Raw genomic sequence first — 57,671 nt, forward strand, 5'->3', positions numbered from 1 at the left:
TCCTTCCTGCCCGTCACCAACGAACTCTACCTCGCCTCCCGCGGCGTGTCATCACCCCAACTCTCAAGCATGAAGGAGCTCGACTTCAACAATACGCCCGCCTTCGACCTCTCCCATCAGGATTTGAAATCCACGATCGCGTATTTGGAAAGCTGTTACAAAAGCGGAACCGTCGCCATCTTCCTAAATCACGGCGTCGGTGGCGACTATCTCGTAACCGATCCGCAACTACACCAAGAGCTCCTCGACTACCTCGCCGCCAACCAAGACCGATTCTGGGTCGACACCTTCAAGGCCGTGATGACCCACACCCGACAGGAATTCGAACGCCTCGACTGGTCCGTTCAATAATCCATGTCGGTTGCTCGCAACATACCACCCAACGCTCTCCAGGTCGCCGCACCTCAAATGAGTCGCGGACCTAGGTACACGACTAATCTACAGCGTGAAATTGCTAGCGTACTATAGAATGCTTTACTGAAGCCTGGGACGGCGATCGCAAGAGAAACACTCTCTAAAAGCTCAACAATCAAAGGGCATACTCTTCATTGTATTACCCGTCAGGTCGATCGATTTCATATAGCTCATTGAGCTGTTAAGCTTCCAGTCTGAAAGTCAACTCTTCGGAGCAACTTCTCTGCACGCGAAGGCCCACGGATTCCCCAGTGGGCCTTCTTCTATATTGTAGATCCAACCAACGTACAGTACCGAACCCAGTTCTTATCGCCTAGTTGAAAGTGCTCAGCGAAATTAATACAGCTACACCTCCAAGACATTCAACCCTCGGACGAGACGCAAAGAGTTTTGCTTAACTGTCCTTACCCGCCGGCTACGATTATGACTCCAACACCTCCCGTAGTGCTTGAAGCCCTGCTTCCATCTTTTCCTCGCTGAATGAGGAAAAGCCGAATATCAACCCGTCCCGCTCCACTGAGTCCGGTCCATAGCTGGAAATCGACATGAACACATAGCCACGCTTGCGACCTTCTTCCGCGAGCCTTAGCGGGTCGACCGGCTGCTTGTAATAACCCACGAAGTGCATCCCTCCGTCGGTTACCCCCACCTCGATCCAGTCGCCTAACAGGTCTTCCACACGCTCCGCTAGCCAGCGAGACCTTCTCTCGTAGAGCTTCCTCATTTTTCTGAGGTGACGCTGAAAATGGCCTTCCCGAATAAATGCCGCTAACGTTGCCTGCAGCGAAACGGGCGGATTCATGGCTGCCGTTTTCCAAAGAGCTAAAAAATCTGGATACACCGACCTTGGCACAACGAGATAACCGATTCGGAGATCCGGAAACATCGAGCGAGTAAACGTACCCAAGTACAGGATACGATCTTGATTCGACAAACTCTGCATTGCGGGTAGCGGTTTTCCACGGAAGCGAAACTCGCTGTCATAGTCATCTTCTAGGATCCAAGCTCCGGACTTCCTTGCCCACTCAAGCAGTGCGGCCTGTCGCCCTACCGGCATTGCAACACCGAGTGGGAATTGCCGGGCTGGCGTCACAACGACGACCCGCGGCACCGTTTTCATCCGATCCAATACATCAACCAACATGCCTTGTTCATCCAACGGGACTGATCTTATCTTGGCTCCGTTCATGCGAAACGAATTCGTGATTCCGCGGTAACTCGGATTCTCCACCGCTACGGTATCGCCTAGATTCACTAATGCTCTAGCTACTAGCTCGATCCCAGGTTGGCTACCGCTCAATATCAAAACCTGTCCCGCCTCGCATCGCACGCCTCGTTGCGTGCTCAAGTGCCCCGCGATCGCTTCCCTTAATTCCCGGAAACCGCCTTCGCCATGGCCGTAGGTATTCAGCGAATACGGCGAACCTCGCAATTGTTTCGCGTAAAGCTTCAACCAGAGCTCGGCCGGAAAGTCGTCCAAGGCCGCACAACCAGACAAAAAAGGCGGCTGTTCAATGTAGCTTGAGGCGCTGCCCCTATGGGGACGTGGCCTTTCGATGGGCCTTGATTGCTTTCCGTCCAACCCCGCTCGAAAGAAGCCATCCGGCAGCTCTTTAGCCACAAAAGTTCCCGATCCCTTTTTCGTCTCCAGGTATCCCTCAGCAATCAATTGCTCGTAGCCTTGCGTGACGGTGATGCGAGCAACCCCGTACTTCAGGGCGAGCTCCCTGCTCGATGGCACCCGCTGCCCCGACTTCAACTGCCCTGATCGCACCGCGTCGCGAAACGCCTCATAAACCCGCTGGTAGGCAGGTAGCTGGCCTCTCTTCAATCGAGGCAATGCAGTGGACTTATCTCTTTTCATAAAAGTGGCACTATTAACATGTCCACTTTGCAGCTATCATCCAGCCCGAAAATCACGATTCCTCCTTAACAACTCAAATCTCCCCATGTCCTGTCCCTTTGCCAAAACCGACCGCACCCAGCCCAACCGCTCTCCCAAGCGAGTCTCGTTCGAGCGCGAACCGGTCTTCGCGGTCATCGACGAAGCGCCGATCTGCCACGTTGGATTTACCCTGCCAAATGGTCAGCCGTTTGTCATTCCGACCATTCACGCTCGCGTCGACCATCTCCTCTACTTTCATGGATCGACTCAAAGCCGTCTTTTGATGGCGATCGCTTCCGGCAATCCCATTTGCTGCACCTTCACGTTTCTCGATGGCATCGTAGCCGCCCGCTCCGCCATGCACCACTCTATGAACTATCGCTCGGTCGTCGCTTTCGGTACGGGGTACTTGCTCGAAGACGAAGCGGAACGGCAGGAAGCATTTCGACTGACCGTGGAAAAATTGATCCCTGGCCGCTGGGAAAACTGTCGCCAACCAAACGAGGCCGAAGCGAAAGCCACAGCTATCGCCGCCCTGCGTATCGAGGAGGCCACGCTCAAGGTCCGTTCAGGCCCGCCGAGTGATATTGCCTCAGACATGGATAGCGCTCACTGGGCCGGTGTCCTCCCCATGCAAACCGTCTACGGTGCCCCTATTCCGGACCCTCAGCTCCCCAACGGACTAAGCGTTCCGCCACATATTCAGGCGCTGGTTTAGAGTATCGCAGTCTCGCTGCGATCATAGAACCACAAGGCCGAGGTAACGAACTTCAATCTACTTGGACAGACACTTCTGCGAGAATCGGCTTTTCCTTCGGCAGCGGTTCACTCTCGGTAACGGTTGCCAAAAAGTGCTCTGGCTTCATTTCCTGAATCGCGTTCAAGGCGATTTGGTAGCGGATCTTAGCGTCAAGCAAGTCGGCAAAATTAGCCGCGGCGCCGGAGCCTCCCTGGATCAGCTGCTCGCGCTGCTGGTAAATGGTCTCCTCCATCAAGGAGGCGTAGCGAGCCAAGGCCGCTACCAGTTTTTCCGACGGTTGAAACTCGGCGAACGGCTTCGCCTCTACGGACTCGATATCGACCGAGTCCAAGTACGCGATGATCGCTCCAGCGTGCTTATCGCTGAGCAATAGCTTAAAGGTATCGCCGGCCTGAGCGAGCGAAGTGAGGGAGAGCAACAACAAGATTGCGGCAATTTTCGGCATACTCTCAACATAGCATCGCCGGTGCCAAGTCTTGCCAGAATTCCAAGCTCAGCAGAAACTGATAGTTACTTTACAGGCGGGCTCTGCATCCTGAGGTTTCTCCAAAAATGAATCTCCGAATAACGCCAGCGCCGCGCTTTGCTGGCAGACTTGCTGCGACACTCTATTTTCCCCGAAAACCCATGCGACTCCTAATCATCTCCCTCACCCTAATTGCCGCCTCAACGGCCCTCGCCGATCAAAAGCCGAACATCATCTACATCTTGGCCGATGACCTCGGCTACGGAGATTTGGGCGCCTATGGGCAGACCCATTTCCAGACGCCAAATATCGATTCGCTTGCCCAGCAAGGGATGCAGTTCACTCAACACTACTCGGGCAGCACCGTTTGCGCGCCGTCGCGTTGTTCCCTGTTAACCGGTAAACACGTGGGACACACTGCCGTTCGCGGCAATTCCGAAGTACAGCCTGAAGGTCAGCTTCCCATGCCTGCCGACACCTACACGCTTGCCCATCTCCTGCAGGGGGCGGGCTACACCACCGGCGTATTCGGAAAGTGGGGACTTGGAGCTCCGGGCTCAGAGAGCGAACCGCTAAAGATGGGCTTCGATCGCTTCTACGGCTATAACTGCCAGCGGCAAGCCCACCACTACTATCCCTACTTTCTCTGGAATGACGACGAGCGCGAGATCCTCTGGGACAACTTTGGCACTGAGACGGCAACCTACGCGCCGGACCTGATTCAGGAGCGAACCCTCGATTTCATCGAAGCCAACAAGGACCGGCCTTTCTTCTGTTACTACGCGCTTGTGCAACCTCATGCAGAAATGTTCGCACCAGAAAGTTACATGGAGAAGTACCGCGGCAAGTTCCTGCCGGAAAGCTCCTTCGAGGGCGTCGATGACGGTCCACGATTTCGCAAGGGTCCCTACGGTTCCCAGCCAGAGGCTCACGCCGCCTTCGCCGCCATGGTCAACCACATGGACGACGACATCGGTGAACTGCTCGCTAAGCTCGACGAGCTAGGGATTGCGGACAACACCCTCATTATCTTCACATCCGACAATGGCCCCCATAGCGAAGCGGGCCACGATCCCGATTTCTTCGGCTCAAACGGCGGCTTACGCGGCTACAAGCGCGATCTCTACGAGGGCGGCATCCGGGTACCTATGTTGGTCAAGTGGCCAGGCAAAATCGCGGCAACTTCCACCTCCGACCATCTCTCCGCTTTTTGGGACGTCCTTCCCACGGTCGCAGACATCGTTGGACTACCCGTACCGGAAAACACCGACGGCATTTCCTTCCTGCCCAATCTTCTCGGCGAACAGAACCAAGCAGAACATTCCTACCTCTATTGGGAGTTCCACGAGAAAAAGGGTCGCGTCGCCATTCGCAAAGGGGATTGGAAAGCCGTTCGCTACGACGTTTCGGTCGACCCCGATTCGCCGCTCGAGCTCTACGACCTATCCAAAGACCCGACCGAATCTCGCAACCTCGCCGCCGATCACCCCCAGTTGGTTCGCGAGCTCGATCGCTTGATTCGGGACGCCCGCACCGAGTCGCCGATCGACAAATACAATTTTGCGAAGTAGAGGCCGAAGCGTCGGCGTTGCAATTGGAGCCCCGACGGCAGCGGGACAATTGCACGTTGCACCCCCTGCCGGCTCCTAGAGGCGGAGTGACTCTCTGGCACGAGCCATGCATCCCTCAAATCGCCGCGTCGGATAACTGGCACAATCGCCTCTTGTACTCCGCGGGTGTTACCAGAGAGACCCCGAATAGGAATCGCCAGCATGTAACCGTTTTCCAGACGCGTCTCGACAATAGCCTGAGAATCAGAACCGCAAAAAAGGGATTTAGACATGAGCAAACAAGCCACCATAGTCCGCATGGTCACGCCTGACCACCTCTGTCCTTGGGGCGTCAAAGCGAAAGACCTCCTCAAAAGAAACGGCTACGAAATCGATGATCGCCAGCTCGACTCGATGGAAGCCAACAAGAGGTACAAAAGAGATAACGGGTTCGACGAGACGCCGCAGATATTTGTTAACGGCGAGCGCCTCGGCACCTACGACGATCTCCGCGAAGGCCTCGGCAAGAAGCCAGACCCAAAAGAGGGCAAAACCTACCAGCCCGTGCTTGCCGTCTTCGCCATCACCTTTCTCATGGCCCTCTCCGCAACCTGGGCCAGCGTCGGCGTTTTTGCTCCGATTCGCATCGCCGAACTCTTCATCGCCTTCAGCATGTGCGTGCTGGGCATCCTGAAACTACAGGACCTACTTTCCTACGCCACCGGCTTTGTCCAATATGACTTGTTAGCTCGCCACTACGTGCCCTACGCCTATGTCTACGCCTTTATCGAGGCGATCGGCGGTGTCTTTATGATTGCCGGGTGGCTCACCCTTCTCGTGGCGCCCATTGTCTTATTGGCCAGCACCCTTGGAGCCGTCTCGATCATAAAAGCTGTCTACATCGAGAAACGAGACCTCAACTGCGCTTGCGTGGGCGGCGGCAGCAGCGTGCCGCTAGGATTCATTTCCCTAAGCGAGAACCTAATCATGATAGCCATGGCCACTTGGATGCTTGTGAAGACGCTCTAGAGAGCGCTCGGGAACAGGGGGACGCTGCGGTAGTCGAATAGGCACAAAAAACGTTGCCAGCCCTTGCTCCCGGCATATCCCTCGAAGCCCTATTATGAGCGCTTCAGAAATCGCATCCGCCACCCTCCAGTCACACGTCGCAGGTAACCCTTACCCAGGTCGCGGCCTCGTCATCGGCAAGTCCGCTTCGGGAGATGCTTGGCAGCAGGTCTACTGGATTATGGGCCGCAGTCCTAACAGCAGGAACCGCCAGTTCTCGCTGAACGGCACCACGCTCAGCACCGAGCCCTTTGATCCTTCCAAGGTCGAAGACCCGAGCCTAATCATCTACGAGGCAATGCTCGAGCTCCCAAATCAATTTCTCGTTTCAAATGGCGACCAGACTCGCACCCTTTGCGACGGACTCGCTGCAGGCAAGACAGCCAAGCAGGCCCTATCTATTCGCGATCGCGAGCCGGACGCTCCGAACTACACGCCACGCATCACTGGCCAGCTCGACCTCACAGGCGATACCCCGGAAATCGGCCTATCTATCCTTAAGGCCAACAAGATCGACCCATCGTATTCGGATCGCCACTACTATTACCCGCAAGAACCTGCCAATGGACTCGGCTACGGTCTCACCACCTACATGGGTGACGGAAACCCGCTGCCCACCTTCAATGTCGACCCGCTTCTGCTGCCAATCGCAGCCACTCCGGAAGAAACCCTCGACCTCTATTGGAACGCGCTCGACGAGGAAAACCGCATCTCCCTAGCCGTTAAAGAAGTGTCCTTCGATGGATCCTCTTCGCGCGTCGTCCTCCGTAACAAATACGCGTAGGAGCGATCGAGCCAAAGGCGACAACCCTAACTTGCTCACGAAGCAGAGACATCGATCTCCAAGCTCTAGCCTTCGCCGCTAGCGTTTTTTTGTTTCCAGGCCCCCGTACCCTCTCCCATCCGCCCGAAATCGAACGAGTAGCCCGAGAGAAAAAATCCCGCTGCGAGCGCTGGAAATCCCTCTCGGAGTGGTCTCTCTCAAAAATTCTGGCTAAGATCTCAGCTTTTCAAGGCCGCTTAGCTTCGAATCACGGCTCTGCCCGCTGCCTTTCCCTACACCTTATGCCAATTACCAATCATCCAAGCAAGCACCCTGGCTCCGCTTTTGACCGACTTCTGCCGCGAGCAAAAGTCCTCTCTCGTACGGACAACCGACGCTAGCCACCGACTAGCCGACACCCGCCCGCCTCTCTTGCTTCGATGCCTACTGACAGCCTAGAGCACCCAGCTCCGCCTCGCCCCAAAGGAAAGTCCAAGACTCGAAAAGCATTTTGGACCAAGCAATTCTATGTGTGGCACTGGGTTAGCAGCGCCATCTGCCTTGTCGCCATGGTCCTTTTCGCCGTAACGGGCATCACCCTCAACCATGCGGGACAAATCACGGCAAGCCCCGTGGTAGTCGAAACGACAGGCACCCTTCCTCAAACCTTGCTTGAGCAAATTCACTACCAAGAGGGCGAGACACTCGATCAGAAGGCAGCGCTGCCGCGCGAGCTGCGCCTCTGGATAGACCAAGAGTTGGACGTTGCCGTTGGCGGTCGTGCCTACGAATGGTCAGACGTCGATATCTACCTCGACCTGCCACGTCCGGGCGGGGACGCGTGGATGAGCATCGACCGCGAAACCGGAGAGATCGTCTACGAAAAAACGACCCGTGGCCTCATCGCCTACCTCAACGACCTGCATAAAGGCCGCAATACCGGTGCCACATGGGTCCTCTACATGGACATCTTCTCCGTCGCCTGCGTGATCTTCTGTCTCACCGGACTCGCCTTGCTTTGGGTGCACGCTAGGAGACGCCCCAGCACCTGGCCAATCGTCGCCGCTGGCTTCCTCATTCCCTTTATCGTCATCGTCATCTTTGTCCACTGAACGAAGACCCACAGCCTTGAATTCACTCATGAACGACCGAACGCTTAAGATTCTCGCCACCTTGTCCTTGCCGAGCATAACCGGACTCCACGCGGGACAATTGACCTCCTCCATCGAGATCCCTCGCCTCGACGTCGCCGAATACCACCGACCCTACGTCGCCGCTTGGATCGAATCGGAGGAGCGCCAACTCGTCGCCAACCTTGCTGTTTGGTACGACACCGAAATGGCGGACCGCGAAGGCGAGACTTGGCTCAAAGACCTTCGCCAATGGTGGCGCAAGGGCGGGCGCTCCTTGGAGCTGCCAGTCGACGGAGTCACCGGTCCTACCAAACCCGTCGGCAAGCACGAGATGGCGATCGACCTCGACCAAACTGCAATGGCTGAGCTTCCCGCTGGAGAATACTATTTCGTCGTAGAAGCCTCCCGCGAAGTCGGCGGCCGAGAGCTCCTGCGCATTCCCTTCCAGTGGACGGAAAACCCATCTGCCCAAGGAGAAGTCAGCGGCGAACGGGAGCTCGGCAAGGTTACCTTACACATATCCGAATAACCCAATCCCCAGACTTTGAATACATCAGCCCGCGAACCGCATTCACCTTCGCTCAATCAACCAATTATGAAAACACTCAAGAAAATCGCCGTAGCCACCACCCTCGCCGCAATCGCCACCAGCGCGCTTGCCCATCGCCAGTGGATCCTGCCCTCGACCTCTATCCTCTCTGGTGAAGATCAATGGATCTCCGTCGAAGCGGCCATTTCGAACAACCTCTACTTTCCCAACCACCACGCAATCGCCCTCGACAACATCACCGTGCTGGGACCATCGGGCCAAGAGCTCGAAAAGCAGAGCACCGCCCAAGGCAAGATACGCAGTACCTTCGAGCTACAGCTTGAAGCAAGCGGCAGCTACCGCATCTTCAGCGGACGTGCGGGTATGTTCGCCTCTTGGGAAGAAGACGGCGAGCGCAAGCGCAAGCGGGGCTCGGCCGAAGAATTTGCTGCAATGGATCTCGCTTCCATGGACAAGCTCCAGCTCCGCGAAAACGCCAGTCGCGTTGAAACCATCGTCACCAGCGGAGCGCCAAGCGAAATCGCCGTCTCCGGCACCGGCCTCGAATTCGAATTCATCACTCACCCGAACGATCTGTTCACTGGCGAACCCGCTTCTTTCCGCGTTCTCCTAAACGGCGAACCCACCGCTGGCGTCGAAGTCACCTTCGTTCAAGGAAACGACCGCTTCCGCAACGAAGCAGGAGACCAGACTCTCGTGAGTGACGAGAACGGACTTGTCGAAATCGAATGGCCACAAGCGGGTCGCTATTGGATCAACGCGAGCTCGAGCATCGCCGGCGGCGATTTCCATGGAGTCCCCCTCGAGCGCAGCGCCAGCTACACCCTCACCGTAGAAGTCCTGCCCGAGTAGGCTTGCTCCTTTCTCGCAAACGCAACCCCTTACAATCGCCTTCCCTAAAATCCAGGGAGGGCGATCTCGCTTTCCAAGGCTAGCCATCAAACTCACCTGAACTCCGCTTTGAGTACCATCCCGCCAGAACCCTTCGTATTCATCCCGGCAGACATCAGCTCTGCTCGCGGGGGAGCCTTTCGCAGCGATTGGCAGCTGCACTCCCTTTCCGGCAAGACGATGGGGACCCATTGGTCCGCCAAGTTTTCCTCGTCTCAGCAGCTCGATCCTCACGACATCGAAAGGACGATTATCCAATCTTTAGATACCGTCATATCCCAAATGAGTCCATGGGAGACTGACTCCGATCTTCGACGTTACGAAGGTGCCCCCACTGACTCCTGGCTGGTATTTCACGCCGAAGCCTTTCGCGTCCTCGAGCAAGCCCTCTCCATTGCCCAAGAGACCAGCGGAGCCTACGATCCTACCTTCGCCCAAGCCATCGACCTGCTTGGATTTGGCCCGTCATCGTTTTCTGAATACTCCTACTCCTCTCCAGAGGTGCAAGACGCTTTCACCCGAGCAGGGTTCCAGCGAGTTGAACTTTCCCCCGAAACGCGCTCCGTCTACCAACCTGGCGGTTTGACTATTGACCTGTGCTCAATCGCCAAAGGCTTCGCTGTCGACCTTGCCTGCCAAAGGCTCCGCGAACTCGGGTTGGAAAATTACCTCTTCGAGATCGGAGGCGAAGCGAAAGGATTTGGCTGCAAGCCGGACGGTACTCCTTGGCTCTACGAAATCGAGCTAGCGCACCATGCGAAAGACAATCTGCCGAGGGCCCAAGTCGCGCTCTGCGGTCTCTCCGTCGCGACTTCCGCCAACTATCTTCTCTACGTGCAATGCAATGGGCAAAGGGTCGCTCACATCGTCTCCCCGGTCCACCAAGACGAGGCGGACAAGACACTGAGCGTATCCGTTTTTCATGACAATTGTATGAAGGCCGATGCCTACGCCACCGCCCTTTTCCTGCAGGGTACTAATGCAGGGCTCGCTTTCGCTGAAAAAAGAAACCTCGCCGCCTTTTTCCAAACAGCGAGCGGTTTCCAGCTCAGCTCCCAAGCTCGCGAGCTGCTCGCCTAAGCGAGCAACCCACTCGAATAACGAAAAAAGGCCAGCCTTCTCAGGCTGGCCTTTCGCAAAACGAGGGCAACTAGGTTGCTGACTAAAAACAACCGCGCATTGCTAGAAGCTGTACGTCGCGGTCAACCAGAGTCGGCGTGGCTCTTGGTTGTTTGCGTAGAGATTGGTATAGCTGATATCGCCGGTATTCGTGTTGCTCACGTAAGGACGATAGTCTACGAAGTTCTTGTCGAAGAGGTTGTAGATGGTGGCGTTCAGAGTCAGCGACTCGTTAATATTCCAGTTTCCGCCGAGGTGAAACAAGCTGTAGGCACGGTAGTCACCCCAAGTCTCCTTTGCAGTCGAGGTGGACCTGCGGTCGGGCGAGCGGTAACGTTCGCTGCGATATTCTCCGCTCAGCCAGAAGGAGTAGTTTTCTCCAGCGAGCCACTTCAGGCGACCGTTGAGCATGTGCTCGGGAGTTGAATACAGAGGCAGTCCCGCACTCTCGCCGCTCTTCTGCTCGCTCTCTGTGTAGGTGTAGTTGGCATTCAACGACCAGTTCCTATTGAAGTCGAAGCGTGTGGTCGCTTCGATGCCTCGGGTCTCAGCCTTGTCCACATTGATCGACTGGGAGAACTCGTCCACCAATGGCCAGTAGCCATAATCTACGGAACCGGGACGGTTTGGATCAGAGGCCCATGACGCATTCAGCAAGCCAGGGCCACGAGCGATCTTGTCGTCAAAGGAGTTGTGGAAGAGCGTCACGCCGGCCCGAAAGCCCTCGAGATTGTCGTACATAGCGACTACCTCAGTTGTCACGCTTGTTTCAGGTTTGAGATCTGGAGAGCCAATCATCGGGATCGTACCTTGGCCGCCAAAACCGATGATGCCGTCCGCGATCTGGTCGAGGCGTGGGACCTTAAAACCTTTGCTTACGCCGCCCTTAAAAGACCACTGCGGATTAGCGTTCCAAACGGCGTAGGCACGAGGACTGGCGTGCTGGCCGAACTGGCTATGCTCGTCGAGCCGGCCTCCCAGAGTCAGCCGCAGCGATTCGGTAAGCGTCCACTCGTCCTCCAGGAAAAGCGCCCACTGCGTCTGCTGGTATGGCTCGGGAGCGACTCCGTCCACCATTTCAGCGTCCCACCACTGGCCGCCGACCACTAGCGAATGCGATTCCCAGCTGTTTACCAAAGCCTTCACATCGAACACGATATTCTCGTTCGTCAAATCGCGAGGACTGCCAGTCTCCTTGCCAGGTGTACCCGCAGGAGTGATACGGCCAATCGTCTCGGTTTCATTCTTCATCAAACTCGACTCCAACTGTACGGCGCCAAGCCTCCAGGTATGGGCTACTGTGTATTGGTTGCGGTTAAACTTCAGCTCCTCCGCATAGCCACGCACGCCCAAGGTGCCGAGCTGGGCTTGAGAATTGTCATAGGTTTGCCAATAATAGTCCGCGTCAAACCAAAGGTCATGGTCGCGGCTTCCTAGCAGATTCAAGCGAGCTCCTGCCGAATAGATATCAGCAGCTACTGGACTAGGGCCGCGCTTGCTGACTTCGAGCTCTTCACCCTCTTCGTCAAGATAGCTCAACTCGGATGCCTGACGGTTGAAGAGACTGCCTCGCAATGTTAATCCAAGCTTCTCCTGCACCAACGGTCCGGTCGCGTAAAAGTTGCTCTCGGTCGCATCTCCGAAATCCGTATCCCCTTGCAGGGTGCCTCCAGCCGTCACGCTTCCGCTCCAAGCACTTTCGCCTCGGCGGGTGATAATGTTGACGACGCCACCCATCGCGTCCGAACCATATAGAGTCGACATCGGACCTCGGATAACCTCGATCCGATCGATCGCCGCCGCGGGCGGCAGAAAGCTGCTGGAGGTATCTCCGAACCCATTGGGAGTGATGTTTCCCGCTGTGTTCTGTCGGCGACCGTCTACCAGCACCAATGTATAATCGCTTGGCATCCCCCGCATGCTGATGCTGAGACCGCCAGTCTTCCCCGCGGAATCACCCACGTCGATCCCATCGATCATCGACAAAGCATCGGCAAGGCTGTTAATCCGCGTCGCGCCCAAGTCGGCAGAGGTCAGCACCGAGATGCTGGCCGGAGCTTGCGCGATGCTTTGCTCGAATCCGGCCGCCGTTACGACAACAGCATCCAACTCGATGGCGTCGTCTCCAAGCCCAGGTTCGTCATTTTGAGTCCAGCCGGTAGATGCGGCCCCCAAAGCGACCGCCCCAAGTACGAGACTGCGGGAAGCAAGCCGGCGATTCGCTTTGTAGTTAAGATAAGTCAGGATCTTCATTTCGGGGCGGAGCATGCCAGAAAATGCATTCTCCCCTCCACCCCGAGAGGGACGATCTCAGCCCTCAACGGGATAAAGGCGCCCGATCGGAAACTTTGTCCATAAACAGCTAGCGGAGCTTTTCATCCTCGCCCCGTCACTCACGCATCCCTCAAGATCCGCTACGCTAGGGTCGGTGCTACTCGGTGAACGAACGCTAGCAAAGCGGAACCCACATTCAACACGATCGCCCGACTTCACGGATCTCGTCCGCTCGCAAGCAATCGGGCCAACAGGCAGGGTACAGCCAAATTCAAGGTTATTTCGCGAAGCAACGAGTCCGAACCCAATGATCCATCCAAAAAGTCTCCAGTGGCTTGGCCTGCCGCATTGTTGATCAAAACATGGTACTTGCCGAATCTCAGTTCTTCCCAATCCATGTCGCTCAGCTGGTCGCTATCGGATAGGTCGCAAGCGAACGTATCCACATTCCTACAACTGAGTTCCAAGCGCCTCAGTCGCTCGCTAGCTCGGGTAATCACCAACAACTCGTTGTTTCCGACCAAAAGTTCCACTAAGGCACGGCCTATACCGCATGTGCCTCCGGCACAGGATAATCCGCTTCCCTTTTAGCTCCACAATTCTTCCCGCCTTCCCATTCTTTGTACTGGTTCCATTGCGAAACACTAACCGATCCTGAAAACCTCGACCTTAGCCGATGTTAAGAAATCGATCCTGAAGATCACACCATGCGACTTCCCGAATTCTTCGCCCAGCGCGCGACTCCCGTTTCACTCGCCAAAGGCCAGGCCCTGTTTCGCCAAGGCACGCTCGTAGAGGATCTTTTCTCAATAAGCCAAGGTTCTTTCAAAGCCTACTACCTGAGCGAAAACGGAACCGGGCGGATCAAGTCCTTCCTCGCTGGAGGTGAAGTCATCGGCAGCTTGCAATCCGCGCATCGAAATATTCCCAGCCCGTTCAGCGTGGTGCCCCTCGAATCATCCGAACTTCTCCGCCTCGATTTTCAGACCCTTAACAAGTTTGCATCCGACGACCTAGAACTCTCCACCGACCTCATCGGGGCCCAGGTCGACCTCGCCGTGAAAAAGGAGCAACCCGAATACGAGTTCCTCTGCCTAATCCCCGAGCAGCGCTACCATGCCCTGCATCGACGAGCACCCGCTTGGCTTTCACGCATCACCCAATCCGACATCGCCCTATACCTCGGCGTCGCTCCCGAATCCCTTTCCCGAATCCGTCGGCGTCTCGCCGCGAGGTAAGAACGTCCCTATATAGAAGCCTCCACTTTACTTATTCTAATGAACCGCCAAAAGAACTTATCATCTCTGCGTTCCCGAAACGAGCCCTTCGATATACTGATTGTCGGCGGAGGAGCGACTGGTCTAGGCACCGCGGTCGACGCCGTGACTCGGGGCCATAGCGTCGCCCTCGTCGAACAATCCGACTTTGCCAAAGGGACCTCCTCGCGCTCTACCAAACTCGTGCACGGCGGCGTGCGCTACCTTCGCCAAGGAAATGTTTCCCTCGTACTGGAGGCCCTGCGCGAACGTGGATTCCTCTACCGTAACGCCCCCCACTTGGTTCGGGACCAAGCCTTCGTCATTCCCAACTACCACTGGTGGGAAGGCCCTTTCTATGGAGTCGGCATGAAGGTTTACGATGCGCTCGCTGGAAAACTAGGCCTGGCCCCCTCGCGTTCCTTGAGCCTCGAGCAAACGATCGAGCGGATCCCCACGATCGAGACCGATGGCCTCACCGGAGGCGTCGTCTACCACGACGGACAATTCGACGACTCCCGTCTCGCCATCAACCTCGCCCAAACCGCAGTCAAGCACGGGGCCTTCGTAACCAACTATACGAAGTGTATCCAGCTCCTTAAGACGAAGGACAAACAGGTCTGCGGCATCGTAGGGGAAGATCAGGAAACCGGTGAACAGTTTGAGATACTAGCAAATTGCGTCGTTAACGCGACCGGAGTATTCGCTGACCAACTACGGTCCCAGGACGATCCGCAATCTCCGCCCATGATCTCCGCCTCCCAGGGTGTACACATCGTTCTGCCAAAGTCTTTTCTTCCCAATGACGCGGCCATCATGGTGCCCAAGACGGCTGACGGCCGCGTCCTCTTCGCGGTACCTTGGCACGACCGAGTCGTAGTCGGCACTACCGATTCTCCGCGGCCAGATGTATCCTTGGAGCCAAGAGCGCTGCAGTCCGAACGGGACTTCGTCATGGAGCACGCTGCTAAGTACCTTGCTCAAGATCCTCAGCCAAAGGACGTGCTCTCAATCTACGCCGGCCTGCGCCCGCTCGTGAAGTCGGGAGAAGCCTCAGATACCGCAGCCCTCTCTCGCGACCACACCATCGTGGTCTCCGATTCAGGTCTCCTGACGGTTACCGGCGGCAAGTGGACCACCTACCGGAAGATGGCGGAGGACGTAGTCGACCACGTCGAAATCCTCTCTGGCATCGAAGGAGATCCTTGCTCAACCAAAAACTTGCCCATCGCTGGCTCGACTATCGACTCAAGTCCTGAGCCCAATCTAGGTTCCTACGGCTCTGAGTCCTCGAAGATCCTAGCTCTCCTCGGAGAGCAACCTCAGCTAGCTGCTCCGCTCCATCCCAATTTGCCTTACCAGGAAGCCGAAGTGCTCTATCACGCCCGCAGCGAGATGGCCCGCAGCGTCGAAGATGTCCTCGCCCGTCGCACCCGAGCTCTGCTTCTCGACGCTCAAGCCGCGATCGAATCTGCTCCTCGAGTTGCTCAACTTCTCGCCGAGGAGCTTGGACGCGAAGCGAGTTGGGCCGAGAATCAGGTTCGAGAGTTCACCGAACTGGCTAAGGGCTACCTCTTCCTAGACTCTTCCAGCACTACTCCCACCTAACTGCATTACCCAAATCCTCACCGTTTAAGCAGAGACGAATCATCTGCGAACGGAACTCACCGATGATCGCCCGGTGAAAAATGCTACGTCGCGGCAACATAAGTTATCCTAGAACCCTAGGAAATCTAAACTTCTACCCGAACTTCTTCGAAACCAGAATCATGCCCATGCTTGACACGGAATTTATCGTTAAACTTAACAATAACTATGCGCAACCCCTTCTGCAAATTTCCCTTTCTCGCTGCCTTGTCTCTGATCGCAGGCACCACAACGTTGTCCCACGCATCACCCCAAACCCTTGCCGATAATTGGTCCTTCCACCTCGGAGACCTCTTGTCTCCCGACCAATCCCTTTCGGTCGACGACTTCAACGGAACACCCGTCCGGATTCCCCACGATTGGGCGGCCGCGGGCCCCTTCGACCCGGACGCCCACGGAGGCACTGGAAAGCTCCCTTGGCAGGGAATCGGTTGGTATCGACGGACGCTCGAGATCCCGGCTTCCGCAAAAGGTCACCGAATCTACCTCGATTTCGACGGGGCTATGGCCTTCCCGGTCATTTATCTTAACGGAGAAGAAATCGGGTCATGGGATTACGGATACACGCCCTTCCGCATAGACCTCACGGATCACGCGAAACCGGGTGAAGACAACATCCTCGCCGTACGACTCGACACGCGCAAATGGTCGTCTCGGTGGTACCCCGGAGCTGGCCTTTATCGAAAAGTCACCCTCTCCTTTGAGAACCCGATCCACATTGCCCAATGGGGCCTAGGAATTCGCACCGATGGAGACGAACGTCTCGGGCTTCCTGCAGAAAATGCCACGTTATCTGTCGCCCTAGAGAACCATACGCCTTCCGGTGCTTCCGTTGTCCTCGATGCCACGATTCTGGACCCGCATGGGGAAATTGTCGCCACCGCTTCGCTCCAAACGGATGCCCTCTCGCAAGTTACCACCCATCGGAAACTGACGCTTCACGTTAAAAATCCCAGACTTTGGGACATCAACTCACCGGAGCGCTACACGGCCCAAGTCCAAGTCCTTGACGGGGATGGAGGACTACTCGACGAGAAGACCGAAAAATTTGGCTTTCGCACCTTCGCATTCACCGCAAACGATGGCTTCCATCTCAATGGTCGCCGTGTACAGCTCAAAGGCGTCAATCTCCACTCTGACTTGGGACCGCTCGGCATGGCCTTTAACCGCTACGCACAAAAGCGACAGTTGCAGATAATGATGGAGATGGGGATCAATGCCATCCGCACCGCCCACAACCCACCGGCTGAGGAACTGCTAGAGCTTTGCGACGAACTCGGACTCGTCGTTTGGGACGAAGTCTTCGACAAGTGGGCATGGACCGCCGGGCGCGACGATCTGACCCCGCCGCTGATGCCATTCGCTCATCGTCACATTCGCAACACCCTCATGCGTGACCGCAACCATCCCTCGGTAGTCGTATGGTCCATAGGGAACGAAGTTAACGGCGGCGAAGAAGGTGAAGGCGTCACACCGGAACGAACTGCCATGCTAGCCGGATTCGCTCGCAATATCGACGACAGCCGCCCCATCGCTATGGCTTGCCACATTCCGAGCCTGACCAATGGCGAAAACTTCGCCAGTATCGACCTAGCAGGTTGGAACTATGCCCGCCGCTATGAACGCTATCGCGCCGTATGGCCGGAGAAGCCCATCATCTATTCAGAATCCGCTTCGGCCCTCAGCACCCGCGGATACTACGATCCCGACCTCGCCACCCGTACCGCTGACTATGGTGAAGGCTACGAGATCTCTTCCTATGACTTGAACGCCGCCTTTTGGTCGGACCTTGCAGATCAGGAATTTGAATACATGAAAACCGATTCGTTTGTAGCGGGTGAATTCGTATGGACCGGGTTCGACTACATCGGTGAGCCAACTCCGCACGACGCAGATTCACGCTCATCGTATTTCGGCATCGTCGATCTCTGCGGATTCCTCAAAGACCGCTATTTCCTCTATCGAAGCCACTGGCGAGAGGATCTGGATACGGTACACATCCTGCCCCATTGGAATTGGGAAGGAAGTGAAGGCAAAAACGTTCCGGTCTTTGTCTATACAAACGGTGACTCCGCCGAGCTCTTCCTTAACGGAAAATCACTCGGTAAACGCAGAAAAGGAGAACGTCCGGACCGATCTGAAAACTTGGCACTCGCTGCCATGGTTACAGCGAGTTCAGGCGAGCACGCTGCGAGGGCTATCGATGCCGATATTCACACCGCTTGGTTGGCCGATACTGCAGATAACCAAGTCACTTGGACTATCGATCTAGGGAACCTCACTCCTGTCCAGCAGCTCCAACTGGATACAAATGGAAAAGAGCACCTCTTCGCCTACGCCATCGAATCCTCTGCCGATGGAGAGATTTGGTCAACGGTCGTGGAAAAGCCAACCCAAGCTCTCGAACCCTGGCAAGGAACCAACCGCATCCTGCATGCCGTAGATACCAAAGCTCGTTTCCTTCGCCTGAGCTTCACGGAAGCAACTGGAGATGCGACTCCGGGACTGAGGGACTTCCGAGTCTTCGCAGAACCAACCACCAACGACTACTACGATGTCACATACGATTATCGCCTGCGTTGGGATGACGTCTCCTATCAGCCGGGAACGCTCAAAGCCGTCGCCTACAAAGATAGCGAAAGAATCGGAGAAGCTATCGTCGAAACGACAGGCAAGCCTGTGGCTCTCCGCCTCGTAGCGGAACGCAGCGAGGTGGACGCAGACGGTGTGGATCTAATCTACGTGACTGCAGAAGCTATCGACTCCAAAGGACGTGCGTGCCCACTAGCCGACGACGAAATCACGTTCAGCGTTTCCGGGGCGGGAACCTTCGAAGCTACCGGCAACGGCGACCAACGCTCGTTTGTGGCATTCAGCTCCTCGATTCGAAAGCTGTTTTACGGAAAGGCTCAGCTCATCGCACGGCCGACCAAAGGTAGTGGCGGAACCATTACAATCAAAGCAACTGCGAAAGGCTTAAAATCGGCGACTGCGGAAGTGACCAGCAGATAAGCAAAAGTTCAACTGAGAGGAGACCGTTGCTGGTCCCCTCGAAAGATCGTTTCAGCGTTCTACTACAGACTTGCGAACGACGAGCTCGGTTGGAAAAACGATCGAGTTCGTTTTCCCAACTGAATCATCCTCATTTCCTTCGATGCGTTTCAGCAGAAGCGAAACCGCCTCGACCCCCATTTCGCGCAGAGGCTGACGCACCGTGGTCAAGGGAGGTACCGTAACCCGGGCAACCAGCGTATCGTCGAAGCCCGCAACTGAAACGTCCTCCGGCACGCGGATACCTTCTGAGAGTAGAGCCTCTACGCAGCCCAGAGCCATCTGATCGTTGGCGCAAAAAATAGCTTCAGGCAACGCGTCACGCGGATTCTCCTGTAACCACTTTTTCATCACATTCCGAGCGTGTTCGTCGCTGTAAGCCATCGACTTGAGCAGCGTTTCATCCAACTCAATTCCCGCGTCGGCAAGAGCTCGCTTGTATCCAGAAATGCGACGCTCTGCGCCTAAGAGTCCTTTAGGTCCTGCAAGATGCATAATCCGACGATGCCCTTTCGCCACCATCAGGCTCACCATGTCGTAGGCACCCTTTTCTTCGTCAGACTCTAAATTTACCACGCCTTCGATTCCCACGTTGGAGTGTAGGGATACGCAGGGCATGTCAGCGCTCATGCCGTTGGTGAACTCTTCCTCTAGAATGGGAGCGATCAGGATCATGCCGTCAATCCTCCCGTCGAAAGCTCGCTCCAATTGCTCCCTAGCTTCCGACCAAGTTCTCAAGGTGAAGACCGTCACGTTTTGGTTGTGTTGGGCAGCTCCTGCGATAATTCCGTTGAAAACCTCCAAAAAGTAGTGGTTCAACTCGAGACCGTCCAATACGATCAGGGTACCGATCGTATTCATACGACGGTTCACTAGAGCTCGGGCCGCTATGTTTGGACGATACCTCAGCTCAGCAGCAGCCTTGCGAATGCGCTCCTGGGTCTCTTCGGAGATGCGGACGGAGGAGTTCGAACCGTTTAAGACGGCAGATACTGCCATCGCTGAAACGCCAGCTTTTAGGCCGACATCTGCAAGCGTGGGGGCGCGCTTGCCCTTGCGTTTAGAGGGTTGAGGCATGGATGACTCAAAGAACAAGCATCCTATTCGCTCTTGCAACTTGTTTCTATAAGAGGACTTGGAATTGTATCCTGAGAAAAAAGGCAAACAACCTGCGAGTCGCCCGCTCTCTCAGGCTCGCGGATGGGCTTGATCGAAAGCTTCCTTCAGCCTCCCGATGTTCACATGCGTATAGATCTGTGTCGTGGAGAGCTTAGCATGACCAAGCAGCTCCTGCACGAGCCGAAGATCTGCTCCGTTGTCCAACAGATGCGTCGCGTACGAGTGGCGAATCTTATGCGGAGTCAGATCCATCGGAAGATCCGCTAAGGCCAAATACTTTTTCAGTAACAGCTGGATCCCGCGAGGAGCCCATTTCTTTCGTCGGTTGCTGAGGACCACTGGGTCGCTGAAGGCGGTGCCTACTGCGAACTCTCGTCTCCACTTGTCCAATACAGCCATGGCCACTCGTCCTAGCGGGCAAATCCGCGACTTCCCGCCTTTTCCCACAATACGAGCTACTCCCTCGTCGAAGCTCACTTGCCCGTAGGTCAGATCGCAAAGCTCGCTCACGCGGAAGCCAGCTCCGTAAAGCAGCTCCAGCACAAGCCGGTCGCGCCAAGCCTGAAAAGGAGTGATGGCCTCGTTCTCCAGTAAACGTATGGGACCGTCGATCAGCAGCTTGACCTGCTTCTGCGTCATAAATGCCGGAAGCTTTTTGGGAAGTTTCGGGAGAACGATTCCGACCAACGGGTTCGCCTCGATCTTTCCTAGCCGTATCCAGTATTTGAAGAAAGTGCGCAGGCCTGAGATATAGTTGTGGATGGTGCGCCGCGAGACTCGGCGCTGCTGCTCGATCACGAAATCACGAGCATCCCGCAGGTTCACGTTTTTTAGGCTACCCTCCCAAGTCGTTTCCGCATCTAGGTAATGGAAAAAAGCCTCCAACGCAGTTTGATAGTTCCGAGCAGTGTAAGCGGAAAGGCGGCGTTCTCCCGTGAGATGCCTCAAAAAGGGATCCATCCAAATCTCACGCCATCGCTCGTCTTTGCTCATTCTTTAACCCCCTAAAGTGGGAGCGCACCTGTCACGCGATTTCCGAACTACCTCCAGCCGACTCGGTCAAATCGTCGCTCTCCGCCATCACCCGGCGAGCAAACTTGCGTACGGCGCTCTCCGGATCGATTCCCTTCAAGCGACATGCCGCCGCGATCTCGAAAAGGATATGCCCAGCCGCTTCTTCGTCCAACTCCTCAGCCATGGCTTCGATCGCTCCCATGTCTACCGCATCGCCTACCGGCAAAGCCCTCTTCTTGATTTGCTTGAAAACGTCATACGCAAAAAGCAACGCCGGCAGTGCTGGCGGCAGGTCCTTGAACCGAGAGGTGCTGACTGGCTTGTCCGCCTTTTCGGTCGCCTTGATTTCGTCCCACTGCTTAAGGACTGCATCCGAGTCGTTTAGGTCCACATCGCCAAAAACGTGAGGATGGCGACGGATGAGCTTTTCATTAATCTCAACGGCTACCGCTTCGAAGTCAAAATGCCCCGACTCTTTCGCCAGCTGGGCGTGAAAGACGACCTGCAATAAGACATCGCCCAACTCCTCTCGCATGTGGTCCATGTCGAGCGTGTCGAGCGTCTCCAACAATTCGCTACACTCGTCGACCAAGCACTGGGCGATCGACTGGTGATCCTGTTCTATGTCCCACGGGCAACCTCCAGGTCCCCTGAGACGAGCCATTGTCTCTACCAACTCTTCAATTGCACTCACGAATGTCATCAAGCGGAGGACCCTTTCGCATGGCAACGATGGAATAAGGCCAGCTTGTGGCTCTCCACGCGAATGTAACCTTCACTTCTCACTCACTGGCGATTCGCCACGCCAACACCGCCCAGCCAGAAAATATGGCAAGCACGATCAGCAACGATATGCTCGCCCCCAACATCGCCACCGTGGGCAAAGCGAGCGCCGTCACCAACCCCCCTCCCATGATCGGCTCGTAAAAGGGTTGTTTGTCGGCGTACGCCTTTAGCGCATCGGTTTTCCCTTTCGGATCCACAACATTAATAAGCATGATGCCCGATGCCGTAGTAGCAGTGCCACCACCCAAATCGCCCAATCCATAGGCGTACCAAGGCTTTCGATAAACCCTCGGTCCTACCACGAATAGCAGTGCCAAATTCCATGCCAGTCCCGCCCCGCAGAGTATCACGATAGCGAGCCAGTTTTGGCCAAGCGTTTTCAGGGAAAGCGTAGCCAAGGCGCCGGCTATGACCATATCGAGAGCAACTGAAGAGATCTTCTCGAAAAGATCACGATCGAACAGCAAATCCCATCGCATGACCTGCAGCAAAGCTTGGACTCCCATCCCGACGAGCAGTACGACCGAAAACAAAGGCAGATACTCAGAAATATAATTCTCGGCCCCATCTCCGCGTATCCACTTCTCCAGCGCCTGCAAACCGCTCAGTACTGCCCAACCTAGGGCGACTACAATTCCCACCATGGCAAGATGAACGGTCAGTCGCCCCGTTAATGGATTGGGCTGAAAACGTTGGGGAATGTCCGGTTCGCCTTCCTCGTTACCTGGTTCCGCTTCGGACTCAGAATCGATTCCCTCGTACCGCCGTTTCAACGCATTTGCAAGAAACGGTCCACCTACGACACCGGCCAACACACCCACTGTAGCGACCGCGAGTGCGAGGTCTTGTCCGTCGCCGAAGCCGAGCTGCGAGAAATTGCTCCCGAGCCCCGCAGCCGTACCATGGCCGCCCTGAAAGCCGATCGCTATGAGTGGACCAATAAGTTCGTCCAGCCCCAGCAGCGGGCCCAAAATCAATACGGCTAGCGACAGACCCACTACATATTGGCCCCAAGCAAAGAGGTGGCCCATGACGATTTGTGGTTTGGCTCGTTCCCAGATCGCACCAATCGGCTCGAACTTTCTCCCTAGCATAAGACAAGCAAATACAATTGTGATGAACATGCCCGGAAATTTCTTCAATGTCGCGTAAAACGTATCCACTTTCTCTGACGAAAGAAAAGGAACCCATCCTGTCCCCAGAATTTGAGGTCCAATCAGCAAAGCGAGCAGCCCTCCCAAAACGGCTCCAGGAAGAGCAAAACGCCGCAGCAACGGCGAGAATTTCCCGATCAGGTTTCCCAGAAAAACGAGAAGTACCGCTCCAAAGAGTGTTAAGTAGAATTCAGTCATACAAGCAGGCGAAACGTAACAGCCTCACTGTCGGGGCTGCAAATTGCGTACCAAAAGCTGGCATGAACAAATCAGCCCAGCCGATCAGAGCTCAGAGCGACCGGGAGAGACACACCTTCCGCAACGGTACGGTGGCGCTAGTTCCTACACGTTTGTTTTCGGTCTGCGCGATCAAACACCCTACGGTGATCGCCTATCTCACTACCGGCATATCCGCCCCCGGAAAGTCGTCCGGCACTGGACGCGTCACCTCTCCCGTAGCTGCCCACTCCAAGCCGCGGAAAAGGGTTTCGAGGAAACCAACGCACTTCATAGCGAGCGGGGTCTCCGTATCCGCGGCCCCCACATGGCCAAGCGTTGTGTGAAAAATTCGCCCTTTGCCGTACTCGATACTCATCAGCATGGGCTCGTTCTCTCCGGTGCCGTTCTCGATTTCCGGCCCAGCCATGGTGGTGGCGAGAACGGTGAGATTTTTGGCAGGACCGCGCAACTGGCTGTACTGCTCGTCGATGGCGTGCAGCCACGCTTCCGGCAAGTCTCGCATGATGGGATGATCAGGCGTCCTTGTCTCAAGCAAGTACTCGAAAGGGTCCGGGTGCATTGCCTCGCCTGGACCGTCGTCAAAAACCACTGCCCCTTTGCGCCAGCGAACCTTAGGCCCGGACGCTTCATTGCGGCCTCCCCAGCCACCGACTCCGATCATCTCGTTAAACGCGACCCAGTCAGGAAAGGCGTTATCGGTGGCGTGATAAGATACCAATCCCCCACCGTCTTGCATGTATTGTTCGAATGCGGCTTTGGTCGCCTCCGGCCAACTGTCTCCCTCGTAGTCGAGAAGAATCACATCATAGTCGTTCCAAGTAGGCTCGAAGCCAGCGAAGTCCTCACCCTCCGCCGGCGTGACAAACGTATCCAGTTCAAACATACCGTCGCCGTTCACTGCCAGCTTGAGTGCCTCGCTGCTGACTTTCCAGTTGTGCCATTGGTTGGATTGCCCTGTCACGAGCGCCACCTTGATTTTATTTTCCATAAATTCTGTCATGCTAAAAATCTCCGTATTCGATTTATAAACCCTTCAAGATTGAAGTCTTGGTTGCCGCACCACTCCCCCCCTCGCTGTACGAACTGTTTCGTCAGTCCACTTGATTGCAGCATCAAGGTCATGGAATAAACCATTGGGAAAACCTTGCAAGGCCATGCTCTCCAAGCGAAAACAGTTAACTGTAGCCTTGGAATACGCCACTACTGCGAATGAGCACCAGAGTGGATTTTCCATCCGAGCCCGGGCCAGCAAACTGGGATCGCTGGGATTTCCGGATACCCGATTTCCAATGTACCCCCAAGGCTCAGTAAAGCTACTCGAGGAAATTTCGACCACTTGCTCGTAAAGATCGCCCGTCTGTCGATCTATTTCCCGGTGGGGCGTCACCACCATATACAGGTCATAGACGTCGATTCTACCGAAGTAGAGTTCGACCGTCTTCAGAATATCGAACCGAGCCATCAAAAGTGAAAGAAACGCAAGGCTAGCCAAAGGCAAGTCGAACACTGAAAGCGATTACTCTAACAAAAAAACACTATCGACTCGACCCCCGCCAGACGCCTCACTATCCACCCCAAATCGCAAAATATCCGCAAAGCCATGTCAGATAAAAAACCTCTCGTCGGAATCATAATGGGCAGCAACTCGGACTGGCCCACCATCTCGCAAGCGGCGGACGTCCTCGAATCATTCGGCGTCCCCTACGAGGCCGAGGTCGTTTCCGCCCACCGCACTCCCGAAAAGATGTACGACTACGCCAAGACGGCGAAGTCTCGCGGGCTGAAATGTATCATCGCCGGAGCAGGCGGTGCTGCGCACCTGCCAGGCATGGTTTCCGCACTCACCACTCTCCCTGTCCTCGGTATTCCTGTGGAGTCGAAGGCTCTCAAGGGATTGGACTCACTTCTTTCCATAGTACAAATGCCAGGCGGCGTACCCACCGCAACCTTCGCGATCGGAGCCGCAGGCGCCAAGAACGCCGCGCTCTTCGCGATATCGATCCTCGCCCTCACCGACGACTCCCTCAGCCAAAAGCTGGATGAATTCCGCGAGAAGCAGAAGGCCAAGGTCGAATCCATGGAGCTCAAATGATCGCACCTGGTTCTACAATCGGTATCCTCGGCGGTGGTCAACTCGGTCGCATGACCGGACAAGCAGCTCGTTCCCTCGGTTACGGCTTCGTGGTTTTCGAGCCTCAGCGTCGCTGTCCGGCGGGGCATGTAGCCGACCTCGAGATCAACGCCAAGTACTCGGACAAGTCGGCCCTCGAGCTCCTCGCGGACTCTTCCGACGTAGTGACTTACGAGTTCGAGAACGTCCCAGTCGAAGCGACACACGAACTTGAGGAGAAAGTCACCTTACATCCGCGTCCGGAAATCTTGCACATTTGCCAGAATAGGGAACGTGAAAAGAACTTCCTTCGAGACAACGGCATCCCTTGCGCCCCGTTTGCCATCGTGGATTCGCTCGACGACCTAGACCGAGCGATTGCAGAAATCGGAACTCCCGCCGTGCTCAAGACCGCTGCCTTTGGCTATGACGGAAAAGGCCAGCTCAAAATCAGTAACGAAAATCCGGATACCGCCGCAATTTGGAAGGAATTTGGCGAACATCGAGCCGTCCTAGAGGGTTGGATGGACTTCACCATGGAGATCTCCGTGTTGGTAGCTGCCAACGAACAAGGCGAAGTTTCCACCTTCCCTGTCGCCGAGAATATCCACACCAACCACATTCTCGACTACTCTATCGTACCGGCCCGTATCTCTCCTGAGCTTCGAGCCGAAGCGGAAGGATTGGCCAAGGAAATCGCTCGCAAGCTCGGCTTAGTCGGTTTGCTCGGTGTCGAGTTATTCATCTTACGCGATGGCACCATTGCGGTAAACGAGCTTGCTCCGCGCCCTCACAACTCAGGACACTACACCATCGACGCCTGCGTTACCTCCCAGTTCGAGCAATTTGTCCGTGCCGTTTGCGGTTTGCCACTCGGTTCCACAAAATTGCTCAGTCCCGTAACCATGGTAAACATCCTCGGCGACGCTTGGATTGGCCGCCAACCCGATTTCGCGGAGCTCCTCAAACATCCCTCCGCCAAGCTTCACTTATACGGCAAGGCCCAAGCTAGAGTTGGCCGCAAGATGGGACACTTCTGTGTCTTGGCCGATTCCGCTGACACATCCTTCGAACTCGCAAAAAAGCTCAAAGCGAAGCTATAACGTAGTAGCGCGGGGCAAACACCGCAGAACGGGGCTACAAGCCTTTTGCTGCTTCCAAGAACTCTATCGGGTTCCAGGCTTTCTTCACCGAACGCTTGACGATGTTGCGGTCGCGATCGACCAGAACAGTGGCAAGGCTGTGGATGATGTCGTCTCCCGTGTTGATATGGGTCAGGGCCATACTCTTGATGAGTTGCCGTACCGAATCCCGTTCGCCAGTCACGAAACGAAAATTTTCTCCATCGATCCCGTAGGCCTCAGCATAGGTCCGCAATACGCTCGGTGTATCGAACTTGGGATCGAGCGTCACGGATACGAATTCGAGGTCGTCCAATCCAGCCTCTTTGGCCAGGCGCTGTAGCGTTGCCATCTTCGAAGTCGAAAGCGGACACATTTCTGCGTCGGTGCATCGGGTGAAGATGAAATTGAGCATGAAGGGCTTACCGAGGTAACGAGTCGGTGTGACCGTATCGCCAAACTGATCCACCAAGGCGAATTCGGGAAACGCATCCCCTTCCGCGAGGTAATAGCCGGCGCCTAGATCCTCAACTGTCTCCTCCAAACGCTTGTTCACCCGGCGCATCGTTTCCGCCGCCTCATCGTCGATCTTCCAGATCTTGATCAAGCGAAACCCCCCATCCTCGTCGCGAACCATACGGGCCTTGATCTGGTCGCCTTTCTTGAAAACTTTCACGTCGCCAGGGCTCACTCGAAATACCATTGTCATGGGCGGCATGAAATCCGGGATCTCCTCGTGCGCCACCGTCATGGCCAACCCCTCGACTTCGACCGCCTGAACCACTCCTAGCAGAGGGTGGCCCTCCTCATTTTCATCTTCTTGACTTTCGGTTTTTTGAGCGCATCCCAGAAGCCCTGCCAAAGCCGACGCGACTAGCAGCATTCGAAAAAGGGAGCTTTTCGTAAGCGAATTGAACCTGAAAAGAGAGTGATTGCTGAGTCCCGAATCCATTGTGCTCCGGTAGACAAACGATCCGCCAAGAAGATGCCAGCAAAAGCACAAAATCATAACGAAATCCGATACCTGCCAGTACTATTCTGGACAAGTCTCGGCGCCCTCGTGTGGATCACCCTCCTCCTATACGCCGGAGGGTTCACCACCACCATCCGCGCCGGCATGGCATTCTTGGATTGGCCGCTCTCCAACGGATCCATTAACCCCGAAGGCTGGCTTCAGGACAAGGACATGGCTGCAGAGCATTCTCACCGCCTACTGGGCATGGTGATGGGACTGCTTTCAATCTTCCTCTGCGTACTGGCCCACGTCAGAAAAGCATCCCCCTCAGTCCGCAGGATGGGTAACTGGCTCGTCATCATCGTCATCACTCAAGGCCTCTTGGGCGGTCTCCGCGTGAAGCTCGACGCTCTCAACCTCGAGATCGACCACAATCTCTACGCCCAAAGCTTCGCCGTCGCCCACGCGACCTTAGCTCAGCTATTCCTCTGCTTGCTCGTGGCTTTCGTCATCAGCACTAGCCGATCCTGGATCGAACGAAACGCGGGCTTCACTTCTGCCCCGTCTCCTAGCCTAACGACTTTTGGCTATGTCGCTTGCGGCGCCACAGTGGCCCAGCTCATCGTAGGAGCAATCATGCGGCACGCCCACGCCGGATTGGCGATCCCTACGTTTCCCCTGACACCTCACGACACTTTAATCCCACCCGTTTTCAATTTCGCGATCGGCATCCACTTCGCCCACCGCGTTGGCGCCGTCATCGTGACAGTCGCGATTATAGCCTTTTGCATTCGCGTTTGGAAGGACAGCGCCTCACGCAAGGCTATGGGTAAATCGGCGGCAGGACTGCTGGCTCTTCTTCTGGTACAAGTCGCGCTCGGTGCCCTCGTGATCTGGAAAGTTCGCAACGAGCACGTCACGACCTTGCATATGCTCAACGGTGCCTTCACTTTAGCCCTTTGCTGGTCAATGACGTACAGAAGCCTAAAGCCTAAATTCAACGCTAATTCCGCCGCCTCGACTCGGGGCGCCGCAATCGTGGACAGCCCTTCTGCCATCGGCCAAACTGCAAAAGCGTGAGCCTAGAACCTTCAAAACGAGTCGATCTGACTCCCGCTGCTACCTTGTCCGATCGCACCGAAAATAAAGCTATTGCTTGGTCTGCCTACTACGAACTGACCAAACCACGCCTCAGCCTCCTTTCCGTAATCACTGCCCTCGTCGGCTACCTCGCAGCCTTGCCCGAAAGGAACGTGACAGTGCTCGTCTTTTTCCTCGGGGGCACCGCCATCTGCGCTGCCGGTGCCGCAACGCTCAATCAATTCATTGAGCGGGAAACGGACGCTTTGATGAAGCGTACCCGCGAGCGCCCGCTGCCCGCTGGACAGGTTTCACCAAACGTGGCGCTCTGGTTGGGCATCGCCCTTTCCTGCGTAGGTGTCACATCCCTCTGGCTCGGAGCGAACCCGCTCGCAGGAGCGCTGGGACTCGCCACCATCCTGACCTACATCGCGATTTACACGCCTCTCAAGCTCAAGACCCGATGGGCCACCGAAATCGGAGCCCTACCGGGTGCTTTGCCACCGCTGATCGGTTGGGCCGCAGCGGAGGGCCGCATCTCGCCGCTCGGCTGGATCCTCTTCGGCATCCTCGCATTCTGGCAGATGCCGCATTTCATGGCCATCGCGTGGACATTCAGAAAGGACTACGGCTCGGCAGGCTTTCCGATGCTCACGGTAGTCGACCCCAGTGGCCGCAAGGCGGGGATCTGGGCCACCGTCAACGCTGTCGCCTTACTTCTCGTCAGCCTGCTTCCCATCTTCCTTGGTCTATGCGGATGGCTCTACACCGTGGTCGCCGCGATCTTTGGCGTCTGGTATCTCGTTCGCTCCGTCGCGTTCGCAACTGCCAGTAATCGCGACGGCGTCGCTCGCAAACTTTTCTTCAACTCGATTCTCTACCTACCGGCGGTACTCTTCACCTTGGTAATTGATCGTTGGATACTCATTTAGATCGATTAATGGAAATCAGCGACATTCCTGCTCTCAACGCATCGCTCAACGCGGTAGCTACCGTGCTCATCATCGCTGGGGTCGTCTCCATCAAAGCGAGGAAGGAGAACCTGCACCGATTCCTCATGGCCTCCTCCATCATTGTATCGGCCATTTTCCTCGTTGGATACGTCTACCACAAAATCGCAGTGCAAGGGGTACACACGCCTTTCAACGGCGAGGGAGCAATCCGATACGTGTACTATACGATGCTGATCTCACACATCATATTGGCTGCCACCATCCCCGTTTTGGTGATTCGCACAGCCTATCTCGGCATAAAAGATCGGCGCGAGCTCCACAAGAAATGGGCCCGTATCACCTATCCTATCTGGCTTTACGTCTCCATCACCGGCGTACTCGTCTACTACTTTCTCTACGTCTGGTTTCAGCCAGCCACGGCTTGACCCGCTTCGTTCTCCGAAGTAAAACCAATTCTTCCTGCCGCCACTTTTCCCCACCATGACTTGGGACATTGCATTCGTATTCGCTCTCCTCGTCCTGACATTGATCAGTTTCGTCTGGGAGAAGCTACCGGCTGACGTCACCGCGCTCTCCGTTTTCGCTATCCTCATCGCGACGGGCACGCTCAGCTCACAGCAAGCGTTCTCCGTATTTGCAAATCCAGCACCGATCACGGTCGGAGCGATGTTCATGCTCAGCGCCGCTCTGGAAAAGACCGGCCTCATCGCTCAGCTGAGCCAGAAACTGCAGGGACTGGGAAATCTGAGCTACCGCCCATTCTTGGTGGTAATCATGGTTTTGGTAGGGGTGCTCTCCGGGTTCATCAACAATACGCCCGTCGTAGTAGTCATGCTTCCCATCGTGCTTTCCCTCTCAAGCAAGATCGGTGTAGCTGGCTCGAAGGTGCTGATTCCCCTTTCCTACGCCTCCATCCTAGGTGGTACTTGTACGCTTCTCGGCACCAGCACCAACATCATCGTGAGTGGAGTCGCCAAAGGGGTCGGAGGACAGGCCTTGGGGATGTTCGAATTCGCCTTTATCGGCGTACCTATTTTCTTCGCCGGCGTTGTCTACATCGTGCTTTTCGGTAACAAGCTACTGCCTTGGCGCGAGACACTCACCTCAATCCTTTCCGAAGAAGAACGCCGAGAATACATCGCTGAGGCTTTCGTCAACTCGGGCTCCTCTGCGACTGGAAAGACCCTCAGGGAAGCCGGTTTCAAACGCACCAGCGGCATGCGCGTGATCGATCTGGTTCGGTCCGGCGTTTCTCTCCAAGGCCGCATGCATGATGTCAAACTACTGGAGGGCGACCGCCTCTTTCTCGCGTGCCGCGCTTCGGGTCTCGCTCAAGCTCGCTCGATCGAGGGAATTGACCTCGCTGCGGAACGCGACCTCGGGCTCGAACACATCAACGCTCACGAAGGGCTCATCGTGGAAGGTATCCTCGGTCCAAATTCGGAAATCCTCGGCAAGAGCCTGGAGGAAGTGAACTTCCGCCAACGCTACCGCCTCGTGGTGCTGGCCATCCACCGCAACGGAAAGAACCTGCGCGACCAGCTCGGAACCTTGAGACTGGAGTTCGGTGACACGCTCCTTCTTCTCGGTACCGATGAGGCCATCCAAAACATGAGCGGCAGCGAAGACATCATCCTGATGGAAAACCGCGCCGTCCCTTCAAAGTCCGACAAAAGGAAGAGCTTCGCGGTTTTGGCAGCTATCGCAGGGGTGGTCGCTTGCGCATCCTCCGGATTTGCCGGAATCGAAGTTGCCGCCGTCGTTGCCTGTGCCTTCCTCTTCGTAACGAATTGCCTGCGCCCAAAGGATGGATACGCAGCCGTACAGTGGAATATCCTCTTTATCATCTTCGGCATGCTCAGTCTAGGCATGGCGATGTCGGAAACCGGAGCATCCAAGTGGCTAGCCGACCAACTCATATCGGGTGTAACTCTCTTCACTACCGAGGAAGTCCGCCCCTACGTCATGCTGGGCTGCCTCTATTTGCTGACGAACCTCCTCACCGAAATCCTCTCCAACAATGCTGCTGCCGTGCTCATGGCCACGCTTGCGGTGGGGATCTCCGAAACGCTCGGGGTGGACATGAAGCCTTTCCTGATGACGGTAGCTATCGCTGCCTCAGCGAGTTTCTCAACTCCGATCGGCTACCAAACCAATACCTACGTGTATGGTGCTGGCGGTTACCGATTCTCGGACTTCATAAAGGTCGGAGCTCCGCTCAACTTGATATGCTTCGCCATCGCGGTCACCCTGATCCCCATGATCTGGAGTTTCTAGCAGCGCCTATACTACCAACGGTATTTCGTACGTTTACCGATCGTTCTCTCGATCGAGTCGCACAGAGCGTGACTACCTGCGATATGGCCAAACCCCTCAGCTTTCGAGGAAAAGGACTTCATCGGAAAAACCTCTGTATCAAAAAAACGGGTACTCCCTCCGACCGCTGTTAAAAGAGGCATACCCCCTGCTATATCCCAAGCCTTAACCCGATGGGCAATTACTCCATCCAACCAGCCCAGAGCTGTGTAGGCCATGTGAATAGCGCTGCTTCCAAAGGCTCTAAGCTTGAACTCCATGCGCAAAGCGTCGTCGTCTGAGATCGCCGCCTCGCTGGCAAGCGTCTGCGTCGCGATTAGGCTTTGCGCATTCAGCTCCGCCTCCTTGCGCAGTACCTTCTGCTCGCCCACCCACAAGCCATACTCCGCGCCTCCATGGATCAATTGGCGCGTGCCATGATCATAAATGTATCCGTAAATCGGATTTCCGTCTTTCATCAACGCGAGGGAAATCGAGCAATTCGGAATAGAGCGAGCGAAGTTATTCGTCCCGTCAATTGGATCAAGCAACCACGAAAAGCCGGGCTTCACCTCGATCGGAGTATCTCCATGCTCGAGCTCTTCGCTAAAGAACTGGTCCTGCGGGAAAGGTTGGCCTATATGCTCGGCGAATACCTTGGACAAGTGCAGATCTGCCTCCGTCACCCGCGAGCCGTCAAATTTCCACTCGCTTGCAACATCACCGAACTGAGCGGTAAAATAGGCTACTTGCTCCTCTACAACCTTCTTTCCGTACGCGATTCTCCCTTCGAGCGTATTTTCCATAGCCAAAGGATGAAACACGGCTCGGAAACGCTAACAAGCATGAACTCGGTCAAAACCTTGCAACGATCTTCAACCGGCCTCTGAGATGCTGTATCACTATTCTGAGCCAACAGGCTAAGTGACATAAAAAAGGCGCGTCCGTAGACGCGCCTGTAAACCTACAATTCGTATCGATCTTCCTAGTACAGGAAGTCGTTGATGATCTGCTCGTAGCGTTCTTGCTTGCCGCTGAGCTGGGTTGGCTCGCCACCTTCAGATCCGATAGCGTAGACGTCTTCGAGGGTGAGCTCACCCTTTTCGAACGCAGAGCCCTTGCCGGAATCGAAGCTGGCGTAGCGATCCTTGAGTAGACCTGGAAGCTTTGACTCCTTGAGGATCTTGTCCGCGATCAAAGCAGAACGAGCGAAAGCATCCATACCAGCGATATGAGCGATGAAGATGTCTTCAAGGTCCGTGCTGTTACGGCGCGTCTTGGCATCGAAGTTAACGCCGCCACCCTTCAGGCCACCTGCCTTGAGGAACACGAGCATCGCTTCGACCATCTCGTTGATGTTCATCGGAAACTGGTCCGTATCCCATCCGTTTTGATAATCGCCGCGGTTCGCATCGATGCTGCCAAGCATTCCAGCATCGGCTGCGACCTGCAGTTCGTGCTGGAAGGTGTGACCAGCGAGAGTCGCGTGATTTACTTCGATGTTGATCTTAAAGTCGTTGAGAAGGTCGTGCTCGCGGAGGAAACCGATCACGGTTTCGGAATCGAAATCGTACTGGTGCTTAGATGGCTCGGCTGGCTTTGGCTCGATGAAGAACTGTCCCTTGAATCCGTTCTTGCGAGCATAATCGCGAGCGAGCTTTAGCATCTGCGCAAAGTGCTCCTTTTCGCGCTTCATATCGGTGTTGAGCAAAGTCATGTAACCTTCGCGTCCACCCCAGAAAACGTAGTTCTCACCGCCGAGCGCAATCGTCGCATCGATCGCGTTCTTCAACTGAGCGCCTGCGTAGGCTACCGTGTTGAAGTCGGGGTTTGTGGAAGCGCCGTTCATGTAGCGCGGATTGCTGAAGAGATTTGCAGTGCCCCAGAGTAGCTTAACGCCCGAGTCCGCTTGCTTGCCTTTTAGGTAGTCAACGGTCGCAGCTAAGTTCGCCTCGGATTCCTTGAAGTTCGCGCCTTCTTCTACGAGGTCGAAGTCATGGAAGCAGTAGTAAGGAGCGCCGATCTTGGTAATGAACTCGAAAGCAGCATCCGCCTTGGCTTTTGCTCTGCTCACTGCGTCAGCACCGTCCGCCCATGGAAACACCTTGGTACCTGGGCCAAAAGGGTCAGCACCGGTGCCACAGAAAGTGTGCCAGTAAGCGATCGCGAAGCGGAAGAGCTCCTTCATGGACTTGCCACCAATCTGCTGATCAGGGTTGTACCACTTGAAGGCAAGCGGGTTGTCGCTGTCGCGACCTTCGAACTTAATTTCCCCAATGCCTGGGAAGTATTCTTTGTCTCCTGTAATGATACTCATGATACGTATTTCTCTGTTAAAGGTTTTAGGGTTTGTAGTGAGGTTATGAGAGTTTCTGTTCGAGGGCCTTCTTCCAGGCTGCGTAAGCGGATTGATAGGCATCGCCTGCTTCTGGGGAAACGTCTCCCACTTTTCGCAGAGATGCAAACGCCTCTGGCAAGCTGGCGTAAATGCCGGCGCCAAAGCCAGCGCCGCGAGCAGCGCCTAGCGAGCCGTCCGTCTCGTAGAGATCGATGCCCGCGCCGCTCACGCCAGATAGGGTCTGGCAGAAAAGGTCGCTAAGGAACATGTTCGCCTTGCCCGCCCTGATCTTGGAAATGTCGAGGCCGAGCGGCTTCATCAGCTCGATGCCGTATTGGAACGAGAACACGATCCCTTCCTGCAGGGCGCGACAGAGGTGTGCTTTGGAGTGACGATTGAAGTCTAGTCCTGAAAAGGACGCTCCAAGATTTTGGTTACACAGTACGCGCTCCGCTCCATTGCCGAATGGCAGGGCGACAAGGCCTTCTGCACCGATCGGAGCCGACTCCGCCAGAGTGTTCATTTCCTCGTAACTGGAAACGCCAATGGTGCGACGCATCCAAGAGTTGAAAATCCCAGTTCCGTTGATGCAAAGCAGAATGCCGAGACGGGGAGCCTCCGAAGTATGGTTGACGTGGGCGAAAGTATTTACGCGGGAAAGCGGATCATATTTGACCTGATCCGTTACACCGTAGACGACGCCTGAAGTGCCTGCGGTCGCCGCGATTTCTCCCGGATTAAGTACGTTTAGCGAAAGTGCGTTGTTCGGCTGGTCTCCAGCACGATACGAAACGGGTGTTCCCGCCGCGAGGCCGAAGTCGTCGGCAGCTGCCCTCGTCAACTTTGCTTGTACCGAGAATGTCGGTACAACATTCGGAATGAGATCCGGAGAGAAACCGGATTGCTCAAGCAGGAAGTCACAAACCTGATCGTTCTTGAAATCCCAGAAAATTCCTTCGGACAGACCGGATGCAGTAGTCTGGGCTTCCCCAGTCAGCTTCATGGAAAGCCAATCCCCTGGTAGCATGACTTTATCGATCTTGGCGTAGAGTGCAGGCTCGTTCTCCTTCACCCAAGCGAGCTTCATGGCGGTGAAGTTGCCAGGAGAGTTTAGAAGGTGGCTCAAGCACTTGTCGCCGCCGATCGCCTCAAAAATGGCTTGCCCGTAGGAAACCGCGCGACTGTCGCACCAGATAATCGCTGGACGCAAAACTTCCTGGTTCTTATCGACGCAAACCAAGCCGTGCATTTGGTAGGAAATACCGATCGCCTTGATCGCTTCACCCGTCGTGCGAGCAGCCGTCATCGCCTCCCGCACCGCGATGCGGGCATTGTCGTACCACATTTGCGGATCTTGCTCCGCATAGCCGGCTTGCGGAGAGTTTATGATTTGCTCTTCCTTAGGAGCGAAGGCTGTGCCCACGCATTTGCCCGTTTCTGCATCTAAGACAGATGCTTTGACAGAGGAGCTTCCAACGTCGATTCCGATTAAATATGACATGTGCAAAAAGGGTTTTCGGGTGAAGGATTGTTATTATGACACGAAACGCAAAATTCTGCCTTTAACATTTACTCAATTATTAGCATTATCGTCTCATGGCCTTGAGCATCAAACCTGAAAGGTTTTTAGCTTTTAATATACAATTACTTACAAACCTTAAAGAACTATCCCGACTCAAAGCATTCTTCACTTTTTTGACAATAAAAAGCATCAATGAGCACTAATGACCAAAATTTGACTGCAGAAAAGGGTGTGGTCGCCGTCGGAGCGAACTACTTCGACAATCCTCAGCACCCGTTAACGGTGCGCCGCATCAAAGCAGGTGCAGATAGCGAAATCACTCACGAGCACGATTTGACGGAGGTACGACACACCCATGACTTCTGCGAACTGTCTCTCATCACACATGGCAGCGCAATGCATTGGTTGGAGGGCTCAGAGTTTCCAGTGACTACGGGTGACGTTTTCGTTCTGCAAGGTCATCAGAGCCACTACTACTACGACCTGCAAAATCTCGAGATGACGAACATCATGTTCGATCCTGAGTTACTCAACCTGCCTGAAGCCCGCTTGCGCAAGATCCCTGGCTACCGGGCCCTCTTCCTGCTCGAGCCTCTCTTCCGCAAGCAGCATCGATTCACAAGTCATCTCCACCTCAAACGGAAGGCACTTGCTCACTCCGAACGTATCGCCCTCGAACTCGACCAGGAAGTGAAGCTTAGGTACGAAGGTTACGAAGCCGCCATGTTCGCAAAGTTCGTAGAGCTAGTGGTTTACCTCTCACGACTCTACCAGGATAGCGACTCGACCAACGCGGAAGCCCTGTTGCGCGTCGCGAAGGTGATCGGCTGCATCGAGGACGATTTTTCCAAGCAGTGGAAGGTCGAGGATTTCGCCGGCATGGCCCACATGTCGCGGGCGAATTTCATGCGGGTCTTTCGTACCGCAACCGGCGAGACGCCTATCAATTACCTACTTCAACTTCGTATTCAAAAGGCCATGACGCTTTTGATGAGCACAAAACTGTCGGTCTCCGAAATCGCTTTCGAAGTGGGATTCAACGACAGCAACTATTTTACGCGACAATTCAAATCTGCGCAAAACATGAGTCCAGTCGCCTACCGGAGATCGCACACCAACATTGGATAGCAAACCCAACCGAGTGTGTTTGAGTCACGCGGTCTACTTGCCTGGCACCCAAAGGTCTATCCAAGCAAGCCCTGCTTCTTCCATGGCGTGAAGCCGGGCTTTTACTCGATCACGATCTAAAGTGGTATCTCCACCCGAGGAAAAAACGATCTTACAGCCGTTGGCTTTGGCGGCCTTGAGAGCTTCTACGCTGGGAGCTTGCTTGCGATCGTTCACGATTAACAAACTAGCAGGAGCTGCAGACAGGTCAGCATCCATAATCGTCACTCCGAACTTCCGGCTATCGGCAGCCTGTTTCTCTGCGTATTCCAGGGACGGCGTCGCTATCCCTACATCAATCAATGGGTAATTGCTGTTGGCGAACATCGTGAGCAGACGATCTAATTCGGGATCTTTCTCTGCCGAAGCTCGCCCTGGTCGGTCGTCAGGGAGAAGTTTCACTCGGATATTCCGGTAGTGGGTAACGCTTCCAGGATCGTGCGCTTGCAAGGCGAAGGTTCCGGATCCGAGAAGACGGCGTTTTTTGTCGTCCGGGCGCCAAGCGTCCTCCGGCTCAGTGTATTCGCAAATCAACCGCCCGTCGATGTAGGTCCGGATCGTTTTTCCGACCACCTGAATACGATACTTGAACCAAACATTGTCAGCAACAGGCGCCTTCCAAACGTTGCGAACCGCATAAATGCTACCCGTCATCTTATGCTCAACATAGAGAGACGGTTCTGAAGGGTTGGAATTAATGACCTGGCACTCATAACCAGCGATCGGCCAGCCTTCATCTTGAAACTCGGTATGCACATAGATTCCCGAGTTCGACCCTGGCTCCGTCATTACTTCCGCTTCGAAAATGAAGTTCGTGAAATCGTGATCCGCGACTTCGCCATCGTAGAAAAGGTGCGATCGCTCTCCGCGCGTGACAATCGCGCCCTCCTCGATCGCCCACGAATCGGGTCGTTCGTTGATTCGCCACCCCTCTAAGGTCTCACCATCGAAAAGCGAAATCCACTCTTGGGCGGAGGTTGAAGCATGAACCAACGTCAAGGACACGAATCCAACGATCACTTTCATAGAGGAATTTTTCATAGATTTGGGGGTAAAGGTCGGTCTAGGCAATCAACGCGATGGGGCGAACTGGGGTTTTGCGGCTTCAAGCCCAGATCGATAAGCGGCGATTAAACGATCTATTTCTAGGTTATGATCATCGTCAATGGCCCTCAGAGAATCATCTGCATCCATATTCTCGATACTTTTTCGTATCCCTCCCGCGAACGAAACGGTCGCCTTGAAGTCCGGCACAAATCTTTTGATCTTAGAGTTATCGAATACGACCGAGACGGACTTGTCACCCAACAGGCTTCCCAAGCAATCGGGCATGCAAGCAGCAATAAAATCACTAGCGATGTGCACGAGATCGGGCATGGGAACGCCTGCGGCCGCCGCAGTTTGGAAGGCGTACTGATCCCAAGTCTGAACCTCGTCAGAGGTAATATGAAACGCTTCGCCGACTGCCTGGGTGTTGCCCAACAAGCCTACCAGCCCTATCGCGAAGTCGCTGCTATGCGTGATCGTCCAAAGAGAAGTCCCGTCGCCGGGAACGACCAACGGTAGACCACGGCGCATTCGATCAACGATCGTATACGGCTTATGCCAACTGTTCATAACGAGTGGCACGTGCTTCGATCCGTAGCTCAGCGAGGGACGTATAATTGTGCACGGTAATTGCCCGCTTTGGTTGGCGTCCAGGAGGATCTTCTCGCATCGAGCCTTGTCTCGTGAGTATTGCCAAAAGGGGTTGTCCAGCGGGGTCTCCTCCGTGATGAGGTAGTGGGTCACCGGCTTTTGGTAGGCGCTCGCAGATGAGATAAATACATACTGATCAGTCTTACCTGAAAACAGCGCTATCCGTCTTTCGACTTCCTGAGGGATAAAGGCCGTCACATCTACTATGGAATCCCACTTCTCGCTGCCTAATGCCGAACTGATCGTATCCAAATCATTGATATCTCCTACAATTGATCGGGCGCCTTCAGGAGCAGAACGATTTCCCCGATTCAGGACCGTGACCGCGTGACCGCGGGCCACGGCGAGCTCGACGCACGCCGTACTGATGATCCCAGTGCCACCAACAAAAAGGACCTTCATAGCTGCAACTATCGAATTTTGGAATAGTCAGCAGGAAGCAGCATCAGGCTGCTCACGCCATCCTCAACCGTGAGCGAGCCACCCGCCGCTTCTTCGGAGGCCGCTCTAGCTTTCTTCCAATCCGGATCGTTACGGAAATCTTCGAACATCTTGTGCCGTGCGTCGGTGGAGGGATGCGCGAGCAGGTAAACCAAAGTGTCCTCCGCACCGGGCTCACCCTCTGCGATGTGGAAATATACGAGGTTGGTGGCGCCGTGCTTCTCAAAAAGGTCCATCGTGGCGCTGCGGAACCGCTCGTCCAGATTAGGCAAATTCCCGTCTGTAGTTTTGTAGGTTCGCAATTCAAAAACGCGAGCCGGGTCTGCGACGCTGTGCATGATAGCAGGGCTATAGTCTGTCGTTCGCAGCAATGTACTGTCGATCTTTTCAACCAAGCGGCCGTCCTTGATCGAGTCTGCATAGGCCGCCTTCCAGTCGGGATCTTCAATGAAGTTTTTCCAGGCGAGCTCCTTGGCTTCCTTGTCCTCAAAAGCTACGATGTAAACGAGCTTGGATTCTTCCTCATCGGTAACCCAATAGCCAACGTGCTCGAGCCCGTGTTTCTCGAACAACGCCAAGGTGTGGTCGCGGAAGCGGTTGTGCAGCGCCTCCAACTTGCCGGGATGCGGGTAGTAAACGCGCAGCTCGAAGAGGCGCTCGTCTTTTGCGTGGGCTTCATGCTGGGAACAGGATGAAACTAGATTGGACATCAACATCAGAAGAAGAGGTATAGTTAAACGGGGCATTTCGTGATCATTAAACGCTAGCTTCGATATTGGAAGCAAATGCTTTTCCTGCTCGATCTCTCAAATGAGAATTGAGCACACAGCCGAGGCTTTTCACTGTATTCTTAGAAATCCAACAATATCCATGAACGAACAAGGAATTTTCAGCCAAAGAATAGGTGTTTCAAAAGCTCACATCGACGTGAACGGCCACGTCAACAATGTCGTTTACATCCAATGGATGCAGGACATCGCCTACTCTCATTCGAAAGCAGTCGGTTACGATTCCAGCCGCCTCGACGAACTTGGCTCCACTTGGGTGATTCGCAGTCACTTCGTCAAATACCAGCGTCCGGCCCTTCTGGGAGACCAATTAATCGTCTACACGTGGCCACACGAAATTAAAAAGGCGAGCGCTCTGCGGCGGTACAAATTTGTAAGAGCTACGGACCACGTCACCATCGCTAGCGGAGAGTCCGATTGGGTTTATATCGACCGAAACACGGGGCGACCACAACCTATAGATGACTCAATGCGGGCTGCCTTTCCGGAGGTGGCTGAGAAAGACGAACCCTGAGACATTTCTTCACTTACCGCTTCGATGGCCTCCCGCGCCAAGGTAGGAAATTTCAGTCAGACCTTTGCCAAAAACTCTGTAAGCCTTACCAAATCCTAAAACGAGCCTACCTTCGTTAGGCCGCAGCCGAAACAGGTCGAAGTCTACCAGTCCCTTGAGGTAACCCACCGTCGCTCCGTGGCGCTTCTCAAATCCATCCATTACGGCTTTCCATTTCTGCGAATCCCGCTCCACCATCTCGGCTTCGCAATCGGTCGTCACCCGCTTTCTGGCGAAAAGTTCCTCCGCAACTGTCTCGTCCTCGATGAGGCTGACACTCGCGAGACCAGACTTTCGCAGGTGAGCGTAGTGCTTGGCCATAGCGCTCACGTAGACGAAGAAGTCGCCGTCCTCGTCCAGAAACACTGGAGCGTAGCTCGAAAGCGGGAAACCTTTGGTGGACGTTGTCGCCAATATGCAACTACGGACAGATCTCCGCAGTTCTTCAAACTCTCGTAGGGCCCAATCAAGCTCTTCCTTTTCCTTCGTATCCATAGTGCCAATATAAATTTTTAGTTCCTCACCAGCTTGCAGACATATAAGCGGCGCCCTATCCCAGTCACCGCAGCCCCAATCGCAAACCGCTCTCCGCCTTCCTTCAGCCCCAATTTCTTTCGCAGCTCTTCCGCTGTCATGCCGCTGTTGCGGGAGATAACGTTAGCCTTCTTTTTCGGAAACAGTTTTTTAATTTCCTTACCTCCGATAGGCACGTCGTCAACCACCTCGAAGACCCGGCCCTGAAAGTCAGTTGGCGGCTCGTCGCAGCCATAGAGCCGCGTGCGCGGATTCAACGCTTTCAAATTCCATTTTTTGGATACAGCTTTAAAGCCACCCGCTTTCATGATCGAAGCGTTCGGCTCCAATAAATATTTCCCCGGCGCTGCGAAATCCCCGGAAGCCTCCTTTTCATCCGAAAGGCAAAAATCGAGCTGATCAACACTTCCGCCTTTTCGGATATTCACGCAATGGATACGGGCTTCTCCTGCGAATCCCTTTCGAGCAATGACGAATAGCTCCTTGCAATCGTTTTCGATCGAAATTACATGAACTGCTTCGACACCAGCGAGATCAGCCAAAACGCTTGAAACGTCGAGTCCGGGCGAAGTCTTGACGGCAACTCGCTCTGAGCGAGAAAGAAGGAAGTCCCATACCTCAAGAATGTTTGGCTCGCAGCCCTCCAAAGCCGAAACACGCAAGCTACGGTCATCTCGACGAGCGGGGTCAACGAAGATCAAATCCAATTCTCCCTCATGCTTTCTCAAAGCCTCGATACCATCTCCGTTGTTGACGGAGACCTTATCTCCTAGGCAAAACACTTCGAAATTTGAGGCTGAGATTTCTGCAAGCTCAGCATCCCGCTCGTTATAGAAATAATGCTCGAATTTCTCAGCCAAGAATCGAGCATCTACACCGTATCCACCCGTCACATCGAACGCTGCTTTACCAGTTCCCAATAGAGTCGACCGAAATCGGGCTACCGCCTCTGAAGTGCATTGCTCCAAGGCGAGCGACTTCGGGAAGACTACGTCCTCGTTCCCGTGCCAACTCGGAAGCTTGGATCGCGAACGCATCCTCCCTTTCACCTGCTGAGCGATAAACGGCATGGGCAAGTCAGGATAGCGTCCCGCCATCAACGCCAATTCTTCAGGGCTCCGTTTCGCGTTCCTAGCTATGAACTTCTTTATTTCTGGATTTAACATGAATGAACTCTGTAAAGCCCTTATAGAGCTGACCTTTCGATGCAATTCGATTTCCAGAACCTACCGGAACCAAGCGTCATAAGACGCGATGTCGATCACCGGATACAGACTAATTCTTCCAGCTCGTGACTTCTTAACCGTAAGCTCAGAGGTGTCTTGATTTCGACGCTTGTATCTCGACACCCCATTCCAGGCCCGTAGCGTCAATCTAAAACCTCAAGCAGCTGTGCCAGAAAATACCTCATGAAATTCTCGCGACATCTCATTGCCTACGCTTTCCTAGTTCTCGCATTGGCGGGGTCCTTGGCCGGCAACTACTTCCTTTTTCAAAAGGCGACTCACTTTTACGCCCGCGAAGCTCAGGTGCGCATCGAGCCGATAAGCGACCGCTTCGCAGAAGAAAACGCCCTCGTCCGAGCTAAGGAGAAAACGAAGCCGCGCTTCGTCATGTTTGGCGAATCTCGCTGCGGCATGTGGGGAGCCTATCCCGCCCAAAACTGGGGCGACATCGAGATCATCAATCGAGGGATTGGCGGCGAAACGACACCGCAAATCAAGCGGCGGCTTGAAGATGACGTGCTCTCGCTAGACCCAGATGTAGTCATTCTGCAAATGGGTGATAATGACCTGAAAACCATGGCCGTGCTTCCAGGGACCCGCAGAGGGACCATCGAAATGACCTACGATAACATAACCGAAATCGCCAAAACGCTAAGCGACCAGGGTATCCATGTTATAATTACAACTATTTTTCCTCCTGCTCCAATCGAGCTCCTACGAAAACCCTTGTGGTCGGACGAGGTGAACGAATCGATCGATTTGGTGAACCAACGCCTGCTCGATTTCGAATATCCACGCGTGACTACCGCGAACTGCGACGAGATCCTGCGAGACGGGAAATACATCAAGCCCGAGTACTCCAGAGATACCCTGCACTTGAAGGAGTCAGGCTACCTAGCGCTCAACGAGCAGCTGGAACCGCTCGTGAGGCGAGTCCTCGCCGAAAGCCAGAACTAATCCGCAACGTCCCAAACGTGGCGAACCAACTCGGTCTCGCCATTGTAGATTACACCTTCGAATCGGCTCCCCATAGAAACCTTCCCAACTCCCTTGGGCGTACCCGTCATCACGATATCGAAGTCCTCAAAGTCGATCACGCCCGCTATTTCATCTCTTATCGACGCTGGCTTGTTCATCATCTCCGGAACACCGCCGCTTTGCACCAGCATTCCGTCCACCCATAGCTCCATGTGCAAATCTTCGAAGGAGCCCTTCCAAGCTACGAAGGAGCTGAACAAGGCAGCGCCGCGAAACGCCTTACTGCGCTCCCATGGAAGACCTCGTTTCCGCAAATAGTCCTGCACTCCTCTCTTCGTCAGATCCAGCCCGAAGCCTACATAGCGGAAATCACCGCCCTCTACTCCGAGGCAAATTTCACCTTCAAAGTGAAGCTCGTCCCCTCTCTCTATTCTTCGCAAATCCGAGGCAATGGAGGCGTTCGACTTGAAAAATAGAACCATTTGCTCCGGTATAGAATTTTCGAGCTCTCTGATGTGGTCCAAATAGTTTCTTCCGACGCAAACGACCTTAGAGGGCTGCTGATCACCCCCAGAAAAATTCACCGTGTTCATGCGGTCGCACTAAATCGAAGCTTGTTTTGGCTTCCAACGCTAAACTGGAAAGGACTCCAGAAAACCGTCGGTTTCTTTGACATCAGGAAAATACTCAGAGCGAATGAACTGGATTACTCAAATACAGTTAAGACTTTGATTATCTGAAGCTTACCGATCCTATTTTTGGATCTCTTTTTTCTGGCGCAAGCCCTGCAAGTTCACGTTCGGGACTGCTTATCCCAGCTTGCTAAGGAGAAAATCACATGCGCCAAACTTACTGTAGAAACATATTCAAGACTGCGGCCCTTGCCTCGGTAATCTCAGGGCTGACCCTGTCTGCCCTAAACGCTCAAATCCGCTACGAACTGGTTGTACCAGAAGTTTCGAACGACCCAATCAAACACGTCAGTTCGTACAGCAACAAGATTAACGACAATGGCGAAACGCTCCTCAACCGCATTCAGACGTTTGCAATCTGGAAAGACGGAGCAATTACCCAAATCGCCAGCGGCCAGACCGACTACCCCGCTAAGTTCACAAGCATTCGTGCCAATTCAGTCAATGCATACCAAGAGGTCGTCGGTAGCAAAACGTACCTCGTGAGCGACGAGCTGGGAGATCGCTTCGATACCTTTCCATTCTACTGGGACGCAGAAAACGGTATCGTAGACCTTCACGATGTAGGCCAGCGGTCAGCTGACGGCAGTGGTTCGACGCGCCTGATTAGCATCAACGAAGAGGGCCTCGCCATCGGAAGCACGCTAGCGTTCCAAGATAGCAGGAGCCTCGGTCAAAGTGCTTTCACCTGGTCTTTCGAGGCTGAACGTATGGACATCGCCCCCCTCGACGGAATCGAAGGGTTCAGCTTCACCAGCCCGAAGGGAATCAACGACGACGGAACCGTCGTCGGCATCTACAGGAAGTTTGATACGAGTGCAGACACCTACCACGAGCGCGGTTTTATATTCGATTCGGTCAATGGCTCTCGTGACCTGTCGCAAATCGATGCGGACTTTTTCGTCACTGATCACTACACAGCCCGCGAGATTAACGCAGCAGGCTCGTTCATCGGCGAGCGCGACCGCACCGCTTACTTATACGACGTTGAGAATGGAGTCGGCTTCAACATAGCCAGTCCTCTCGGTTCGTCCCACGTCAGCAAAGCTTACGCCGTGAACGACCATGACGTCGTCGCCGGTATCACCGAAAACCGTAGCCCGACCGGAAACCAAGGTTACACACCCATCCTTTGGACCCGCTCGACCGGTACGATCGACATCCTGCCGCAAATCGAAAAAAGCCTCGAGAGAGTTCTCCCAGAAGGAATAGCTCCGGAATCTTGTATAATAACTCCAAAATCCATCAACAACGGCGGGACGATCTCCGCTAGTCTGGAAACAGCCAGCACCTTTAGTCGAGAAATCGTCCTCAAACCTACTCTAGACTTCCGCTGGCACTCCCAGCAGCCGAAGACTGAAAACGGAGTCATGGGGGTACTTTACACACACTACAAGGGCGAAGATAGCGGTGCTATCCCAGCAGTAGCGCTTGGATACGAGATCGGGTTCGAATGCAGCTCAGACATGCAAAATTGGTGTGCAATATCTGATAAGTCTCCCGCAGCCCGTTCTTCAGAATCAGAGGCCAGTATAGAATTGTTCGTTCCCTTCTCGGAATGTATTTTTGTCCGCCCTGTACTCCGCAATCTCTAGGGGGCTCCAAGCAAAAGCATCTGAGCAGAAGCCCGCACGAGAAATCGACCGTAGGATAACTCACCGAGCAATAGCTGCCGTTCTACGATTTACTAGTCTCCTTCCGCAAGTGAGTAGATTTTGCAGTGATCCAACCGTTTACATTCGGGAAGCATATGCTTGGCCGCTATTTCGTGTTCACCGATCTCGTGCCGAGCCATTCTAAAAACTCGGAATTCAAACTCATGGCACCAAGCAAAACGACCCCAACCACAAAAAGACGCGGATTCACCATAATCGAACTGCTGGTTGTGATAACGATAATCGGTCTGATAGCCTCTGTCGCTATACCCTCTTACATCGCCTCACGCCAAAGTTCCACCGCAACCCGGACTGCCAACGACTTCCGTAAGTTCGGCGACCAATTTCTTTTGTACAGCATGAAAACAGGTGATTGGCCAAGCGATGGCTTGCCGACCACCATTCCGGCCGGCATGGAGCCTTACCTATCTGATTCCGTCTGGCAAAAGGAGACACCACTCGGGGGATCGTGGGACTACGATTACAACGCATTCGGTTTCACCGCAGGCGTCTCCATAGACAGCGCAACTCCAGACGACGCACTCTTCGCGGCGATCGACGCCCTTATTGACGATGGAAACCTAGAGAGCGGGTCCATGATAAAGTCTGGCGGCAATCGTCTGTCTCTTATCATAGAGCCATAGCAGCTGGAAGTCTCACCCGCTGTTGACCTAGACTAGTTTTCCTTCCAGACAGTTGATTTTCCGCCAACTTGATCCGAACCGTTGGCAGGACAGCTGCCACCGTGAGATTTAGAACCCCAGTCAACATAGATGCCGCCGACTCACGGTATGGGCATCAAGATAAATTCGTTTGCCTCGGCTCTTGCTTCGCAACGGAAATCGGTAGCCGCCTCCAACGGTCACTCTTCGAGTGCACTACCAACCCGCTGGGCAATCTTTTCAACCCCATCGCCATTGGCGAAACGCTCCGCCGATCCGTCCAAGGCCGTCCCTTCGAAGCTGATGAATTCTTCCAGCATCAGGAACTGTGGCGGCATTTTCTCGTTCATAGTTCCCTCGCTCGAAAAGATAGGGATGAGAGCGTCAACGTCGCGAACAACTGTCTGCTCGCTCTCCAGCTGAGCCTGAAAAAGTGCGGACTTCTGATTTTGACTCTCGGATCAGCATGGATCTACGAGAAAAAAGGCGATCGTCGTACTATCGGGCACAACCACAAGCTCCCCCATTCGATTTTCAAAAAAAGGCGTTTGTCCCCAGCCGAGATAACGCAAGACCTCCGGTCTTCGATAACTTCCGCGCGAGAAACCAATCAATCGCTTAAAGTTTGTATCTCTGTCAGTCCTGTTCGCCACGCCCGAGACGGCTTGCACGAGAATAACCTCAGCAAATCAAGCTTGCTGATAGCGACCGAGGAGCTCACCGGATCCCTTCCGCATTGCAGCTACTTTCCGGCCTACGATATCCTTCTTGATGAGTTGCGCGACTATCGCTTCTACGCCGAAGACCTCGTCCATCCCTCCAATCTGGCGATCAACTTCATCTGGGAAAAATTCAGCCAAGCCTATTTCAGCGATCCTTGCAAAATCCAATTAGCTGAAATCGAAGCGATTCGCGGCATGCTTGATCACCGTGCCCAACATACGGATACAACTAGCTACCAGACCTTCAAGTCATCCATATTGAAGAGAATCGATGAGCTATCCCAAAGCCTTCCGCAAGCGACTCACTTAAAAAAGCAGTGGAGTCAACTTCCCTAAACATGACCCCGTTCACTTTGGAGCATAAGGTCGACCCCAACCTGTCACGCCCTACCCGCATCCATAGAGTCCCTTCAATCGAGGCTGAAAAACTCTGGATAAAGAGAGAGGATGAGCTCAGCTCCGGGATAAGCGGAAGCAAGCTCCGCAAGTACTCGAGCTTGATTCCCCACCTCATAAAGGAAAGGGTCGAAACGGTCGGTATGATTGGAGGACCGAATTCAAATAATCTCGTCGGGCTCGCGCAAATCCTCCGCGAAAATGGAATCAAGCCGATTGCCTTCGTTCGACAGGCTGCTGACAAACAGATCCGAGGCAATGCCCTGCTTCTCGACATGCTTCTCGACAAGAGTGAGTTGATATTGATCCCACGCGAGCAATGGTCACAAGTCGGTGATACCGCACGAGAGTATCTCGAAAAACAAAACACTCGCAGCCACCTCCTAGAAGAGGGTTGCTCGGGCTTCGAAGCCCTCCCGGGCGCCATGTCGCTAGCTAAGGATATTCTCCGGAATGAGATGGAAATTGAGCAGGTGTTCTCGAGAATCTACATAGATTCCGGAACCGGCATGAGCGCTACAGGATTGATACTGGGCCTTGAAAGCATGGCCCCTCCAACTCCTCGCGAAATCGTAGTGACCCTTATCGCTGACTGCGAAGAAAGATTCAATGCACAGTTATCTCGATTTCGTTCGCAGCTTTCTGAAAAAATCAAAAGAGTAATCGAGCCACAGGTGGAGCTAAGATTCTTAAGTCCAATATTGTGCCCAAAATTTGGATCAATTAACGCAAGCGTTATACAGGAATGTCGCAGAGTGGCGAAAACGCTGGGGCTCGTTATGGACCCGACGTACTCTGCCAAGCACTACATGACAGCAAAAGCCGACCTCCTATCTAACCCGAATTCGAATCGTTCGCTTTTTATATTCAACGGCTCTGCCTTGGGTCTTATGGGATTTCAGGATAGGCTTAGCTCAAGGGCCTAATATCATTCCGACACACATCTGCAAGAGACTCAAATGTGAACAAAAAAAGCGGCTCTCCGAAGAGAGCCGCCAAGTGTAGAGTGTGTATTTGCTTAGAGTTGTATTGGCTGACGGACTACATCATGCCGCCCATGCCACCCATACCGCCCATTCCGCCCATATCAGCATGGCCGCCACTGGACTTTTCTTCAGGGATATCTGTGATCATACACTCCGTTGTGAGGAGGAGACCAGAGATCGAAGCAGCATTCTGGAGTGCGGAACGCGTTACCTTGGTTGGGTCGACAACACCAGCCTTCAGGAGGTCTTCGTAGGTGTCAGTCGCAACGTTGTAGCCCATGTTGCCTTCCTGGGCGAGAACTTCCTTGACCACAACAGAACCTTCGATGCCAGCGTTTGCGCAGAGCTGACGAATAGGACCAGCAACTGCAGTCTTGATAATCTGAGCACCAATCGCTTCGTCACCCTCGAGATTAAGAGAGTCGATCGCCTTTGCAGCGCGGAGAAGAGCAACACCACCACCAGGGACAATGCCTTCCTCAACCGCAGCGCGTGTAGCGTGAAGAGCATCTTCAACACGGGCCTTCTTTTCCTTCATGTCTGGCTCGGTTGCGGCACCAACATTGATGACTGCAACACCGCCAGCGAGCTTCGCGAGACGCTCTTGGAGCTTTTCGCGATCGTAGTCGGAAGAGGTTTCTTCGATCTGACGACGGATGAGCTTAACGCGTCCTTGGATGTCGTTTGCAGAACCGGCACCTTCAACGATAGTGGTGCTTTCCTTATCGACAGTAACGCGCTTAGCAGAACCGAGGTCAGAAATCTGCACGTTCTCGAGTTTGAGGCCGAGGTCTTCAGTGATGCAGCGACCACCGGTAAGAACCGCGATGTCTTCGAGCATCGCTTTACGACGATCACCGAAACCAGGAGCCTTAACCGCGCAAACGTTGAGCGTGCCACGGATCTTGTTAACAACGAGTGCTGCTAGGGCTTCACCTTCGATGTCCTCAGCTATGAGGAGGAATGGCTTACCAGTCTTCGCAACCGACTGAAGCAGCGGAAGCAAATCGTTGAGGTTAGAGATCTTCTTCTCGTGGATGAGAATGTAAGCGTCTTCGAGAACCGCTTCCATTGTTTCACTGTCGGTAGTGAAGTATGGAGAGAGGTAACCCTTGTCGAACTGCATACCTTCGACAACGTCGAGGGTCGTTTCCATGGACTTGGCTTCTTCAACGGTGATCGTTCCGTCCTTGCCGACCTTGTCCATCGCGTCAGCGATGATGTCGCCGATCGTTTCGTCCCAGTTTGCGGATACAGTTGCAACCTGCTTAACTTCTTCCCGTGACTCAACAGCCTTGGAGATTTTAGCGAGCTCAGCTACACAGGCTTCAACAGCCTTGTCGATACCGCGCTTGAGGTAGATTGGGTTGCTGCCGGCAGTTACGTTCTTGAGACCTGCACGATAGACAGACTCAGCGAGAACGGTTGCAGTGGTAGTACCATCACCAGCGGAGTCTGAGGTCTTGGAAGCAACTTCGCGAACCATCTGAGCGCCCATATTTTCGTATGGATCTGGAAGCTCGATTTCCTTGGCAACGGTAACGCCATCCTTGGTCACGTTTGGAGAACCAAACTTCTTGTCGATGACGACATTACGACCCTTAGGGCCGAGAGTTACTTTTACCGCCTTGGCGAGTGTTTCAACACCGCGGAGAACCGCTTGACGTGCCTTTTCATCAAATAGCAATTGCTTAGCCATTATAGTATATTTGTGTAATTGATTGTTGGTTACTTAGAAACGAATCGAACTTATCCCTCGATGATACCGAGGATGTCGTCTTCGCGAACGAGGAGATAGGTTTCGCCATCGACCTTCACTTCAGTACCTCCGTACTTGCTAGTGAGGACCTTGTCGCCAACCTTTACATTGAAAGCGATCGCCTTGCCGTCTGCGTCCTTGGAGCCAGTGCCCAGGGCAATGACTTCCGCCTCTTGTGGCTTTTCCTTGGCAGAGTCGGGGATATAGATACCACCGCGGACTTGCTCGTCTTCTTCGATGTGCTTGATCAGCACGCGATCACCTAGGGGTTTTACTTTTACTGATGTTGATGCGCTCATATTGTGAGTTAACAGTTTGTTAGATTTATTTATTGATTGATTGAATGGAAAGGGACGTCTCGAATCAGTTCGAAACGTCCCAAAAGTTTGAATACTAGTCCTTCTTCTCGTCGTCGACCACTTCGAAGTCAGCGTCCACTACGTCAGCCTGCTTAGGATCCTTGCTCTTCTTGCTCTCACCCGAGTCACCGCCACCTTGTGGAGGTGGAGCACCTGCACCAGCTGGATCGCCTGCGCCGGCTGCGGAAGCCGCTTCCTGGTAAAGCTCAGCGCCGACCTTGGTCAGCTTCTCGAGAGCAGCCTTGATCTCGTCAGCATTGTCAGACTCTAGAGCCTTCTTGCCTTCAGCGATCGCGGCTTCGATTGGAGCCTTCTTTTCAGCGGGTAGCTTATCACCTGCTTCACCCAGCATCTTCTCCATCTGGTAGATGGACGAATCGAGCTGATTACGGCTTTCGACCGACTCCTTGCGCTTCTTGTCTTCCTCAGCGTGGAGCTCAGCGTCCTTGGTCATCTTTTCGACTTCGTCTTCAGAGAGACCGCCGGATCCGGTAATCGTGATCTTCTGGTCCTTGCCAGTTCCCTTGTCCTTAGCGGAAACGTTCAGGATACCGTTGGCGTCGATGTCGAAGGTAACTTCGATCTGCGGCGTTCCACGAGGTGCTGGCGGAATGCCATCTAGGTGGAAAGTACCGAGAACCTTATTATCCGTCGCCATCTGCCTTTCGCCCTGCAAAACCTTAATCTCAACGGATGGCTGGTTGTCCGCGTAGGTGGAGAATGTCTGGGACTTCTTCGCTGGAATCGTAGTGTTTCTTGGTATCATCGCTGTGGATACGCCACCTGCCGTTTCGATACCGAGAGTGAGAGGGGTTACGTCAAGAAGAAGTACGTCGCGTACATCGCCCTTAAGAACCGCGCCCTGGATAGCCGCACCGATTGCAACCACTTCGTCAGGATTAACACCTTGGTTAGGCTTTTTGCCAGCCAGTTCTTCAGCAATCTGAACAACCTTCGGCATACGGGTCATACCGCCAACGAGAACGAGCTCGTCTACATCCGAGGTAGATAGGTCAGCATCACGCAAGCAGTTCTTGAAAGGCACCTTCAAGCGGCTGAAGAGATCATCGGTGATCTGCTCGAGCTTCGAGCGCGTCACTGAAATATTCAAGTGCTTGGGACCAGACGCATCCGCAGTGATGAACGGAAGATTGATGTCGTAATTCGTGGATGAGGACAACGCGATCTTCGCCTTTTCCGCTTCTTCCTTCAAACGCTGGAGAGCCATAGGGTCACCCTTCAGGTCGATGCCATTTTCTGACTTAAACTCAGCGACCAGCCAATTGATGATGTGCTCATCCCAGTTGTCACCACCGAGCATGGTGTCACCGTTGGTGGACTTAACTTCGAATACGCCGTCGCCGATTTCGAGGATCGATACGTCGAAGGTACCACCACCCAAGTCGAATACGGAAATCTTCTCCTCTGATTTCTTGTCGAGGCCGTAAGCGAGCGAAGCTGCAGTAGGCTCGTTGATGATACGGAGAACGTTGAGGCCTGCGATCTTACCAGCGTCCTTGGTTGCTTGGCGTTGGCTATCGTTGAAGTAAGCCGGCACGGTAATGACTGCTTCCGTGATGGTTTCGCCAAGATACGCTTCCGCGTCTGCCTTGAGCTTTGCCAAGACGAATGATGCGATCTGCTGCGGGGCAAACTTCTCGGTCTTATCGCCCACTTTACACTCTATGTAAGCGTCGCCATTGTCTGCGCCTACCACCGTGTATGGAAGGCTCGAGGCTTCTTGACTCAACTCCGAGAAGCTGCGCCCGATCATCCGCTTGGCTGAAAAGATGGTGTTCTTCGGGTTCGTGACCGCCTGGCGCTTTGCTGCCTGGCCCACGAGCCGCTCACCTGTCTTGCTGAACGCTACGATCGACGGAGTCGTACGTGCGCCTTCTGCATTTGGTATTACGACCGGCTCGTCGCCGTCCATTACTGCCATGCAGGAGTTAGTTGTTCCTAGATCTATGCCTAATACACGTCCCATGCCTATCGCATCAGCAAACAATATACCAACGGGATTTTAAAATCCTCAACTCATTGCTTTCGTGTTACTTACAGTCTTTATCTTATCCAAACACCCCCTCACCAAATAACAGTAAACTTGCTTTTGTCCCACTTTTTGTCCCACTTTTTTACAATCATGAGACATATACCTTCACCGCTGTCACAACTGAGACACAGCCGACTCAAATCCTTCTGATTGATGGAAACTTCTAGCTGCAAAATCACTCTCACAAACCATGACCATCCCTAACGAGCTACCTGCCATGATCCTACCTGGAACGGTTTTGCTTCCCAAAACGATCATGCCACTTCGGATATTCGAGGAACGGTATCAATTGATGTTGGCAGACTCTCTGGGGGGAGATCGTATTTTCGCAATTGCAAACGGAGTTCCCGACGCAGCCGATAATGACTCGATTTCCGACTCAGACCGCAAGCAGCTCGTTGCAACGGTCGGTCTCATCCGCGTCAGCTCCCAAAATCCGGACGGCACTTCCATCCTAATGCTGGAAGGAACCGATAGGGTAAGAATCGAAGAGGTTTCGCAACTTACACCCTACCCGATTCTCCGTGTATCCAAATTTCCTACTACAAACCGCCCACAAGACGAATTCGAAGCAGAGATCGTAGTCGTTCTACTCGATAAGGTGGATCAGCTCCACGAGCTCGTCGCAGTAGACGAAGACAATGCAAACGCTGCCTGCCATGCGATCGACGACCTCGAGATGCTCGCTCACTTCATCATGCAAACCTACTGCAACAGCTCAGTCATGATGCTGCGAACGCTCGAAACCACGAATCTCATAGAACGCTGCAAGCTCGTGTCGGACTACCTCCAGCTGCAAATCATGCTGGCCGAAGAAACCGGGGAGTAATCCGCCGCAACACTACACAGCCTTTAGCCGCCCTAGAGCGGGCCGTCGCTTCGCGAACGCTTTCCTCACCTCATCCACGCTTAGCGTGTTGAACACGTGGCTTTCGTTGAGCCAGCCCTTGCGGGCGACATTGACCCCGGCTTCCACGAAGTCGAAATGCTCAATCCGGTGAGCATCTGGGTTGATACTCGTCATCAAGCCCTTATCCGCCGCTCGACGCCAAAACCTCCAGTCCATATCCAAGCGCCGAGGGTTCGCGTTTATCTCGATAATGACTCCGTTGGCAATCGCCGCGTCCACGACTTTAGAAACATCGACTTTATAACCCTCGCGCCTCAGCAAAATCCGCCCTGTCAGGTGCCCCAGCATCGTAGTGGCTGGATGCTCGATCGCTCGAATTAATCGCTTAGTCATGTCCTCCTCAGTTTGAGTCATAGAAATGTGTACGGAAGAAACGACGTAGTCTAAACTCATCAGCGTACTCTCGTCCAAATCCAAGCTGCCATCGGTTAGGATGTCGCACTCTACCCCTGAGAATACGTACGTCGAAAATTTCCTCGACTTGTTTAGGGAATCGATCAGCGAAATCTGTTCGAGCACACGTTCATCATCCAAGCCATTAGCCTGGAAGCTCGCCTTGGAGTGATCAGCTGTTCCCCAGTACTCCCATCCCCGCTCCTGAGCTGCCTTCGTCATTTCTTCGAGCGAGCAACGTCCGTCGGAAGCGGTGGTGTGGTTATGGAAAACGCCGCGTATCGATTTTCCGTCCAACAACTGCGGCAACTTACCTGACTCCGCCGCCTCGATCTCACCGGCCCCTTCACGGAGTTCCGGCAAAACGTATTCAAGGTCCAAGTACTTGAAGAGATCCTCTTCAGAAGATATGACCTTACTGTTGGAGAAATCGTCTTCGTCCACCGGCTTCAACCCCCACTCGCTCAAGCTCATACCTCGCGATAAAGCTCGTTGGCGCATCGCTACGTTGTGATCCTTCGATCCCGTAAAATGATGCAATGCGAAATAGAACTGCTCTGGTGGCACTACTCGTAAATCCGCCTGTAATCCACTCTCGAATCGTACACTAGACTTCGTCTCACCGCGGGCCGTCACTTCCTTAACACCTTCTTGCGCAACGAACCAATCCATAATCGGCTTCGGTGTCTTCGATCCTACAATAAAATCTAGGTCTCCTACCGTTTCACGTTTGCGCCGCAAACTACCGGCGTGAGATGCCGAATCTACCTCAGGCAGACTCTGCAGCCCATCTAATATTGGCTTGGCCACCTCGAACGCATCCCACCAAAGATGACGCCTTCCATAGGCTTCCCTGTTCTCGATACCCAGCAAAATCTTCTCCGCAGTCTTCTTGCCAAATCCCTTCAGTTCAGCAACCGCGCCCGACTCGCAAGCTATCTTCAACTCCTCGATGCTAGCGACACCAAGTTCTTTATGCATGTTCTTGATCTTCTTAGCGCCTAGCCCCGGTATCTCAAGCATGGATACAAGTCCCGGTTCGACCGAATCTTTTAGTTTTTCGAAAAACGTTAAAGATCCCGTTTCGTAGAGCTCCGTGATCTTCTGGACGAGAGCATCCCCAAATCCAGCGACTTCCTTGAGCTTCCCATCCGACACTAGATCTCCCAAGTCCTCCTCCAGGGTTTCCAGTTTGCGGGCTCCATTCTGGTAGGCACGAATTTTAAACGGGTTCTCACCTTTGATTTCGAGTAGCGTCGCTATCTCGTTCAGTACGTCCGCTATATCACTTTTGTCCATTGAAAGTATTCTACGCGCTTGTTTTCGCTTCAAGTTCAGGAAGGTTTGGCTTTCCCGCTTCATTCCTGGGAATTTCGCTTAGCCGTATCCATTTCTTGGGCATCTTATAGTTTGAAAATTCCCGTCCGATCACTTCGCGGATCGTACCCTCGCTCACACCACTGTCCTGCGGCACATAAGCCACCGCTAGCAGTTCGCCCCACTCCCGATCAGCTATACCAAAGGCGTGTACATCGCTCACTAGCCCACTCGCCTCGAAAACCATTTCCACTTCGCGAAGGTTCACTTTCTCTCCCCCCGTGATAACAACCCGGTCAGCCCTGCCTAGTACCATCAAGTGTCCTGCCTCGTCTAAACGCCCGAGATCAGTGGTTAACACCGATAGGTTCGACTTAGACAAAGTATCGCCATAGTATCCACGAAATAATGACATACCTAAAACTTGAATTAAGCCAACCTCCCCTACGGGCATACGTTCACTCGTTACCTCCTCGTTCACAATGTCGATGCGAACATGCGGCAATGCTCTCCCTTGATGCATCTCGCCCGCTAGGAATTGTTCAGGTGACAAGGTAGCTACCTGAGCGCCCGTTTCTGTCATTCCGTAGGTCGGGGCAAGCGGCAAACGCAGGCTTCGCGAACGTTCGAGAAGCCCGACTGGGGCAGGGCCTCCGCCGATGAAGATCGCTCGATAATCCTTGAGGCGCGGTATGTTCGCCTCGTCTCTCAATAAGCGCTCGAGCTGGGTCGCTACCAAGGATAGAAACCGGACCTCCCGATCTTCCGCGAGTAACAAGGCATGCTCCCGCTCGAAGGTTTCCAGCCGACCGAATACGACGCTTCCCATCGTCAGGAGAGCTCGCACGAGTTGCATGAACCCGCTAACGTGATAGAGAGGCAAGACACAGTGTCCCGCCATCTTGCTGCAGGAGATGTGAGCTTGGAAACCGTAGGCCGCAGCCGCGAGGGTGCTCCAATCATGGATTGCGAAACGAATCCGTCCAGAAGTGCCGCCCGTCGGGATCATCACTCGCAACAGATTTCTACCCATCTCCACCGTGGTCGACAATCTTGCCGCTTCGTTCCTCGAGCATGCAAAAACGCCGGGACCGGAATCCGAGATTTCGTATTGCACATTGGATACACGCCTCGCCGTATCCAGCTCAACTCTTCCCCAAGTTGGGTTGAAAAGGAACAGGTCAACCTCTTCTCGCGAGAACGCAAGAAATAGCGCTGCAAAACTGAGCGGATGCGTGGCCATGATCGCGACGCGCGTTCTGCCTTTACCGCTATCACGCAGCTTGTCTACCCATCCGTGTGCCGCGGAATAAACCGGATCCCAAACAGATCTGAACTGCGGGAACAGTCCACCATGAGATTCGAAATCAAAGAGTCTATCTAAGTCAGGTTCCACAGGCTTTCGAGGGTATCGCTACTCGGTAAGGCGCCGTTCTGCAAGAATGGACCCAAGTCTAATCCGAAATTCCTGTCTCTGAACAGACTCTCCACTCCAAAACCTAGTGCACGCATCGAGCCTTCTTGTCGGATCGCAAATCCGATAGCATTCGCCGTTCCAACCATAGATTCTAAGGATGACGAAAAAACGCAGTCTCCCGCTCCACTTTCGAGCTCTTGCTCCATCGCTCCGAGACTGCCACTAATCGAGGGCTTGATCACGTAAAGTCCCGCCCACTGATCGTCCCGCCACCGTTTCAAATCGTCCACCGAGCCAACAGACTCGTCCAAGGCCAAAGGAGTCGGAAAATCCGCGGCGAGGCGACGCATCTCGACTTCGCTACCGCGCGGCAACGGTTGCTCGATAAACTCTACCGGTAGCTCCGCAGCGCGCTCTAGCCAAGACACTGCCAAACGGTAATCAAGCATCCCGTTTGCATCCAATCGAACAGAGACTTTTCCATCACTCATCTCGATCACTCGATCCAATGCCTTCAACTCATCGAGCAGGCTACCTTTTCCAATCTTAAACTTCAGGCATTGGTAGTGCATCTTGAGCTTCTCCTCGACATCCGCCACATCGCTTAGGTTCGTGACTAGTCCGCAGATCGGCCAAGGTTTTTGCAATTCTGGCCAAAGCCCTTCTTCGGCGATCATGCGAAGCGCCGACTCGATTGCCCAGATGAGGCAAGGATAACCGCCAAGTTCCGGCAGAACCGACTCCACCTCAAATTTCTGCCCGAAAGACTCCACCACACCCAGAGCCGTTGCGAAGCTCTCGGTACCAAATCCCAAGATGGGGGCAACTTCACCGAACCCAACCCGCCCATCGCCATCTTCCAAACGGATCAAAATTCCCTCTCGAGTCGCGTAGCTCTCCCGAGCGTTAGAAAAATTCCCTGAGAAATGGCGGCGGTAGGCCTTATATTCGAAGCGATGCATGGAGCGGCGTGATTTTGAAGCTACCTCTTGGAGAACAAAAAAAATCAAATATCGAGGCCAAAATTCTTGATTCCCCACAAGCCTCTCCCTAATCCGGACTATGGCCAGCCTGAGTTCAAACGACTTCAACGAGGACAACTACTATCTCGGCAGCGACGACTTCTTCACCGCGCAACGAGATAACGCACTGACATACGACGACGTGTCGTTGGCGACCAACTACACGGAGATCCTCCCCAGAAACGCCTCTCTCGCGACTTCCCTGTCCGATCGCCTCAAACTCAACCTCCCGATCCTTTCTTCGGACATGGATACGGTAACCGAGTACCAAATGGCCATCCATATGGCGCTATCCGGCGGTATGGGTATCATCCACTACAACATGCCCTACAGAGAGCAGGTGTCACAGGTCACTCGCGTCAAGTATCACATCAACGGACTTCTGCCTAACCCGATCACCATACCAGATCATCTGATGATCGGCGACGT

At 54.1% G+C, this 57,671-nt stretch carries 52 protein-coding genes and 1 pseudogene (2 of these 53 cut by a window edge); 27 read left to right on the top strand and 26 right to left on the bottom strand.

Features of this window, described 5'->3' with window-relative positions; all coding sequences use genetic code 11:
* Positions 1-351, top strand: the 3' end of a protein-coding gene (locus tag QEH53_RS05820) for a polysaccharide deacetylase family protein (protein WP_309022206.1). Its footprint begins 483 nt before the window's first position; only the last 351 of its 834 coding nucleotides appear in the window; the start codon falls outside the window, past its left edge; its stop codon occupies positions 349-351.
* A gap of 484 nt (positions 352-835) precedes the next feature.
* Here QEH53_RS05820 and QEH53_RS05825 read toward each other — a convergent pair whose 3' ends face one another.
* Complete coding sequence (locus QEH53_RS05825; protein ID WP_309022207.1) at positions 836-2,278, bottom strand: PLP-dependent aminotransferase family protein; 1,443 nt, start codon at positions 2,276-2,278, stop codon at positions 836-838.
* An 85-nt stretch (positions 2,279-2,363) separates the two neighbouring features.
* Between QEH53_RS05825 and QEH53_RS05830 the strand changes: the two genes are divergently transcribed.
* Entirely contained in the window at positions 2,364-3,017 is a 654-nt protein-coding gene (locus QEH53_RS05830; protein ID WP_309022208.1) for a pyridoxamine 5'-phosphate oxidase family protein, read from the top strand.
* A gap of 52 nt (positions 3,018-3,069) precedes the next feature.
* On the opposite strand, the gene QEH53_RS05835 is transcribed toward QEH53_RS05830, so the two are convergent.
* On the bottom strand, positions 3,070-3,504 hold the full coding sequence (locus QEH53_RS05835; RefSeq protein ID WP_309022209.1) for a hypothetical protein: 435 nt from the start codon (positions 3,502-3,504) through the stop codon (positions 3,070-3,072).
* 182 nt (positions 3,505-3,686) lie between these two features.
* Between QEH53_RS05835 and QEH53_RS05840 the strand changes: the two genes are divergently transcribed.
* The 7 genes from QEH53_RS05840 to QEH53_RS05870 all read left to right on the top strand — a co-directional run bounded on the left by QEH53_RS05840 (position 3,687) and on the right by QEH53_RS05870 (position 10,560).
* Positions 3,687-5,096 carry an arylsulfatase gene (locus QEH53_RS05840; protein WP_309022210.1) on the top strand — a complete coding sequence of 470 codons (1,410 nt, stop codon included), beginning with the start codon at positions 3,687-3,689 and terminating at the stop codon, positions 5,094-5,096.
* A 270-nt stretch (positions 5,097-5,366) separates the two neighbouring features.
* Complete coding sequence (locus tag QEH53_RS05845; RefSeq protein ID WP_309022211.1) at positions 5,367-6,104, top strand: glutaredoxin; 738 nt, start codon at positions 5,367-5,369, stop codon at positions 6,102-6,104.
* Between the two features lie 94 nt (positions 6,105-6,198).
* Entirely contained in the window at positions 6,199-6,927 is a 729-nt protein-coding gene (locus tag QEH53_RS05850) for an IMP cyclohydrolase (RefSeq protein WP_309022212.1), read from the top strand.
* 419 nt (positions 6,928-7,346) lie between these two features.
* The gene (locus QEH53_RS05855; RefSeq protein WP_309022213.1) at positions 7,347-8,018 is read left to right on the top strand and encodes a PepSY-associated TM helix domain-containing protein; all 672 of its coding nucleotides are present in this window, start codon (positions 7,347-7,349) and stop codon (positions 8,016-8,018) included.
* A gap of 28 nt (positions 8,019-8,046) precedes the next feature.
* Positions 8,047-8,568 carry a DUF2271 domain-containing protein gene (locus tag QEH53_RS05860; RefSeq protein WP_309022214.1) on the top strand — a complete coding sequence of 174 codons (522 nt, stop codon included), beginning with the start codon at positions 8,047-8,049 and terminating at the stop codon, positions 8,566-8,568.
* A 66-nt stretch (positions 8,569-8,634) separates the two neighbouring features.
* On the top strand, positions 8,635-9,441 hold the full coding sequence (locus tag QEH53_RS05865) for a DUF4198 domain-containing protein (protein ID WP_309022215.1): 807 nt from the start codon (positions 8,635-8,637) through the stop codon (positions 9,439-9,441).
* A 108-nt stretch (positions 9,442-9,549) separates the two neighbouring features.
* The gene (locus tag QEH53_RS05870; protein WP_309022216.1) at positions 9,550-10,560 is read left to right on the top strand and encodes an FAD:protein FMN transferase; all 1,011 of its coding nucleotides are present in this window, start codon (positions 9,550-9,552) and stop codon (positions 10,558-10,560) included.
* Positions 10,561-10,662: 102 nt separating this feature from the next.
* On the opposite strand, the gene QEH53_RS05875 is transcribed toward QEH53_RS05870, so the two are convergent.
* Both QEH53_RS05875 and QEH53_RS05880 read right to left on the bottom strand, forming a co-directional pair.
* Positions 10,663-12,852, bottom strand: coding sequence for a TonB-dependent receptor (locus QEH53_RS05875; RefSeq protein ID WP_309022217.1), 2,190 nt, complete (start codon positions 12,850-12,852; stop codon positions 10,663-10,665).
* 236 nt (positions 12,853-13,088) lie between these two features.
* Positions 13,089-13,427, bottom strand: a pseudogene (locus tag QEH53_RS05880) (SDR family NAD(P)-dependent oxidoreductase); the annotation flags it as partial.
* A 153-nt stretch (positions 13,428-13,580) separates the two neighbouring features.
* Here QEH53_RS05880 and QEH53_RS05885 point away from each other — a divergent pair.
* The 3 genes from QEH53_RS05885 to QEH53_RS05895 all read left to right on the top strand — a co-directional run bounded on the left by QEH53_RS05885 (position 13,581) and on the right by QEH53_RS05895 (position 18,788).
* Positions 13,581-14,111: a Crp/Fnr family transcriptional regulator gene (locus QEH53_RS05885; protein WP_309022218.1), complete on the top strand. Its 531-nt coding sequence runs from the start codon at positions 13,581-13,583 to the stop codon at positions 14,109-14,111.
* A 39-nt stretch (positions 14,112-14,150) separates the two neighbouring features.
* Entirely contained in the window at positions 14,151-15,737 is a 1,587-nt protein-coding gene (locus QEH53_RS05890; RefSeq protein ID WP_309022219.1) for an FAD-dependent oxidoreductase, read from the top strand.
* Positions 15,738-15,944: 207 nt separating this feature from the next.
* The gene (locus QEH53_RS05895; protein ID WP_309022220.1) at positions 15,945-18,788 is read left to right on the top strand and encodes a glycoside hydrolase family 2 TIM barrel-domain containing protein; all 2,844 of its coding nucleotides are present in this window, start codon (positions 15,945-15,947) and stop codon (positions 18,786-18,788) included.
* 51 nt (positions 18,789-18,839) lie between these two features.
* On the opposite strand, the gene QEH53_RS05900 is transcribed toward QEH53_RS05895, so the two are convergent.
* The 6 genes from QEH53_RS05900 to QEH53_RS05925 form a co-directional block, all read right to left on the bottom strand.
* Positions 18,840-19,904, bottom strand: a complete 1,065-nt coding sequence (locus tag QEH53_RS05900; protein ID WP_309022221.1) for a LacI family DNA-binding transcriptional regulator — start codon at positions 19,902-19,904, stop codon at positions 18,840-18,842.
* Positions 19,905-20,015: 111 nt separating this feature from the next.
* On the bottom strand, positions 20,016-20,939 hold the full coding sequence (locus QEH53_RS05905; RefSeq protein WP_309022222.1) for a tyrosine recombinase XerC: 924 nt from the start codon (positions 20,937-20,939) through the stop codon (positions 20,016-20,018).
* Between the two features lie 31 nt (positions 20,940-20,970).
* Positions 20,971-21,663, bottom strand: a complete 693-nt coding sequence (locus tag QEH53_RS05910) for a MazG family protein (protein WP_309022223.1) — start codon at positions 21,661-21,663, stop codon at positions 20,971-20,973.
* A gap of 79 nt (positions 21,664-21,742) precedes the next feature.
* Positions 21,743-23,098: a sodium/glutamate symporter gene (locus tag QEH53_RS05915; protein ID WP_309022224.1), complete on the bottom strand. Its 1,356-nt coding sequence runs from the start codon at positions 23,096-23,098 to the stop codon at positions 21,743-21,745.
* Between the two features lie 193 nt (positions 23,099-23,291).
* Positions 23,292-24,128, bottom strand: a complete 837-nt coding sequence (locus QEH53_RS05920; RefSeq protein ID WP_309022225.1) for a ThuA domain-containing protein — start codon at positions 24,126-24,128, stop codon at positions 23,292-23,294.
* 45 nt (positions 24,129-24,173) lie between these two features.
* The gene (locus QEH53_RS05925) at positions 24,174-24,602 is read right to left on the bottom strand and encodes a hypothetical protein (RefSeq protein WP_309022226.1); all 429 of its coding nucleotides are present in this window, start codon (positions 24,600-24,602) and stop codon (positions 24,174-24,176) included.
* Between the two features lie 138 nt (positions 24,603-24,740).
* Here QEH53_RS05925 and purE point away from each other — a divergent pair, with 138 nt between their 5' ends.
* Entirely contained in the window at positions 24,741-25,232 is a 492-nt protein-coding gene (gene purE / locus QEH53_RS05930; protein ID WP_309022227.1) for a 5-(carboxyamino)imidazole ribonucleotide mutase, read from the top strand.
* Entirely contained in the window at positions 25,229-26,353 is a 1,125-nt protein-coding gene (locus QEH53_RS05935; RefSeq protein WP_309022228.1) for a 5-(carboxyamino)imidazole ribonucleotide synthase, read from the top strand. Before purE ends, QEH53_RS05935 begins: the two co-directional genes overlap by 4 nt.
* 34 nt (positions 26,354-26,387) lie before the next feature.
* On the opposite strand, the gene QEH53_RS05940 is transcribed toward QEH53_RS05935, so the two are convergent.
* Complete coding sequence (locus QEH53_RS05940; protein ID WP_309022229.1) at positions 26,388-27,254, bottom strand: SCO family protein; 867 nt, start codon at positions 27,252-27,254, stop codon at positions 26,388-26,390.
* 102 nt (positions 27,255-27,356) lie between these two features.
* Between QEH53_RS05940 and QEH53_RS05945 the strand changes: the two genes are divergently transcribed.
* Genes QEH53_RS05945 through QEH53_RS05960 form a run of 4 tightly spaced genes read left to right on the top strand, consistent with a single transcriptional unit; the run spans position 27,357 to position 31,636 of the window.
* Positions 27,357-28,406: a COX15/CtaA family protein gene (locus tag QEH53_RS05945; protein ID WP_309022230.1), complete on the top strand. Its 1,050-nt coding sequence runs from the start codon at positions 27,357-27,359 to the stop codon at positions 28,404-28,406.
* Positions 28,403-29,338 carry a heme o synthase gene (cyoE, locus tag QEH53_RS05950; protein ID WP_309022231.1) on the top strand — a complete coding sequence of 312 codons (936 nt, stop codon included), beginning with the start codon at positions 28,403-28,405 and terminating at the stop codon, positions 29,336-29,338. The genes QEH53_RS05945 and cyoE overlap by 4 nt, the downstream gene beginning before the upstream one ends.
* Positions 29,339-29,346: 8 nt before the next feature.
* The gene (locus QEH53_RS05955; protein ID WP_309022232.1) at positions 29,347-29,784 is read left to right on the top strand and encodes a DUF420 domain-containing protein; all 438 of its coding nucleotides are present in this window, start codon (positions 29,347-29,349) and stop codon (positions 29,782-29,784) included.
* A 55-nt stretch (positions 29,785-29,839) separates the two neighbouring features.
* Positions 29,840-31,636, top strand: coding sequence for an SLC13 family permease (locus QEH53_RS05960; protein WP_309022233.1), 1,797 nt, complete (start codon positions 29,840-29,842; stop codon positions 31,634-31,636).
* Positions 31,637-31,647: 11 nt separating this feature from the next.
* On the opposite strand, the gene QEH53_RS05965 is transcribed toward QEH53_RS05960, so the two are convergent.
* From QEH53_RS05965 to QEH53_RS05975, 3 genes are all read right to left on the bottom strand, one after another.
* Complete coding sequence (locus QEH53_RS05965; RefSeq protein ID WP_309022234.1) at positions 31,648-32,460, bottom strand: inositol monophosphatase; 813 nt, start codon at positions 32,458-32,460, stop codon at positions 31,648-31,650.
* Positions 32,461-32,639: 179 nt separating this feature from the next.
* Positions 32,640-33,971 carry a xylose isomerase gene (xylA, locus tag QEH53_RS05970; protein ID WP_309022235.1) on the bottom strand — a complete coding sequence of 444 codons (1,332 nt, stop codon included), beginning with the start codon at positions 33,969-33,971 and terminating at the stop codon, positions 32,640-32,642.
* A 43-nt stretch (positions 33,972-34,014) separates the two neighbouring features.
* Complete coding sequence (locus tag QEH53_RS05975) at positions 34,015-35,493, bottom strand: FGGY family carbohydrate kinase (RefSeq protein WP_309022236.1); 1,479 nt, start codon at positions 35,491-35,493, stop codon at positions 34,015-34,017.
* A gap of 213 nt (positions 35,494-35,706) precedes the next feature.
* Between QEH53_RS05975 and QEH53_RS05980 the strand changes: the two genes are divergently transcribed.
* The gene (locus QEH53_RS05980) at positions 35,707-36,642 is read left to right on the top strand and encodes an AraC family transcriptional regulator (RefSeq protein WP_309022237.1); all 936 of its coding nucleotides are present in this window, start codon (positions 35,707-35,709) and stop codon (positions 36,640-36,642) included.
* Between the two features lie 33 nt (positions 36,643-36,675).
* On the opposite strand, the gene QEH53_RS05985 is transcribed toward QEH53_RS05980, so the two are convergent.
* From QEH53_RS05985 to QEH53_RS05995, 3 genes are read right to left on the bottom strand one after another with little or no spacing between them, the layout of a single operon-like run.
* Positions 36,676-37,722, bottom strand: coding sequence for a DUF1080 domain-containing protein (locus QEH53_RS05985; RefSeq protein ID WP_309022238.1), 1,047 nt, complete (start codon positions 37,720-37,722; stop codon positions 36,676-36,678).
* A gap of 30 nt (positions 37,723-37,752) precedes the next feature.
* Positions 37,753-38,781: an SDR family oxidoreductase gene (locus tag QEH53_RS05990; protein ID WP_309022239.1), complete on the bottom strand. Its 1,029-nt coding sequence runs from the start codon at positions 38,779-38,781 to the stop codon at positions 37,753-37,755.
* 8 nt (positions 38,782-38,789) lie between these two features.
* Positions 38,790-39,566: an NIPSNAP family protein gene (locus tag QEH53_RS05995; RefSeq protein ID WP_309022240.1), complete on the bottom strand. Its 777-nt coding sequence runs from the start codon at positions 39,564-39,566 to the stop codon at positions 38,790-38,792.
* Positions 39,567-39,690: 124 nt separating this feature from the next.
* Here QEH53_RS05995 and QEH53_RS06000 point away from each other — a divergent pair, with 124 nt between their 5' ends.
* A complete protein-coding gene (locus QEH53_RS06000; protein ID WP_309022241.1) occupies positions 39,691-40,122 on the top strand; it encodes a thioesterase family protein in 432 nt (143 codons plus the stop codon).
* Between the two features lie 9 nt (positions 40,123-40,131).
* Here the strand turns inward: QEH53_RS06000 and QEH53_RS06005 are convergent, their stop codons facing one another.
* Both QEH53_RS06005 and QEH53_RS06010 read right to left on the bottom strand, forming a co-directional pair.
* Positions 40,132-40,656, bottom strand: coding sequence for a pyridoxamine 5'-phosphate oxidase family protein (locus QEH53_RS06005; RefSeq protein ID WP_309022242.1), 525 nt, complete (start codon positions 40,654-40,656; stop codon positions 40,132-40,134).
* Positions 40,657-40,673: 17 nt separating this feature from the next.
* The gene (locus QEH53_RS06010; RefSeq protein ID WP_309022243.1) at positions 40,674-41,861 is read right to left on the bottom strand and encodes a hypothetical protein; all 1,188 of its coding nucleotides are present in this window, start codon (positions 41,859-41,861) and stop codon (positions 40,674-40,676) included.
* 243 nt (positions 41,862-42,104) lie between these two features.
* Here QEH53_RS06010 and QEH53_RS06015 point away from each other — a divergent pair, with 243 nt between their 5' ends.
* Positions 42,105-42,878 carry a GDSL-type esterase/lipase family protein gene (locus tag QEH53_RS06015; protein WP_309022244.1) on the top strand — a complete coding sequence of 258 codons (774 nt, stop codon included), beginning with the start codon at positions 42,105-42,107 and terminating at the stop codon, positions 42,876-42,878.
* Here the strand turns inward: QEH53_RS06015 and QEH53_RS06020 are convergent.
* Positions 42,875-43,492 (bottom strand): fumarylacetoacetate hydrolase family protein, encoded by a 618-nt coding sequence (locus QEH53_RS06020; protein WP_309022245.1) that lies wholly within the window; start codon positions 43,490-43,492, stop codon positions 42,875-42,877. The two genes, QEH53_RS06015 and QEH53_RS06020, sit on opposite strands and share 4 nt — an antisense overlap.
* 245 nt (positions 43,493-43,737) lie before the next feature.
* On the opposite strand from QEH53_RS06020, the gene QEH53_RS06025 reads away from it, so the two are divergent.
* From QEH53_RS06025 to QEH53_RS06040, 4 genes are all read left to right on the top strand, one after another.
* Complete coding sequence (locus QEH53_RS06025; RefSeq protein WP_309022246.1) at positions 43,738-45,186, top strand: hypothetical protein; 1,449 nt, start codon at positions 43,738-43,740, stop codon at positions 45,184-45,186.
* 224 nt (positions 45,187-45,410) lie between these two features.
* A complete protein-coding gene (locus QEH53_RS06030; RefSeq protein ID WP_309022247.1) occupies positions 45,411-45,890 on the top strand; it encodes a type II secretion system protein in 480 nt (159 codons plus the stop codon).
* Between the two features lie 101 nt (positions 45,891-45,991).
* Positions 45,992-46,966: a GSCFA domain-containing protein gene (locus QEH53_RS06035; protein WP_309022248.1), complete on the top strand. Its 975-nt coding sequence runs from the start codon at positions 45,992-45,994 to the stop codon at positions 46,964-46,966.
* A 2-nt stretch (positions 46,967-46,968) separates the two neighbouring features.
* Positions 46,969-47,952, top strand: a complete 984-nt coding sequence (locus tag QEH53_RS06040) for a pyridoxal-phosphate dependent enzyme (protein ID WP_309022249.1) — start codon at positions 46,969-46,971, stop codon at positions 47,950-47,952.
* Positions 47,953-48,067: 115 nt separating this feature from the next.
* On the opposite strand, the gene groL is transcribed toward QEH53_RS06040, so the two are convergent.
* From groL to dnaK, 3 genes are all read right to left on the bottom strand, one after another.
* Positions 48,068-49,711 (bottom strand): chaperonin GroEL, encoded by a 1,644-nt coding sequence (gene groL, locus QEH53_RS06045; RefSeq protein ID WP_312843024.1) that lies wholly within the window; start codon positions 49,709-49,711, stop codon positions 48,068-48,070.
* A 50-nt stretch (positions 49,712-49,761) separates the two neighbouring features.
* A complete protein-coding gene (gene groES, locus QEH53_RS06050; RefSeq protein ID WP_309022250.1) occupies positions 49,762-50,070 on the bottom strand; it encodes a co-chaperone GroES in 309 nt (102 codons plus the stop codon).
* Between the two features lie 94 nt (positions 50,071-50,164).
* A complete protein-coding gene (dnaK, locus tag QEH53_RS06055) occupies positions 50,165-52,117 on the bottom strand; it encodes a molecular chaperone DnaK (RefSeq protein ID WP_309022251.1) in 1,953 nt (650 codons plus the stop codon).
* A 256-nt stretch (positions 52,118-52,373) separates the two neighbouring features.
* On the opposite strand from dnaK, the gene QEH53_RS06060 reads away from it, so the two are divergent.
* Positions 52,374-53,012: an LON peptidase substrate-binding domain-containing protein gene (locus QEH53_RS06060; RefSeq protein ID WP_309022252.1), complete on the top strand. Its 639-nt coding sequence runs from the start codon at positions 52,374-52,376 to the stop codon at positions 53,010-53,012.
* Positions 53,013-53,024: 12 nt separating this feature from the next.
* Here QEH53_RS06060 and polX read toward each other — a convergent pair whose 3' ends face one another.
* Genes polX through menC form a run of 3 tightly spaced genes read right to left on the bottom strand, consistent with a single transcriptional unit; the run spans position 53,025 to position 57,182 of the window.
* Positions 53,025-54,785 (bottom strand): DNA polymerase/3'-5' exonuclease PolX, encoded by a 1,761-nt coding sequence (gene polX, locus QEH53_RS06065; RefSeq protein ID WP_309022253.1) that lies wholly within the window; start codon positions 54,783-54,785, stop codon positions 53,025-53,027.
* Between the two features lie 10 nt (positions 54,786-54,795).
* On the bottom strand, positions 54,796-56,199 hold the full coding sequence (locus QEH53_RS06070; protein ID WP_309022254.1) for an AMP-binding protein: 1,404 nt from the start codon (positions 56,197-56,199) through the stop codon (positions 54,796-54,798).
* Positions 56,184-57,182: an o-succinylbenzoate synthase gene (gene menC, locus QEH53_RS06075; RefSeq protein ID WP_309022255.1), complete on the bottom strand. Its 999-nt coding sequence runs from the start codon at positions 57,180-57,182 to the stop codon at positions 56,184-56,186. Before menC ends, QEH53_RS06070 begins: the two co-directional genes overlap by 16 nt.
* Positions 57,183-57,282: 100 nt before the next feature.
* On the opposite strand from menC, the gene QEH53_RS06080 reads away from it, so the two are divergent.
* On the top strand, positions 57,283-57,671 hold the start of the coding sequence (locus QEH53_RS06080) for an IMP dehydrogenase (protein ID WP_309022256.1). 1,180 nt of this gene lie beyond the right edge of the window; the window shows 389 of its 1,569 coding nt (coding positions 1-389); its start codon is at positions 57,283-57,285; its stop codon lies off the right edge, out of view.

Origin of the sequence: Pelagicoccus sp. SDUM812002 (assembly GCF_031127835.1) — a bacterium.
Classification (GTDB): domain Bacteria; phylum Verrucomicrobiota; class Verrucomicrobiia; order Opitutales; family Opitutaceae; genus Pelagicoccus.

Excerpts from the sequence above, each read along its gene's own strand:
- QEH53_RS06005 (WP_309022242.1), bottom strand. The coding sequence starts at position 40,656 with ATGGATACGAAGGAAAAGGAAGAGCTTGATTGGGCCCTACGAGAGTTT.
- QEH53_RS05855 (WP_309022213.1), top strand. The coding sequence starts at position 7,347 with ATGCCTACTGACAGCCTAGAGCACCCAGCTCCGCCTCGCCCCAAAGGA.
- QEH53_RS05945 (WP_309022230.1), top strand. The coding sequence starts at position 27,357 with ATGCCAGCAAAAGCACAAAATCATAACGAAATCCGATACCTGCCAGTA.
- QEH53_RS06000 (WP_309022241.1), top strand. The coding sequence starts at position 39,691 with ATGAACGAACAAGGAATTTTCAGCCAAAGAATAGGTGTTTCAAAAGCT.
- QEH53_RS05875 (WP_309022217.1), bottom strand. The coding sequence starts at position 12,852 with ATGAAGATCCTGACTTATCTTAACTACAAAGCGAATCGCCGGCTTGCT.
- QEH53_RS05885 (WP_309022218.1), top strand. The coding sequence starts at position 13,581 with ATGCGACTTCCCGAATTCTTCGCCCAGCGCGCGACTCCCGTTTCACTC.
- QEH53_RS05990 (WP_309022239.1), bottom strand. The coding sequence starts at position 38,781 with ATGAAGGTCCTTTTTGTTGGTGGCACTGGGATCATCAGTACGGCGTGC.
- QEH53_RS05845 (WP_309022211.1), top strand. The coding sequence starts at position 5,367 with ATGAGCAAACAAGCCACCATAGTCCGCATGGTCACGCCTGACCACCTC.
- QEH53_RS06020 (WP_309022245.1), bottom strand. The coding sequence starts at position 43,492 with ATGAACACGGTGAATTTTTCTGGGGGTGATCAGCAGCCCTCTAAGGTC.
- QEH53_RS05940 (WP_309022229.1), bottom strand. The coding sequence starts at position 27,254 with ATGCTGCTAGTCGCGTCGGCTTTGGCAGGGCTTCTGGGATGCGCTCAA.
- QEH53_RS05955 (WP_309022232.1), top strand. The coding sequence starts at position 29,347 with ATGGAAATCAGCGACATTCCTGCTCTCAACGCATCGCTCAACGCGGTA.
- menC (WP_309022255.1), bottom strand. The coding sequence starts at position 57,182 with ATGCATCGCTTCGAATATAAGGCCTACCGCCGCCATTTCTCAGGGAAT.
- purE (WP_309022227.1), top strand. The coding sequence starts at position 24,741 with ATGTCAGATAAAAAACCTCTCGTCGGAATCATAATGGGCAGCAACTCG.
- QEH53_RS05895 (WP_309022220.1), top strand. The coding sequence starts at position 15,945 with ATGCGCAACCCCTTCTGCAAATTTCCCTTTCTCGCTGCCTTGTCTCTG.
- QEH53_RS05905 (WP_309022222.1), bottom strand. The coding sequence starts at position 20,939 with ATGAGCAAAGACGAGCGATGGCGTGAGATTTGGATGGATCCCTTTTTG.
- QEH53_RS05965 (WP_309022234.1), bottom strand. The coding sequence starts at position 32,460 with ATGGAAAATACGCTCGAAGGGAGAATCGCGTACGGAAAGAAGGTTGTA.
- QEH53_RS05865 (WP_309022215.1), top strand. The coding sequence starts at position 8,635 with ATGAAAACACTCAAGAAAATCGCCGTAGCCACCACCCTCGCCGCAATC.
- QEH53_RS05960 (WP_309022233.1), top strand. The coding sequence starts at position 29,840 with ATGACTTGGGACATTGCATTCGTATTCGCTCTCCTCGTCCTGACATTG.
- groES (WP_309022250.1), bottom strand. The coding sequence starts at position 50,070 with ATGAGCGCATCAACATCAGTAAAAGTAAAACCCCTAGGTGATCGCGTG.
- xylA (WP_309022235.1), bottom strand. The coding sequence starts at position 33,971 with ATGAGTATCATTACAGGAGACAAAGAATACTTCCCAGGCATTGGGGAA.
- QEH53_RS05890 (WP_309022219.1), top strand. The coding sequence starts at position 14,151 with ATGAACCGCCAAAAGAACTTATCATCTCTGCGTTCCCGAAACGAGCCC.
- QEH53_RS05935 (WP_309022228.1), top strand. The coding sequence starts at position 25,229 with ATGATCGCACCTGGTTCTACAATCGGTATCCTCGGCGGTGGTCAACTC.
- QEH53_RS05860 (WP_309022214.1), top strand. The coding sequence starts at position 8,047 with ATGAACGACCGAACGCTTAAGATTCTCGCCACCTTGTCCTTGCCGAGC.
- QEH53_RS05840 (WP_309022210.1), top strand. The coding sequence starts at position 3,687 with ATGCGACTCCTAATCATCTCCCTCACCCTAATTGCCGCCTCAACGGCC.
- QEH53_RS05980 (WP_309022237.1), top strand. The coding sequence starts at position 35,707 with ATGAGCACTAATGACCAAAATTTGACTGCAGAAAAGGGTGTGGTCGCC.
- dnaK (WP_309022251.1), bottom strand. The coding sequence starts at position 52,117 with ATGGGACGTGTATTAGGCATAGATCTAGGAACAACTAACTCCTGCATG.
- QEH53_RS05850 (WP_309022212.1), top strand. The coding sequence starts at position 6,199 with ATGAGCGCTTCAGAAATCGCATCCGCCACCCTCCAGTCACACGTCGCA.
- QEH53_RS05975 (WP_309022236.1), bottom strand. The coding sequence starts at position 35,493 with ATGTCATATTTAATCGGAATCGACGTTGGAAGCTCCTCTGTCAAAGCA.
- QEH53_RS05920 (WP_309022225.1), bottom strand. The coding sequence starts at position 24,128 with ATGGAAAATAAAATCAAGGTGGCGCTCGTGACAGGGCAATCCAACCAA.
- QEH53_RS06015 (WP_309022244.1), top strand. The coding sequence starts at position 42,105 with ATGAAATTCTCGCGACATCTCATTGCCTACGCTTTCCTAGTTCTCGCA.
- groL (WP_312843024.1), bottom strand. The coding sequence starts at position 49,711 with ATGGCTAAGCAATTGCTATTTGATGAAAAGGCACGTCAAGCGGTTCTC.
- QEH53_RS06060 (WP_309022252.1), top strand. The coding sequence starts at position 52,374 with ATGACCATCCCTAACGAGCTACCTGCCATGATCCTACCTGGAACGGTT.
- QEH53_RS05925 (WP_309022226.1), bottom strand. The coding sequence starts at position 24,602 with ATGGCTCGGTTCGATATTCTGAAGACGGTCGAACTCTACTTCGGTAGA.
- QEH53_RS05830 (WP_309022208.1), top strand. The coding sequence starts at position 2,364 with ATGTCCTGTCCCTTTGCCAAAACCGACCGCACCCAGCCCAACCGCTCT.
- QEH53_RS05910 (WP_309022223.1), bottom strand. The coding sequence starts at position 21,663 with ATGACATTCGTGAGTGCAATTGAAGAGTTGGTAGAGACAATGGCTCGT.
- QEH53_RS05835 (WP_309022209.1), bottom strand. The coding sequence starts at position 3,504 with ATGCCGAAAATTGCCGCAATCTTGTTGTTGCTCTCCCTCACTTCGCTC.
- QEH53_RS06030 (WP_309022247.1), top strand. The coding sequence starts at position 45,411 with ATGGCACCAAGCAAAACGACCCCAACCACAAAAAGACGCGGATTCACC.
- QEH53_RS05915 (WP_309022224.1), bottom strand. The coding sequence starts at position 23,098 with ATGACTGAATTCTACTTAACACTCTTTGGAGCGGTACTTCTCGTTTTT.
- polX (WP_309022253.1), bottom strand. The coding sequence starts at position 54,785 with ATGGACAAAAGTGATATAGCGGACGTACTGAACGAGATAGCGACGCTA.
- QEH53_RS06010 (WP_309022243.1), bottom strand. The coding sequence starts at position 41,861 with ATGTTAAATCCAGAAATAAAGAAGTTCATAGCTAGGAACGCGAAACGG.
- QEH53_RS05995 (WP_309022240.1), bottom strand. The coding sequence starts at position 39,566 with ATGCCCCGTTTAACTATACCTCTTCTTCTGATGTTGATGTCCAATCTA.
- QEH53_RS06040 (WP_309022249.1), top strand. The coding sequence starts at position 46,969 with ATGACCCCGTTCACTTTGGAGCATAAGGTCGACCCCAACCTGTCACGC.
- QEH53_RS06025 (WP_309022246.1), top strand. The coding sequence starts at position 43,738 with ATGCGCCAAACTTACTGTAGAAACATATTCAAGACTGCGGCCCTTGCC.
- QEH53_RS05900 (WP_309022221.1), bottom strand. The coding sequence starts at position 19,904 with ATGCCTCAACCCTCTAAACGCAAGGGCAAGCGCGCCCCCACGCTTGCA.
- QEH53_RS05825 (WP_309022207.1), bottom strand. The coding sequence starts at position 2,278 with ATGAAAAGAGATAAGTCCACTGCATTGCCTCGATTGAAGAGAGGCCAG.
- QEH53_RS05985 (WP_309022238.1), bottom strand. The coding sequence starts at position 37,722 with ATGAAAAATTCCTCTATGAAAGTGATCGTTGGATTCGTGTCCTTGACG.